This is a genomic window from Sphingomonas faeni, assembly GCF_040407495.1.
Taxonomy (GTDB): domain Bacteria; phylum Pseudomonadota; class Alphaproteobacteria; order Sphingomonadales; family Sphingomonadaceae; genus Sphingomonas; species Sphingomonas faeni_D.
The window spans coordinates 1-55,309 of sequence record NZ_JAPZPP010000002.1; the positions used below are offsets into that span (position 1 = coordinate 1).

Genomic DNA, 55,309 nt, shown 5'->3' on the forward strand with positions numbered 1-55,309 from the left:
AGCATCTGGTTTTTTGCGACCACTGCGTCCAGACCGTTGAGGCCGTCCGCTGCGGTGACACCCCTCTAGGGCCGCCTCACAAACCCGTCAAACGCTTTTTTACAGTTTGAGGTCAGTTTTTGGAAAAACCAGTGTCGCGCGCCTGAGCAAGCCCTCCGTCGACCTTAGCGAGGATGCAGCCGGGCGAGCGCAATGCCGGCAAGGTTCTGGGCTCGACCGATATGCCGGATACGGACGCGGTCAAAACGTTCGGCCAGTGCCGCGAACCTACTACGGTGCACTTCCAAGTCTGCCGAACGGCACCGCGCCTTACCGCTGGCTTGCGTCACGACCAGGGTAGAATCGCCTAGCAGCGTGATGTCGCGATCGCCTTCTAGTTGAGCGATCTCCAACGCATGGATCGCGGCTAGCCATTCGGCGTCGCTGTTTGTGCCCTCACCCAGATCGTGCCGGTAGTGGGTAACGCCCTTGCGGACGACGGCACATTCGATCGGGCCAGGGTTTGGCCGGCATCCGCCATCGAAGAACAGCTTGGTCGACTGCCCGTATGTCATCAGGCCTTCACTCGCACCTTCGCCATTGCTTTGCCCGATGGGTTACGCTTCCTGTGTGCCAGCGCTGCGCCGATCGCGATCATGCCAAGGCCAGCGACTGGCGAACCACGACGGATCGACCGCAGACCGCCCAGCGCCAGAAGCGACGCGGGCAAGCCTGCATGCACGCCACCCAAATGGGCTACGGCCAAGACCGCTGCCCCGTCCGGCTCCTCGGCCTGGATGACTTGCCTCTGCTCGATGTCGGTCGCGACCGTGTCAGCGACGGTCGCGCCTCGGCCACCCCTCGGCGCCGGCGTCCCGGTCGTCATATCGCGCGTCGTCTGATGTTCAAGTTCCGAATTCAGTTCTGCGCCGAGCAGGAAGACGTAGGCCGACAGCCATAGCCACGTCAGCAGCACGATGACCGCGCTCAGCGATCCATAGGTTGCGCCGTAATTTCCGAAGCGCGACACGTAGACGCCGAACCCTATCGTCGCACCAAGCCAGATGACGGTTGCGGCCAGCGAGCCCGGGGTCAACCAGATCCACTTCGCCTTGTGACGGTTGGGGCCGAATCGATACAAGCATGCCGCCGCCGTAACGCCCAGCGAAGCGAGCACGCCGTAACTTACGAGGCGGATCGCCAGAAGCAGGATCTCTGGCGCGCCGGGTATCAGGCTATCGAGCAGCGCGAACGCCGCGGTCGAGAAGGCGGCGACCAAGGCGAGCATCACGGCACCACCGGTGATCGCGAAGGCAAGCAGGTTCAGCGCGATGAACCCGCGGGTTTCTTTCTCTTCATAGGCGATGTTGAGAGCGGTGACGATCGACGATGCGCCCTTCGTGCCGCCGTATAAGGCGATGCCCAGCGCGATGAGGAGGCCGAAACCCTTCTTGCCCTCTGACGTATTGACGACGGTCGCAAGCTGGTCGCCGATTACCCTTGCCGCATCTTCGGGGAGGACGTTGAACAGCGCGCGGATGTTCGCGACCACCGTGGCGGTGTCGGCGACTAGACCGTAGATCAGTACCACCGATGCCAGCAGCGGAACGATCGCGGCGAACCCGTAGAATGCGGTACCCGCTGCGATGAGACCGATATTGTCATCGTTCCCTTCGGCCCAGGTACGCTTCAGGACCTTCCACCATTCGCGTGCCGACATCGACCAGGGGCTGGTGGCCTGATGCTCGGATGGTGTTTCGTGCGTGCTCAGCGTCTTGCCCCCTTCGGTATATTGCTGCCCAACGCCGCACGGACGCAAACGGACCCTCAGAGTTGCCGCAGAGCCTGTGCGGGCCGCGCGCCGAGAATGGGCCACGCACCGATCAACCCGATCACCATCGTCAGCCCCGCCCCGCCCAGCAACGTCGCCAACACCGTCGCGTAATCCGGGCGCCACTCGAAGCTGAAGAGCTGCGTCACGACATACCAGGCTCCACCGAGCCCGAGCAGCAACGCGAGTACCGACAGCACGATACTAAGGAACGCGTATTCGAGCGCCTGCACCGCCAGCACCTGCCGGCGGGTCGCGCCGAGCGTCCGCAGGATCACGCCATCATAGGTACGCGCCTCCCGCGCCGCGGCGATCGCGCCGATCAGCACCGCGATCCCGGCCAGGATCGCCACCGACGCCGCCGCGGTGATCGCGGTCGCCATCTGTGAGACGATATCGCGGACCTGGCCCAGCACGCCGCGAACCTCGATCACCGAGACCGATGGAAAGCGCGGCAGCAATGCGCGCATGACAGGCGCTTCCTGCCCCGGTGCGAGCTCGATCGTCGCCGCTAGATTATGCGGCGCGTCCTCGATCGCGTTGGGCGAGAAGACCATCACGAAATTGAAGCCGAGCGTATCCCAGTTGATCCGGCGGAACGACGCGATGTGCGCGGTCCGCTCGACGCCAAGCAGGGTGTAGGTGAGCGGATCGCCGATCTTGAGATCGAGCACCTTGGCCAGTCGCTCGTCGATCGAGACCAGCGGCGGCCCCTTATAGTTTCGCGGCCACCACCTTCCGGCAGCGAGTTCGCTACCCTCAGGCAAGGTCGCGGAGTAGGTCAGCCCGCGCTCGCCGCGCAACGCCCATGCGCCATCGGGCAGCGTCTTGAGATCGGAGACGCGCGTCGTGCCGTAGCCGGTGATCGTGCCGCGCATCGCGGGAACGGTGCGGATGACCGGGTGGATCGCCACGCTTTCGATCGTCCGCCGGAACTCCGCCTCGCGGTCGGGTGGAACGTCCAAGGCGAACAGCGCCGGCGCACGCTTCGGTACGGTGAGCGCGATGTTCGCGTCGATGCTGGTGCGAATACCGGCGAGCAGAACGAACAACGTCAGGCCGAGACCGAGTGCGACGACCAGAGTGCCGGTCCGCGCCCCAGGGCGGTGGAGCCCGGCAATGGCGAGGCGCAGCAACGGCTTGCGCGAGCGGGGAAGCGCCGCGGCGATCCGACGTACGGCCCAGCCGAATCCTGCCAACACCAATAATACGCCGGCCACCGCCGCGAGGAATTCTGCGCTGAGGCCGGGCTGGTCCGCGGTCGACAGCGCCAGTGCGACGATCGCGGCGCCTGCACCGAGTACCCAGGGCAAGGTCCGGCGCAATGGCACGGACCGATTGCCGAACACGCCGCGCAACAGGCCCGCCGCGGGAATGCTGCCCGCCTCGATCAGCGGTGGAGCGGTGAAGGCTAGCGCGATCAGCATGCCGTACGCAGCGGCGAGCACAAGCGGCGCGAACTGGAGCGAGAATTGCGGCGCGACCGGGAGGACGTCGCCCGCGAGCCAGACGATCAGTGGCACCGCTGCGGCGCCTGCAACCAGACCGGCAACGATACCCATCGTTGCCACGACCGCGACTTCGAAAAGGTAGATCTTGGCGATGAGGCCGGACGTCGCGCCGAGCACCTTCAAGGCTGCGATACTACTGCGGCGGGCGGCAAGATAGGACGAGACGCCGTTGCCGACGCCGATGCCGGCGATAACCAGCGCGGACAGCCCCACCAGCAGCAGGAACTGGCCCATGCGATCGACGAAGCGTTCGGCGCCAGGCGCGGCGCGATCTCGCGTCTTGGTCTCCCAGCCGCCGGTCGGGAATGCCGCCTTGAACCGATCGACCGCGGTCGTCGGCGAAGCGTTGGGCGAAAGGCGAACCCGGTATTTGCTTTCGTACAGGCTGCCGGGCTGGACGAGACCGGTGCGCGCGATGCCTGCCATCGAGACGATCGCGACAGGGCCGAGCGTGAAGCCCTCGCCGAGCCGGTCCGGTTCGTTCGCGATCACGCCCGCGACGGTAAAATCGGCAATCCCGAGCCGTACGTGCGCGCCGCGGCCGACCCCGAGCCTTTGCGCCAAGGCCGGGACAATCCAAATCGCCTTTGGATCGTCGACCTTCGCGACCGATCCACCCTGTAACGCCAGCGTCCCGTAAAGCGGATATACCGCGTCGACGCCCTTGAGCTGGACCGGTACGCTGTTGGTGCCCTGGATCGCGGTCGCCTGCATCCGCACGGTCTCGGACACCGTGCCGAGCCGCGCCAACGCAGCACGCTCGTCAGGCGTGGCGGCGCGCTGCGACGTGCCGAACTCTACGTCGCCGCCTAGGATCGCACTTCCCCGCGCCGCAAGCTCACCGTCGATCGACTGCGTTAGGCTGCCGATCGCGGCCAGCGCGCCGACGCCAAGGAACAGGCATGCCAGAAGAAGCCGCAGCCCGCGAAACCGCAGATCGAGTTCTCGACGGGCAAGCCGCCACGCCAGTGGCCATTCGCTCACCGCAAGCGATCCGCGGCGATCTGGCCGTCGGCGAGTTCGACGATACGGTCGCAGCGCGCGGCGAGTACCGGATCGTGGGTGATGATGATCAGCGTGGCACCGGTCGCGGCGCGGCGGTCGAAAAGGAGGTCCATGACTGAGGCGCCGGTGGCGGCGTCGAGGTTGCCGGTCGGTTCGTCGCCGAAGACGAGCGCCGGACGCGGGCCGAGCGCGCGGGCGATCGCCACGCGCTGCTGCTCGCCACCGGACAATTGCGTGGGGTAATGGCCGATCCGGTGCGAGAGGCCGACCGCGGCGAGTTCGACTTCCGCGCGCTCGAACGCGTCGGGCATCCCAGCCAGTTCCATCGGCACGGCGACGTTCTCAAGTGCGGTCATCGTCGGGAGCAGGTGGAAGGCCTGAAGGACGATCCCGATCCGCCCACGCCGCGCGCGCGCCAGAGCATCCTCGTCGAGCGTGCCGAAATCGAGCCCCGCCACCTGAACCTGGCCGCTCGTCGCGCGCTCGAGTCCGGAGAGTACCGCCATCAGCGACGACTTGCCCGATCCGGATGGCCCAAGCAGCGCGACGCTGGTGCCCTGTGCGATGTCGAGATCGATTCCCTTGAGGATTGTCGTCGCGGCAGTCGATGCGCCGAGTGTCAGCGTGACATCGCGCGCCGAGATCACCATATCGGCGGAAGCAGGTTCGGACATGGAGACCAATATCTTGGAGAAACAAATGCGATTCTGGCCTCTTTATGGGGGCGGACTGGCGCTTCTCCAAGCAGGGTTGCTGGCCGGATGCGATCGGACACCCGAAGTCCCTGCCCCGCCGCCCGCGACGAACACCGTATCGTCGGTTGCCGCGACCCCAGAGCCGCAGGGTCCGGAGCGCCTGATCCTGGCCTTTGGGGACAGCCTGTATGCCGGTTACGGCCTCGACCGCGGTCAGAGCCTGCCCGATGCGCTGCAGAACCGGTTGCGCAAGGACGGGATCAATGCGACGATCGTCAATGCCGGCGTCTCGGGCGACACCAGCGCAGCGGGACGGCAGCGGTTCGCGTTCGCGTTTGACAACATGAAGCGCAAACCAGACCTCATCCTGCTCGGGCTTGGCGGCAACGATGCTCTTCGCCAGATTTCGCCGGCTGAAACGCGCGCCAACATGACGGCGATGATGGACGAGGCGAAGCGTCGCGGCATTCCGGTAATGCTGACCGGCATGATGGCGCCGCCCAATCTCGGTCCGGAGTATTCCGCCCAGTTCAACGACATATGGACCGACTTGGCCAAATCCTATCATGCCAAATTGTACCCCTTCATCCTCGATGGCGTTATCGGCAACGCCGGGTTGATGCAGGCAGACCATGTCCATCCCAACCGTACAGGCGTCGACCGGATTGCGGCCCGCGTTGCACCCGTGCTGGAAAACGCGTTAGGACAGCCGGGATGACGGCACTGGATCGCCGCCATCGATAGTCTCGCGAAGGATCGTGCAAACCACGACGCGTGACACGATCATTTGGCTACGCGACCGGCAAGAACGGCGCGCGAGCAGGGAAAAGGGTTAAGGATGCAATTGAGCGGTTTGATCGCACGACTGGGGCGACATCTCGATCTCACCGACGCCGAACGTGAGGCGATCCTGCACGCCGAACGCGGCGAGCGGCGTCTGCGCGCGGGCGATGTCCTGGTCGCGGAGGGCGGTGAAAGCCACGCGCTGTACGTAGTACGCCAGGGATGGCTGCATTCGTCGACCAAGCTGGTCACCGGAGCGCGCCAGATCCTGCGGTTTCATTATGCGGGCGACCTGATCGGGACGTCGAGCATGGCATGGTCGCAAGCGGCAGCGACGCTCACCGCGATCTCGGACTGCATCGTGATCGATTTGCCCAAGACCGAACTCGGACTGTTGTTTCGCGCACAGCCGCGGATTGCCGGGCTACTCTATGCGATCGCCGCGGCCGAGAACGTCGCGATGAGCGACCGGCTGACGACGATCGGGCGTATGGGCGCGAGCGAGCGGCTGTCGACCCTATTGCTCGATATCATCGCGCGGTTGCGGGTCACGGCGGGGGGGATCGTCGACTCGTTCGACCTGCCGCTCACGCAGACCGATATCGGCGATGCGCTGGGGCTGACCAAGGTTCACGTGAACCGGACGATTCGCGCTCTGGAAAAGACCGGCGTGATCGAGCGGACCGGGCGGCGGGTGCGGATCGTCGACGAAGCGGCGCTGGTCGCCGCGACCGGGTTCACCGATCGATACGGCGAGATCGAGACCGCGTGGCTGCCGCCTGCGGTTTGAGGAAAATTCCGCTCCTCTCCCGCCACGGGGGGATCGTTAGTACAGCTTCAGGTGCGGTCGACGACGAACAGGGTCACGCGGTCGTATTTGATGTCGCCGGGATTGAAGATCGCGTCGGGGACGAACGGGCGATCGATGACCTCGATATCCTTCAGACCGGCCAGCTTGAATGTGCCGAGCTTAAGCTCCTTGGGCGGCTGACCGTCGCGCTCGAGCGTGATCGCATCGACGAACACGTCGTCATGCTTTGTGTAGAGGATGTGCGGCGCGAGCGTGCAGACCATCCGGTTGTATGTGGCCGTGATGCACTGGCGCAGCGCGATCGCCTGCAACAGCAGCGCGTTTGCGTTGGACGGAGTGGACTGGTCTGGGGTCGAGGTCATGTTGTGCATCGCAGCATAAGTTAAGGGGATCGGTGCCGTTAGGCCGAACGCGCCACAGGCGACAAGGGCTAACTTGACGCTATAGCGGGTTTTAGGCCGCCGTGCTGACCTCGTCGGTGTGAACGTCGAAGCCGACCAGACGCGCGGGGCCGAAGCTAGTGGTGAGCGCGGTATCGGTTGCGTCGCGCCCGCGCGCCATCAAGATCCGGCCGATCCGCGGGCGATTATGGCGTGCATCGAGCGTGTGCCATGTGCCGCCCAGATACACGTCGAACCATGCGGAGAAGTCCATTGCGGCGTCGACCGGCGGAATGCCGATGTCGCCGAGATAGCCGGTGCAATAGCGCGCGGGAATGTTCATGCAGCGGCACAACGTGACGGCAAGATGCGCAAAATCGCGGCAGACGCCCTGCCGTTCCTGATAGACGTCCCACGCGGTCTTGGTCGAGCGGGCAAAATGATAGCCGAACTCGACATGGTTGTGCGTGAAGTTGACGATCGCCTGGAGGCGCTGCCAACCGGCGGGGACATGGCCGAACAGCGACCAGGCGGTCTCCGACAGGCGATCGGTCTCGCAATAACGACTGCCGAGCAGGTAGATCAGGATATCGTCGGGAAGATCCTGGACCGCGTGCTGGACCACGTCGGGGGCTACTGGGTCTGGCAGGCCGCTGTCCTCGATCGTAAAATTGCAGGACAGGGTCAGGCCGCCGCTCGGCACCGTGAACCGCGTGCAGACGTTGCCGAACGCGTCAAGATAATCATAGGTCGGCACGTCGGGATCGGCAGCGATCCGGTGCGGCGTGACGAGATCCTTGTTACGCGACGGGTGCACGCTGAGCATTGCGAGCATCGGGGTTTCGACGTCGGTTTCGAAACGAATGTCATAGCCAGCCCGGATCAACATCGATGTCCCCCTGTTCAAGCAGTTAGTGATGTTTGTTGGTTAGCCGCATCATCCTCGTCGACGGTGATGTCGACCGAAACGCTCATGTCGAGGAAGCTTCCCGGAAAGCCGCTCCAGGTGCCGGAGACGGGCACCGCCTGGTAGATGTCGCGCGCGACGGCGACGCGGACGAGACCGCGATTGCCGACGATGCCATTGGTCGGATCGAACTCGACCCAGCCCGAGCCGGGGATATAGACGCGGACCCAAGCATGCGTGTTGCCGCCACCGGTGCGATGTTCCCGACGTGTCGGATTGTAGACATAGCCCGATACGAACCGTGCCGCGAAGCCGAGTGCGCGAACCGCCTCGATCATCAGCATCGCATAGTCGCGGCAGGTGCCCTTGCGCCTAGCAAGCGTCTCGATCGGCGACTGCGTGCCCTTTTCGGGACGCTGGAAATAGGTGAACTCGCGTTTGATCGCCGCAGTCATCTCGGAGAGCATAGCAAGCGTATCGGTCTGCCCGCCCGGCGCAACGAACCGCCGCGCCCAGGTGTCGATCTCGCGCAGAGGATCGTGATGCTGGCGCTCGATCGAGCGGAGCAGGTCGGGCATTTCTTCCGACGAATAGGTGAACGGATAGAAGCGCGCGTAGCGTTCGATATCGACGTTCTGGAGGTCGGCGGGCGTGTGATCGAGCCGGACGCGACTGTCGATCACGAGGTCCTTGGCACGCTTGTCGAAGGTGGCGATCGCGACGGCGTTGCCGAACACGTCGTGCAGCCAGCGGACGTCGGAGGGCTCGGGCGTGATCGTCAACCGCGTGTCGATCAAATGCTGGTCGTAGCTTTCGCGCGGTCGGACCATAATCCGGTGGTCGCCGAACGCAACCGGTTGGCGATACGAGTATTTGGTTACATGAGAGAGCGTTAGAGATGGCATCGAGGATCCACGTCGCATGAACAGCACTGCCAGCCAAACGCTGCTTGGGACCGAAGATGCCCCACCGGTCGTGCTGGTCAACCCCAAAGGCGCCTCATCGTTCCTGCTTATCGGCGATCATGCGGGAAATGCCGTGCCGGAGGCCCTGGGGTCGCTTGGCTTGAGCGACGCGGACCTGGCGCGGCATATCGGCTGGGACATCGGCATCGGCGAACTGGGGGCGCTGCTCGCGGAAAAGCTCGACGCGGTGTTCGTCCGCCAGACCTATTCGCGGCTCGTGATCGACTGCAACCGGAGCCCGAACCAGCCGGATCTGATCGCCGAGGTGAGCGACGGGACCGTGGTGCCGGGGAATGACGGGCTTGGGGAGATCGACCGCGCAGCCCGATTCCGGGAGATCCATACGCCATACCAGGAGGCGATCGCGGCGGAGATCGCGCGGCGCGATGCGGCGGGAATGACGACAGTGCTGGTCGCGCTGCACAGCTTCACGCCGGCGATGAAGGGCGCGTTGCGGGATCAGGCGCGACCCTGGCATATCGGCATCCTGCACGATGGCGGCGACACCGCGCTCGCGCATGCGCTGCTCGCGGTGTTGCGCGACGAGCCAGATCTGACGGTAGGCGACAACGAACCCTACCGGATGGACCTGATCGACTACACCATCCCGCGTCATGCGTATCCGGCGCGGCGGCTGTATGCCGAGATCGAGGTTCGACAGGATCTGCTGGGGTCGCGCGAGGGATGTGCGGCATGGGCGGAGCGGCTTGCGCGGGTGCTGCCCGCGGCGCAGGCGCTGGTCTGATCGCGCGATCCCGTCTTATTGCGCAAGCCTTGACCTGTGTTGCATTGCGGTAACAGCGCGATGACCAACTGCATGCATGGCAACATTGTCACTTGATATGATGTATCATCAAATTTACCCGACACGTCGTACAGGGACGATACCCCGACGACGATAAGGGAATTTCATGAAGACGATGCTGTTCGGCGCTACCGCCCTGGCTGCGCTCCTTGCTTCTCAGGCTCACGCGCAGACCGTGGCTGCGGATCCCACGACGCCGGCCCCTGCCCCCGCATCGACCGGATCTACCAACCAGCGTGACATCATCGTCACCGCGCCGATTCAGACCAGCGAGCGCGACGTCTTGCAGGGCACCACCGTCCTGACCGGCCAGGAACTCACCCGCCAGCTGCGCCCGTCGATCGGCGAGACTCTGGCGCGCCAGCCCGGCGTGTCGGCATCGTCGTTCGGCCCGAGCGCCTCGCGTCCCATCCTGCGCGGCTTCCAGGGTGACCGCATCCGCGTACTTACCGACGGGATCGGCTCGATCGACGTGTCGAACACCTCGGTCGACCACGCCGTCATCATCGACCCGCTGCTCGCCGAGCGCATCGAGATCCTCCGCGGTCCCAGCGCACTGCTGTACGGCACATCGGCAGTTGGCGGCGTCGTCAACGTCATCGACACGCGCATCCCGCGATCGGTGCCGGAGAACGGCTACCGCGTGAACGGGATCGCCAACTATGGCTCGGCCGCTAATGAGCGCTCTGGCGGGATGGCCGGCGACGTCGCGGTCGGCCAGCACCTCGTGCTCCACGCCGACGGCTCATACCTGAAGTCGGGCGACCTGCGCACTGGCGGCTACATCCTGTCGCGCGACGCCCGCGCACAAGCCTTGGCGACGGCGGCCACCACACCCGTTGATCCCAACGACGCCGAGTCAATCGACTATGCCGCATCGGCACGGTTGAAGGGCAAGCTGCCCAACACGCAGGCCGAGACGTGGACCGCGGGCGCCGGCGCGTCGATCATCACCGACAACGGCAATCTCGGCATTTCGTACAGCCACTATGACAGCCTGTACGGAGTGCCGATCCGCTACGCCACGCAACCCGGCCAGGAACAGGAGGCGCCCCGCCTCGACGTCGTCCAGAACCGCGTCGACCTGCGCGGCGAGATCGATACCGGCGGCGACGTCATCAGCAAGATCCGCATCCGCGCCGGACAGGCGAGCTATCGCCATTTCGAGCTAGAGGAGGACAATTCGGTCGGCACCGCCTTCTACAACAAGGGCCTCGAAGGTCGTCTCGAAGTCGTTCAGGCGAACCGTGGGGGCTGGCAGGGCGCGTCGGGCGTGCAGTTCTACAACCGCATCTTCAACGTGGTCGGCGACGAGGCCTTCCTGCCGAAGAACGAGACCAACCAGACCGGGCTGTTCACGCTGCAACAGTATGAATCGGGCAAGTTCCACGCCGAGGGTGGCGTCCGCTACGAGATCACCGATCTCGCCGCGCGTACGCCCGAGGACGACCTGCGCTTCTTCCGCGGCAGCCAGAGCTATCATTCGGTCTCGGGTTCGCTCGGCGCCTCCTACGCGCTGACCGACACCATCCGCGTCGGCCTGAACGGCTCGCGGACCGAGCGTGCGCCATCTGCCGAAGAGCTGTTCGCGAACGGCGCGCATGCCGGGACGCAGGCGTATGAACTGGGCAATCCGAACTTCCGGTTGGAGAAGTCGTGGGGCCTAGAAGGCACGCTGCACGCGCATGGCGACGGCTTCAGCTTCGACGCGTCGGCCTATTACAACTGGTTCTCGAACTACATCTCGGAGAACCAGGTCGCGTCGACGGTCTGCCAAGCTGCCGCCGATCCCTCGGGCCGCACCGTCGACCTGCCCTGCTTCCAGTATCAGCAGGCCGACGCGCGCTATTATGGGTTCGAGGCGGATGCATCGGTGAAGGTTGCACAGATCGGCGGTTATGCGGTCAACGCCGACGTGCTTGGCGACTACGTCCACGCGAACATCGTCGACCAGGGCGCGGTCCCACGCATCCCGCCGATGCGCGTGCTGGGCGGTATCGAGGCGCAGGGCGACCGGATCAACGGCCGCGTCGAGGTCGAGCACGTGTTCGACCAGAACCGTATCGCCGCGTTCGAGACGAAGACCAACGAGTACACGATGGTCAACGCCTCGATCGGCCTCAGCCCGTTCGGCAAGGATTCGAAGACGACGCTGTTGCTGAGCGCGAACAATCTGTTCGACGTGAACGCACGCCGCGCGACCAGCTTCCTGAAGGACTTCGCGCCGCTTGCAGGTCGCGACTTCCGCGCGACGCTCCGCTTCGGGCTGTAAAGTCCTTCGATCCTCCCCCCCAGGGGGGGGTGGCTGGCACTTGCCAGATGGAGGGGGCGGTGAGCGAAACCTCGGCTCCATGCCCTTCCCCTCCGTCACCTTCGGTGCCACCTCCCCCTGACGGGGGAGGATCGGGCGCGGACCACGGTGTTCTCAAGCCCGTAACATGAACTAATTGTCATTTTCCGGTTTACGCCGACCTGCACCGGCGTTTAGAGAGCCCCCTTCGAAAAGGGTGGCAAGGTGATGATGCGGAAGGCTATTTTTCTTTCCGTGGGCGCATGCCTGCCGCTGGTGGCGGCGTGCAACCGGCACCAGTCGACGCTCGTGCCGTTCGGCGAGGAAGCGGACAAGGTCCTCTCGATCACCGTCGTTCTGGTCATCGGCGCGATCATTCTCGCGGGCGGGCTCGCGTTGCTGATGCGCCACGCGATGCGCGCGCCGGAAGGTCGGCTGACGCACAAGGGCGGAATGAAGCTGGTGCTGTGGCTCGGCGGCATCGGGCCTTCGATCCTGCTGCTGGGCCTGTTGCTCTACGCCCTGCCCGCAATGCGACCGCGCGAGGTCGCCAACAGCGACCTCCGTATCGGCGTCGAGGGCGAACAGTTCTGGTGGCGCGTCCGCTATGCGCCGCCGGGCGGCTCGGTGGTCGAGACCGCAAACGAACTGCGCCTGCCGGTCGGTCGCACCGTCGAACTGTCGCTCCGCAGCCCCGACGTCATCCACAGCTTCTGGGTGCCGGGCTTGGCGGGCAAGATGGACATGATCCCCGGCCGCACCAACCGCCTCGTCGTCCGCGCGACCAAGGCGGGCACGTACCGCGGCGTCTGCGCGGAGTTCTGCGGGCTCGGCCACGCGCTGATGGCGTTCGACGTGATCGCGATGGAGCCCGCCGCATTCGAACGCTGGCTCGCCGAGCAGCGCAAGCCCGCCGTCGTCACCGCATCGCCGGGCGAGCGCGCCTTCGCGAGTTATGGCTGTAGCGGGTGCCACAGCGTCCGCGGCATCGGCCCGGTCGCGAAGATCGGCCCCGACCTGACGCACTTCGGTTCGCGCCCGACGCTCGCCGCAGGCGTCCTGCCGATGACGCACGCCAACATCGCCGGCTTCGTCCGCGATCCGGCCAAGACAAAGCCCGGCGTGCGGATGCCCGCCTTCCCGCAGATGTCGGCCGCCGAAGCCGACCAGATCGCAAGCTATCTACAGGGGCTCAAATGACCACCGAGACCCCAAAATACGCGCCGCACCTCAGTGGCGTCGATCAGGATGATCCCGCCGTCCGCAAAGGCCAGGAAGATCGCCTGCGCGAGGTGTGGAAGCCGCCGTCGGGCTGGTTCTTCCGCTGGACCGACGTCAACAACAACCGGATCGGCGTGTGGTATACGCTGACCGCGTTCGGCTTCATGCTGTTCGCGGGCGTGCTCGCGCTGATCATGCGGACGCAGCTCGCGGTACCGAACAACGACCTCGTCACGGCGAACACGTTCAACCAGCTGTTCACGCTGCACGGCTCGATGATGATGTTCCTGTTCGCGGTGCCGATGTTCGAGGCGGTGTCAATCATCCTGTTGCCGCAGCTGCTCGGCGCGCGCGACCTGCCGTTTCCGCGGCTGTCAGGGTTCGGATACTGGAGCTTCCTGATCGGCGGCGTGTTCGTGTCGGGCTCGATCTTCTTCGACGCGGCACCCGATGGCGGCTGGTTCATGTACCCGCCGCTGACCACGCGGACCGATCTCAGCGGGCTCGGTGCCGACATATGGATGCTGGGGCTGAGCTTCATCGAGGTGTCCTCGGTCGCGGCTGCGGTCGAGCTGATCGTAGGCGTGCTGAAATGCCGCCCGCCGGGCATGCGGCTCAACCTGATGCCGCTCTACGCCTGGTACATCCTGGTCGTCGCGGTGATGATCCTGTTCGCGTTCCCGCCGCTGATCGCGGGCGACGTGCTGTTCGAGATGGAGCGGCTGCTCAACTGGCCGTTCTTCAACGCGGAGAAGGGCGGCGATCCACTGCTGTGGCAGCACCTGTTCTGGATCTTCGGCCACCCCGAAGTCTACATCGTCTTCCTGCCGTCGATCGCGCTGTTCGCGATGCTGATCCCGACGTTCGCGCAACGGCATCTGCTCGGCTATCCGTGGATCGTGCTGGCCGCGGTCGGCACCGCCTTCCTGAGCTTCGGGCTGTGGGTCCACCACATGTTCACGACCGGGCTGCCGAAGATCAGCCTCGCCTTCTTCGCCGCGGCGTCGGAAGCGGTGGCGATCCCGACCGGCGTGCAGATCTTCGTGTTCATCGCGACGCTGTGGGCGGGCAACGTCAAGAAATCGACGCCGCTGCTCTACGCAAGCGGAAGCCTCGCGGTCTTCGTGATCGGCGGGCTGACCGGCGTGATGGTCGCGGTCGCGCCGTTCGACTGGCAGGCGCACGACACCTATTTCATCGTCGCGCATCTGCACTACGTGCTGATCGGCGGCACGCTGCTGCCGCTGTTCGCTGGACTGTATTATTACTGGCCGTTGGTGACGGGCAAGAAGCTGAGTGACAAGCTAGGACGGATCGCGTTCTGGATCATGTTCGTCGGCATGAACCTGACGTTCTTCCCGATGCATCTGTCTGGCCTGCTCGGCATGCCGCGCCGCGTGTTTACGTACCCGGAGGAACTTGGGATCGGCGGGCTCAACCTCGCTTCGACCGCGGGTTCGTACATGTTCGCACTTGGCGTGCTGATCGTCTGCATCGACCTCGCGCTGTCGCCGCGTCGCCCGAAGGCGCCGCGCAATCCGTGGAATGCCGGGACGCTCGAATGGCTCGCGCTGCCGGACGACGAGGATTGGGGCATCCGCTCGGTGCCGCTGATCGAGAGCCGCTATCCGATCTGGGACCAGAAGAACTTCGTCCAGAAGGTCGACGAGGGCCGCTTCTTCCTGCCCGACGCGGAGGAGATGCGGCGCGAGTCGATCATTACGACCGTGCTCGACGCAAGGCCGTTGCAGGTGATCCGCCTCGGTACGCCGAGCGTGAAGCCGATGATGACCGCGGTCGCGCTCGCGGGCGTGTTCATCCTGACGACGTACCATCTGTATATCTGGTCGGCGGTCAGCGGCGTCGCAACGCTCGCGTGCGTGCTGTGGTGGCTGTGGACCGGGACCGCCGAGATTCCCGAAAAGGCCACCAAGCATATCGGCCACGGCATCGAGGTGCCGCTCTATACCTCGGGGCCGTCGGCGCCGGGCTGGTGGGCGATGTTCATCACGATGATGGCGGACGCGACCGCATTCTCGGGGTTGGTGTTCGGCTATTTCTTCTTCTGGACGATCCACAACGATTTCCCGCCGAGCGGTGTCGGGCTCAACGGGCCGGGCGTGTTCTGGCCGATGGTCGCGTTGGCGCTGACCCTCACCGGCTGGGCCGCCACCGTCGGTGCGCGCGAAGTGCACCGCCGCGGCAACGTCGGTGCGGGTCGCGCGCTGCTGGTGGTCGGGACCGTCGCGACGCTGGCGAGCCTGTTCGCGGGGCTCGCCGGGCCGTGGTATTCGGGGCTCGATCCCGAACTCCACGTCTATCCCGCGATCGTCTGGACGCTGGCGATCTGGACTGCGGTCCACGCCGCGATCGGGGTCATCATGCAGGCCTACACGCTCGCGCGCAGCCTCGCGGGAAAGATGACGCCGGTCTATGACGCGGACCTCCGCAACATCACCGTGTACCACCATTTCCTCGCGCTGACGGGCATCGTGACGTTCTGCACGATCGGCCTGTTCCCGGGGGTCGCATGACGAACAAACCCGAGCGGCGGCGGTTCGGCCATTGGGCACGCGACCTGAAGGTGACGCTGTGGACGCTGATCGTCCCGCCGACGATCTGGGCCGTGCATTTCCTGTTCTGCTATCTCTGGGTGGCGGTGACTTGCGCGAAATCGTCGAGACCGGGAACGGCGTTGACCGGCTTCCCGTTGGCAACGCTGATCGCGACGATCGTGGCGCTGCTGGGGATCGTCGCGGCGGGCTACATCGCGCGCGTTCAGTCGGAGACGCCAGGCGATCCGGCCCCGCATGAACAGGGCACCGCGATCGATCGCCTGCGCTTCCTCGCGCTGTCGACGCGGTTGCTGGCGGGGCTGAGCTTCGTCGCGGTGATCTTCACGGCGTTGCCCGTCATCATGTTCGGTGATTGCCGATGAGACGCGCGAGCCTCGCACTGGGCGCCGTGCTAGTCCCGCTCGGCTGGGCCTTCGCCGCAGCGCCACTCGGGATGGTCGGTCACATGGCGGGACACATGATAGCCGTCGCCGTCGCGGCGCCGTTCCTCGCGTACGGCATTGCGGGCGGCCGCTTCGATCCGGCCGAGCGCTGGCCCGCGGTCGTGACCCCACTCGCAATGTCGCTCGTCGAACTCGGCGTCGTATGGCTCTGGCACCTCCCCGCACTGAGGCTCCGCGTCGACATGCAGCCGCTAGCGCTGCTCATCGAACAAGCAAGCTTCCTCGTCGCCGGTGTACTCCTCTGGAGCGCAGTGCTCGGCACACGCATCGGCGGCGCCACCGACCGCCGCGCTTCGGGTGTTGCCGCATTGCTGCTGACATCGATGCACATGACCCTGCTCGGCGCGCTGATCGGCCTCGCCCCACGACCACTCTACGCGATGATGGCGATGCACCCTGCAACACACGGCCTCGACGCACTCGAAGACCAGCAACTCGGCGGCGTCGTCATGCTGATGGTCGGCGCGGCGAGCTATTTCATCGGCGGGCTCGCGATGCTCGGCGGACTGTTGAAGACACGGAGCGCGACCGCATGACGATCCGGATAACCTGGGCGCGCGCCGCCGCCGCCATCGTCGGACTGGCGCTCGCCGGGCTGTTGTTCGCGTGGTCGGGGGTGTTCAACATCGCCGCATCGTCGGGCCATTGGAAGATCACCGACTGGTTCCTCCACTGGACGATGCGCAACTCGGTCCGCACCTACGCCGCGGTCACCGCCCCCGACGATCCCAAGGCAAACGAGGGCCTCGTCAGCGCCGCCGGCCTGTTCAAGGCAAGCTGCGCCTCGTGCCACGGCGCGCCCGGCGTCCGCCCGCTCCCCGTGATGCAGGCGGCGACGCCGCCCGCCCCTGACCTGTCGATCAACGCGCGCGAGTGGACCGACAAGCAGATCTTCTGGATCCTCAAGCACGGCGTCAAATATACCGGCATGCCCGGCTGGGCTGCCAAGGACCGCGACGACGAAGTCCGCCGCATGGTCGCCTTCGTCCGCCTGTTGCCCGAAATGTCGCCGGCCGCCTATCGCGCGCTGACCGATGTCCCCGCATCGTCCGGCAAGGCGCCCGGCAAGACCGACGACGCCAGGATCGTCACGTGCGCCGGTTGTCACGGCACGGACGGGAATGGCCGCGGCCAGCCCGACATACCCGTGCTCGGCGGCCAGAGCCCTGCCTATCTCCGCGCGGTGTTGCAGGCCTATGCCACGGGCAGGCGGCAGAGCGCGGTGATGTCCAACGCCGCCGCGACGCTAACACCGGCCGAGATGACGCGGCTGGCCGATCACTTCGCCGCGATGCCGGGTATTGGCCGCGCAACGCCATCGGGTTCCACCGAAGCCGCGAAGATCGCCCGCGAGGGGTTGCCGAAAGTCCAGCTTCCCGCCTGCTCGAGCTGCCACGCCCCTGGCAAGCCTTACCCGGTTCTAGCCGGCCAGCGGGCCAGCTACATCGCCCAACGCCTCCGCAACTGGCGCGGCGACGAGACGGTGGTCGACTCCCGCAAATCGCAATCGACGATGCCGGTCATCGCCCGCCGCATCCCCGAGGATATGATCGATCCGCTGGCCCAGTATCTGGCGGGCCGCTGAGAGAGCGCCGCCCCGGATAACCAGGGCGGCGCAGGGTCACTTGCCGATCAGGACGTCGCTCGCCTTCACCAGTACCGTAACTGTGTCGCCGGTCGCGAGCGCTAGATCCGCGATCGCTTCCTCGGTGATGTTGGCCGTGACGACGTTGCCACCGCCGATATCGACCTTGATCGAGCCATTCACGGCACCGGGCGTGATCGAGACGATCGTGCCAGAAATCTGATTGCGTGCGCTGATCTTCATAAGCTTGCTCCGTTGGATAAAGGCGCGGTCTAGCAACGACTTGATCAGTCCGCCACCGGCTCCAGCAGCACGACCGAAACCACTTCCCCCGCGAGCAGATCCGCTACCTTTTCCCCCGACGCCAGCGCGGTATCGCCCCACCAATCGCCGACGTCGGTCAGGTGAAGGTCGGCGCAGCGGAGCGCGACCACACAGCGCAACGTCACGCCGTCATGCATGCGCCGGAACGCCATCACCTGATCCGCACGCACGCCCGTAACGGCGATCGGCGCGTAGTCCCCCGCCGCGAACACTTTCGGGTGCTGACGCCGCAACGCCAGCAATCGTTCGATCAGCGCCATCTTGGGCGGCGCGCCTTCGCCTTGCTTCGTCCGCAACGAGGAATAGTCGACCGGACGTCGATTGTCGGGATCGACCAGGCTGAGATCGGCGATCTCGGTTCCCTGATACAGGTCGGGCACACCGGGCACGGTGTAGCGCAGCGCCACCTGCGCAAGACCATTCGCCGCCGCCGCCGGCGCAATCCGTGCGACGAACGCGGTGACGTCGTCGAGAAACGCCTGCGATTGATCGGGATCGAGCAACGCCCGCGCCAGTTCGTGACAGCGGGTTTCATAGGGTTCGTCCGGCGCTTCCCACGACGAGCGGAGCTTGGCCTCGCGCAACGCCTTTTGCTGCCAGGCGACGACACGGTCGGCATAGTCGGACAGCCCAGCGGCGTCGGTCGCAGCCAGCCCCTCGGGCCACGCGCCGACCAGCGTCTGGAGCAGCATATACGCGTCGCCGGGATCCACCCCCTTGGCAAAGGGGTCGGCCAGTACCAGCCATTGCTCGACGCGGGTGCGCCAAAGATCGGGGAGCTCGCTCAGCACCGCGAGCCTTGCACGGACGTCCTCACCACGCTTGTGATCGTGCGTCGCGGTGGCGAGCATCGCCATTGGCCAATCGCGGGCGCGAGCAATCATCGCTTCATGAAACGTGTCGATGCCCAACAACATGCGTGCCGCGTCGAAGCCGACGTCGTTGCGCGAGAGCAGCCGGCCATAGCGGTAAAAAGCCGTGTCCTCGACTGCCTTGGCCGCGATCGGTGCTGAGAGTTGCTGGAATTTACGCACGGCTTCGGCAGCGAGTGCCGTATCGCCGGGACCATCGCCGGCGAGCCATGACAGGATGCGATCGACCACCTCGCCTTCGCCCGGCGGCACGAATTGCGCGACACGCTCGCGGACCATGTTGCGGATCGCGGCATCCAATGCCGGTGCGGCGCTGCCCGTCCCGTAGGTACGATAGACCGGGAAGACCCAGAGGAGGCGCTCGATTGCACGGTGCAGCATGCCCTTCGTCAGCGCGGCGCATTCCGGGGTCGACCGCGCCAGTTCCAGAAACGCCGCCACACAGCGGCGATGCTGCGCGTCGAACTGCCATGCGAGCAATTCCTGGCGCGCGCGCAGTTCCTCGGGCGCGAAGTCGGCGGAGCGGCCGCTGACGTCGGCCCAGAGTTTACCGAGCGGGTCTGCTCCGGCAGCCGCATGCAGCAATGCCGTGACCTGCTCCATGAAGTCGTAGCCGCTGGTCCCGTTGACGCCCCAGTCGGTGCTGAGCGGTTCGCCGTCGGCCAGGATCTTCTCGATGACGATGTAGGCAGGGCCGGCGGGTGCGTCGGCGGGGCGTTCGATCGCGTCGAGGCGCGCGCGGAGGTTGCGACAATAGCCGGCTGGGTGGGTCAGCCCGTCAACGTGATCGACGCGGACGCCGTCGATCAGGCCCTCCGCGTAGAGGCGGAAATAGAGCGCGTGCGTGGCCTCGAACACGATGGGGTCTTCGGCGCGGAGGCCGGCGAGGTCGTTGATCGTGAAGAACCGCCGCCAGTTAAGTTCGTCGTTCGCCACGCGCCACGAGGCAAGGCGGTAATGCTGGCGATCAATCAGCGCGGCGATGTCGTCGGTCGCGGCGGTGGCCTGGTCCTCGTCGCGGAGGGGTAAGCGGTGATCGCCATATGCTTCGAGGACGTAGCGGCCGCCGACCTGCTCGACCTTGAGCGCACCGCTTGCGATCGTTTCGGCAAGCTGATCGCCAAGGATCGGAAGGACGAGCTTCTCGCGCCAGTCGATGTCGAAGTAGCACGCGTATTCGCTGTTTTCGCCGCGTCTTAGGACGTCATTCCACCACGCGTTCTCACCCCCGGCAACGCCCATGTGGTTCGGAACGATGTCGATGATGACGCCCATGTCGCGCGCGCGAAGCGCTGCAACGAGGCTGCGGAACGACTCTTCGCCGCCAAGTTCGGGGTTGATTCGGGTCGGGTCGACGACGTCGTAGCCATGCGTTGACCCGCTGCGGGCGGTCGTGATCGGCGAGGCGTAGAAGTGGCTGATTCCGACCTCGTCGAGATACGGCACCAGCGCTTCGGCATCGGCGAAGGTGAAGTCCTTGTGGAACTGGATGCGGTAGGTTGCGCGCGGCGTGGTGGGGGCGGTCATGCGGGTCTCTTGGCGTTGAGCGTGTCGATGCGGACGGTGACCTCGGGGCGGGCGAGCAGCGCCTCGGTCGTGCCGGGCATGCGGCGGCGCCAGTTGGGATGTTCGTCGATCGTGCCAGGGAGGTTGGGTTGCTCGACCAGCCCGGCGAGGTCTTCGATCGGGATGATGGCGAGCGCGCAGGGCGTGCTGGCGACATGGGCAATGGCGGCGTCGACGACAGGGCCAGTGTCTTCGGGAGTTGGCTGTTCAGTCCCGGTGCCGAATGCAGACCAGAGCGCGACGCGATCCTCGGCGCGAGCGGCGAGGTCTGCGGGTTTGTCGGCGGCTTCCGACTTACGTCCAAGGTCCCATGTCCAGTCAATATCGCGACCGCTCCACCAGCCGGCCACGGTGGCAAGGTCGTGCGTACCGGTCATCGCCACCGCATCGGGCGACCATGTGGCGGGTGGGACGAAGCCGTCCGCGTCACGCTCGAACCAGAGAACGCGCATGCCGAGCATGGCGCGGGCGTCCATCGCCTCGCGGAACCCGTCAGGGACGGTACCGAGGTCTTCGCCGATGACGATTGCCTTGGCCCGCTGCGATTCCAGCGCGACAATCCGCATCAGGTCGTCGAACGGCATGTCGAGGTACGCGCCCTCAGCGGCAGACGCGCCTTCAGGAACAACCCAAAGCCGGCGCAAGCCGAACGCGTGGTCGATGCGGATGCCGCCGGCATGCGCAAGCGCTGAGCGGATCGTCGCGATGAAGGGAGCGAACGCAGCATCGCGCAGCGCTTGCGGATCGAAGCCGGTGATGCCCCAGCTTTGCCCATCCGGCCCGAGCGGATCAGGCGGCGCGCCGATCGAGAGGCCGGTCAGCAAGTCGCCGCGCCGGCTCCAGCCGTGGCTGCCGCCGGGATCCATGCCGACGGCGAGATCGGCGATGAGGCCGATCGCCATGCCGGAATCCTTGGTAGCCATCTGCGCAGCGTCGAGGTCGCGGTGGGCCAGCCACTGGAGGAAGATGTAGAACGTGACGTCGTCCGCATGCTCCGAGACGAAGCGGCGGACGGTGGGACTAGCGGGATCGTGATACTCGGCGGGCCATTGCTGCCAGCCGCGTGCACCCGTGGTCGCGAAGAAGTGCGCGTGGAGGGCGTCGAACTCGGCATGGCGTTCGAGGTCGCCGCCGCCTTGTCGCCTGAACGCTGTCAGGGTTTCTACAATCTGTGGAAGCGCTTGGTCGAAGCTCTTGCGTAGTCGTGCGAGCTTTTCGGGGATCGCCGCGTGCCAGTCGATCAGGTCGGGGAAGTCGCGGCTGTCGGACTTTGCGCCGAATGCGGCCGGGTCACCGTAGAGGCCGTTGAGGAATTGCCGGCTCGAGGGTGCGTAGGGGCTGTACCGGCTGGCGTCGGCGGGGAACAGCGCGTGCGTCGGGCTGATCGCGAGGGCATCGGCGCCATGTTGGCCGAAGGCTCGGGCGGCATCGGCTAACGAAACGAAGTCGCCGAACGGCTTCGGCGCGGCGGTGCGAAGGCTTGGTATCTGGACGGCGGGCGCCCAGAGTTTGCGGCCCGGTAGCGCGTTGGCGATCGTGTAGCAGCGGCGTGGCGCGACGAGAATATCGATGACTTCGCCATTGATTTCAAGCTTGTGGTAGCCGCTCTTGCTTATCGGACTCAGCTCTCCCTTATCGATCGTGACGGAGCGCGTCGTACCGTCTTCGAACGTAAGTTCGGCTTTACCTGATACCTCTGATGTCAGCCGGATCGGGTCTCCCACATCGACGGACAAGAAGCGGACGCCCTGCGCGTCTCGCGCCCCGATCGCGGCGAGGCTGTCGTCGATCTGCTTTTCGCTTGCGGACGGATGGCCCAAGCAGTCCAGGATTGCCTGCAGCGCATCATCGGCGACGGTCTGGCGACGACCCGCTGCATCCTGCCATTCGGGTTGCAGGCCGGCGGCGGCAGCGAGTTTTCGGAGGCTGCTCATCGATCCAGCCAGACTGCAACGCTGGCAGCCTCACCGGGTTCGCCATCGGCGAAGATCGGCGAAGCCTTTAGTGGAGGAAAATCAACGACATCGTCGCCGAGGTTGAGCACAATAGTCAGGATTGCGCCGTCACCCATTTTCCAGCGCGCGACGACCGCCCCCTCCCCGATCGCCTCGGCACCAATTGCGGTCGTATCGCGCAGGCGGGGGATGATCTGCTCGTGTCGGATCTTGAGCAGGGCGCGGTACAGGTCCTGCCACTCCGCGACATCGGCGCCGGGCCGTGCTCGCGATTGGAGGAAGGTTTCGTGCGCGTTGGGGTCGGGGATTGCCTCGCGCGCTTCGGGATCGGCGAAGGCGGCGAACTTGGCGAACTCCTTCCGTCTGCCTTCGCGCACCGCGTCGGCGAGCTCGTCGTGGAAGTCGGTAAAGAACAGGAACGGGCTTTCGCTGCCGTGCTCGTCGCCGATGAAGAGCAAGGGTATCTGCGGGCCGAGCAGCAGCAACGCGGTCGCGACGCGGAGCTTCCGGCGGTCGGCGAGCAGCGTCAGGCGTTCGCCCATCGCGCGGTTGCCGATCTGGTCATGGTTCTGGAGGAACGCGACGAACGCGGTCGGCGGCAGGTGCGCGCTGGGCTTGCCGCGCGGCTTGCCGTCGTGGTTGGGGGAGTCCTCCCCCTGGTAGATGAAGCCTTCGCCGAGGCAGCGCGCTAAGCGTTCGGCGGGGCGGTCGGCGAAGTCGGCGTAATAGGCGCTGGTCTCGCCGGTCAGCAGTACGTGCAGGACGTTGTGGAAATCGTCGTTCCACTGCGCATCGAACGCCGCGGGGTGGAGCCGGTCGGCATCGTTCCCCTCGTTCTCGAGGACGAGGTGGACGTGGCGGCCTTCGGTTTTCTCGCGGAGTTCGGCCGCCATCGCGTCGAGAAAGGCGTCGTTCTCGATCGCGTGGACCGCGTCGAAGCGGAGGCCGTCGAACTTGTACTCGTTCAGCCACATCAGCGCGTTGTCCACGAAATAGCGGTGGACCGGGGCCTGGTCCACCGCGACCGCGCCGCCCCAGGGGGTGACGACTTCGGGGTGGAAGAAGCCCTTTGCATAGGCGCCGAGGTAGTTTCCGTCGGGGCCGAAGTGATTGTAGACCACGTCGAGGAACACGGAGAGGCCGAGTTCGTGGGCGCGGTCGACCAGCGCTTTCAGGTCGTCGGGGGTGCCGTAGCTCTCGGCGGGGACGTAGGGCAGCACGCCGTCATAGCCCCAGTTGCGCGTGCCGCCGAACGCGTTGACGGGCATGAGCTCGATCGCGGTGATGCCGAGCGCGGCGATCGCCGGGAGATGGTCCGCGACGCCTGCGAAGCCGCCGAGCGTGCCGACATGGACTTCCTGGATGACCATCTGCTCCCACGGGCGGCCTCGCCAGTCTGGGGTACGCCAATCATAGTGGTGATCGACGACGACGCTCCAGCCGTGGACGCCGCCGTCCTGCGCGCGCGAGGCCGGGTCGGGAACGGTCATATCGTCCGTAAGCCGGAACCGGTAGCGGGTGCCAGCGCCGACCGAGACCTGGGTACTGAACCAGCCTTCTTGTTCGCGGGTCATGGGGACCGCGTCGCCGTTTGCGATCTCCAGCGTCACCTCGTCGCGGTCGGGTGCCCAGAGGCGGAAGATCGTCCCGTCGTCGGCGAGCGTCGGTCCCCAGGTCATGCTGCGGCGATCGTCCATGACAGCAGTGCTGCGCCCTGTGGCGGGAGTTCGTAGCTATCCTTGATCGGCGTCGCGCCCTGTTCCGGCTTGCTGCTATCGATCAGCACGGTGCGCTCGACCTCGGCCGGCGGCGGCATGTGGAAGGTCAGCGGGCCTTCCGAAGCGTTGAGCAGCAGCGAGATGACCTGCACCTCGCCCGACTCCCGCTCGCACGCACGGCGCATCACCAGCGCGCGGCCATTGGTGTTCTCCCAATCCTCGGGCGTGAGTTGCAGCCCGCGCTCGTCCCACCATTCGATGTCCTTCAGGCCCTCGGCTGGCGTGTCCTCGCCGTAGAGAAAGTTGCCGGCGCGGAGCATCGGGTAGTCGCGGCGGAGGGCGATCAGGCGCGCGGTGAAGTCGATCAGCGCGTCGCCCTCGGGGGATTTGGCCTTGTTCCAGTCGAGCCAGCTGATTTCGTTGTCCTGGCAGTACGCGTTGTTGTTGCCGTTCTGCGTGCGGCCGAACTCGTCGCCCGCGACCAGCATCGGCGTACCGAGCGAGGCGAACAGCGTGGTCAGCATCGAGCGCATCACGCGCGATCGGGTCTCGAGGATCGCGGCGTCTTCGGTCGGGCCTTCGACGCCCCAGTTGCGCGAGCAGTTGTTCGAGTGGCCATCGTTATTGTCCTCGCCGTTCGCCTCGTTGTGGCGCTCCTCGTAGGCGACGGTGTCGGCGAGCGTGTAGCCATCGTGCGCGCCGAGCAGGTTGACGCTCGCCCAGGGGCGGCGTGCGCGGCGATCGAACAGGTCGGCGGAGCCGGTCAGGCGCGCGGCGAGATCGGCGCGTTGCGCGTGGTCGCCGCGCCAGAATTTCCGCACCGTGTCGCGGTACTTGTCGTTCCACTCGGCGAAACCGGGGGGGAAGTTGCCGAGCTGATAGCCGCCGGGGCCGATGTCCCAGGGCTCGGTGATGAGCTTCAGCTTGCCGAGCACGGGGTCCTGGCGGAGCACGTCGAAAAAGCCTGCACCGGGATCGAAGCCGGTATCCGTACGGCCTAGGGTCAGGCCGAGATCGAAACGGAAGCCGTCGATGCCGAAGCTGGTCGCCCAGTAGCGGAGCGAATCCGCGACCATCTGGATGACGCGCGCCTTTGTGAGGTTCAGCGTGTTGCCGGTGCCGGTGTCGTTGATCGAGTAGCGGGGGTCGTCCTTGACGAGGCGGTAATAGCTCGCGTTGTCGAGGCCGCGCCAGGAGAGCGTCGGGCCCTGCTCCGAGCCTTCGCAAGTGTGGTTGTAGACGACGTCGAGGATCACCTCGATCCCGGCCGCGTGGAGGCGGCGGATCGAGCGGCGGAGTTCGTCGTGGCTGTCGGTGGCAAAGAACGAGCGCTCGGGCGTGAAGAAATTGAGGGTGTTGTAGCCCCAGTAATTGCGCAGGCCCTTTTCCTGAAGAAAGCGGTCCTGGATGTAGGTGTGGATCGGCAGCAGCTCGATCGCGGTGACGCCGAGGCGCTTGAGGTGATCGATGACCTTGGGGTTGCCGAGCGCCGCGAAGGTGCCGCGTTCGGAGGGCTGGACCTCCTCGAACAGCCTGGTCAGACCCTTGGTATGCGCCTCGTAGATCACCGTTTCGGACCACGGCGTGTTCGGGCGCACGTCGCGCGACCAGTCGAAATGGCTGTCGGTCACGACGCCCTTCGGCATCGTCAGGGAATTGTCGCGGCGATCGAAGCTCAGGTCGGCGCGAGGCGACTTGACCTGATAGCCGTACATCGCGTCGGTCCAGCGGAGTTCGCCGATCATCTGCTTGGCGTACGGATCGAGCAGCAGCTTGTTCGGGTTGAAGCGGTGACCTTCCTCGGGCGCGTACCGGCCGTGCGCGCGGTAGCCGTAGACGAGGCCCGGCTGCGCGTCGGGGAGGTAGCCGTGCCAGACTTCGTCGGTCCATTCGGGCAGCGCGTACCGCTTCAGTTCGCGGCGACCGGTCTCGTCATAGACGCAGAGCTCGATCTTCTCGGCATTGGCGGAATAGACCGCGAAGTTGACGCCGAGGCCGTCGAACGACGCGCCGAGGGGATAGGCCGAGCCGGCGTCGAGCGTGTCGGGCAGTAGATGCAATGCGAGGACCCTTTTCGTGTCGCCGGACCAACTTTATCGCGGTGCAGCATTCCTTGCCGTGAAACCCGCCCGCCCGTTCCTATGTTCCGCATCGAGCAGCGAGTTTTCGCCGTACTCCTCTACGATCAAGGGACACGTCCATGCCTTATTCCATCCGATCGATCTTCGCATGAGCGGGCCGAAACTGTTCGAGCCGCTTCAGGTCGGCAATCTGACGCTCGCGAACCGGATCGTGATCGCGCCGATGTGCCAGTATTCGGCGGTCAACGGCTGCATGAACGACTGGCACCAGATCCATCTGGGACAGCTGGCACTGTCGGGCGCGGCGTTGCTGACGATCGAGGCGAGCGCGGTGCTGCCCGAGGGGCGGATCACCTACGGCGACGTCGGGCTGTACGACGACGCGACCGAGGCGGCGATGGCGGGCGTGATCGAGAGCGTGCGGCGCTGGTCCGATATGCCGATCGCGATCCAGCTCGCGCACGCCGGGCGGAAAGCGTCGTGCGAGGTGCCGTGGAAGGGCGGACTCCAGATCGCACCGGGTGAGCCGAACGGGTGGCAGACCGAGGGGCCCTCGACGGTGTCGTTCCTGCCCGAGGAGAACGCGCCTGTCGCGCTCGACCGTGACGGGCTGGCGAAGGTGCGCGATGCGTTCGTCGCCGCGACGGTGCGCGCAGCACGGCTCGGGATCGACGTGATCCAGTTGCACGGCGCGCATGGCTATCTGCTGCACGAGTTCCTGTCGCCGCTGTCGAACCGCCGCGAGGACGAGTATGGCGGCAGTCTCGAAAACCGCATGCGCTTCCCGCTCGAAGTGTTCGATGCGGTTCGGGCTGCGTTCCCGGCCGATCGCGCTGTGACGATGCGCGTGTCGGGCACGGACTGGGTCGAGGGCGGCTGGGATTCGGAGCAGACCGTGGCGTTCGCCAAGGCTCTGGAGGCACGGGGGTGCAGCGCGATCCACGTATCGAGCGGCGGAAATTCACCGGCGCAGCAGATTCCGGTCGGGCCGAGCTATCAGGTGCCCCTGGCGCGGGCGGTGAAGCAGGCGGTGTCGATCCCGGTCGTCGCGGTCGGGCTGATCACCGATTACGAGCAGGCCGAGGCGATCGTCGGGACGGGCGATGCGGACTTGATCGCGCTGGCTCGGACGATCCTGTATGATCCGCGCTGGCCTTGGCATGCGGCGGCGCATCTTGGGGGCAAGGTAAAGGCGCCGAAGCAGTATCTGCGGTCGCAACCGCGGCAGTTTAAGGATCTGTTCGAGGGGTAGGGGCGACTCTGCAATCCTCCCCCGCCAGGGGGAGGTGGCGCGGAGCGGCGGAGGGGGAGGACACGAAACAGAGGTTTCGCGTGCCTCCCCCTCCGTCAGGCTGCGCCTGCCACCCCCCCCCTGGCGGGGGAGGATTCTTCGGTTCCGCTCCGACACCGTCCGCGTTAGCCGGCGACGGTCATTACCGAGCCTGAGTCCACGCGGATGTCCGCCCCGTTGATGAAGCTCGCGCGCTCCGAGCACAGGAACAGGATCGCCGACGCCACCTCGTCCGCCTTGCCGCGACGCTTCAAGGTCATGCCGGGGCGTTCTTCCTCCAGGAACGTCTCGATCGCCTCGTCGAAGCTCATGCCCTTCTCGTCGGCGCGCTTCTGCATCATCTTGTCGGTCATCGGCGTCGCGATGAACGCAGGCGACACGGTGTTGACCAGCACGTTGTCGCAGCCATACGCCTTCGACAGTCCCTTCGACAGGCTGGAGATCCCCGCCTTCGACGCGCAATAAGCGAGTTCGTCGACATAGGGCTGCACCGCGTCCTCCGAGCTCATCAGCACGATGCGACCCCATTTCGCGGCACGCATAGCCGGGATCGCCTCGCGGCAGACACGGACCGCACCCATCAGGTTGATGTTCAGCGTCGAATGCCAGCCCTCGTCGTCGACCTCCAGAAAATCGCCGGTCGCACCGGTCACGCCCGCGCAGTTGACGAGGATGTCCGGATCGCCGAGCTGTTCGCGGACCTTGGCGAAGAGCGTCTTGACGTCGTCGAGCCTGGTCACGTCCGCCTCGACCGCGATCACTTCACCGAGCGACTGCAGATCCTCGATGCTCTTGGCCAGATCGCCGCCGGGCTGGTCGGTGATCGCGACCCGGACGCCCTCCTGCAACAGCATCCGGGCGGTCTCCTTGCCCATGCCGCTGTCGGCGCCGGTGACGAGTGCGATCTTGCCTGCGATATCGAGATTCATGGCGTATTCCTTAAAGTGTCGGAGAGCGTAACCCGTTCAGACGCCTAGAGTTTCCTCAGGCCCACGCCCTCGGCCCGCCATCGTTCAGCGCGCGGTCGAGGTAGAAGGCGGCGCTGATCAGTGCGAGGTGGCTGAACGCTTGCGGGAAGTTGCCGAGGAACGTCCCGTCCTGCGCGATCTCTTCCGCGAACAGCCCGAGGTGATTGCCATGCGCGAGCAGTTTTTCGAAGTTCAGCCGCGCCTCGTCGAGCCGCCCTGCCCGTGCCAGGCATTCGACGTACCAGAACGAACAGGCGACGAACGTCCCCTCCTGCCCCGGCAGGCCGTCGTCGATCCTGTAGCGATAGACCTGCCCGTCGTCGGACAGGTCGTCGCCGATCGCCTTCAATGTCGCCAACCATTTGGGATCGGTCGGGCCGATGAAGCGGACCAGCGGCATCATCAGCAACGCGCCGTCGACCGCCTTGTCCTCAGGTGTATCGCCTTTCGCGCGGACGAACCGACCGAGATCGTCGTTCCAGAAATTCGCCCAGATATCGTCGCTGATTTCGGTCCGCGTCTCGGACCAGCGGACCAGCGGCGCGGGGAGCGAGCGTTTCTGCGCCAGGCGGACGGCACGGTCGACCGCGACCCAGTTCATCAGGCGGGAATGGAGGTATTCCTTGTCTGGTCCGCGCACTTCCCAGATGCCCGAGTCCGGATCGCGCCACGTATCGCAGACATGGTCGACGACGCGGATGATCGCCTGCCAGGAGTCGTGCGCGAGCGGCTCGCCGTATTTGCTGCCGAGATAGGTCGCATCGAGCAGCGCGCCGTAGATGTCGTGCTGCGTCTGGCCGTTGGCGTCGTTGCCGACGACGATCGGGTTGGCGCCCTCGAAGCCATTGAGGTCGAGCTTGCGTTCGGACGCGACCTCGCCGCCGTCGAGCGCGTACATCACGCCGAGATGCCCCTTCGAACAGGACTGCGCGCGGTCCATCGCCCAGTGCATGAAGCCGACCGCCTCGTCCTGAAAGCCGAGCCGCAGCAGCGCGTAGACGGTGAACGAGGAATCGCGAATCCAGGTCGCGCGGTAATCCCAGTTGCGGACGCCGCCGGGCGCCTCGGGCAGGCCGAACGTCGCTGCCGCCGCGATCGAGCCGTGCTTGCGCGAGGTCAACAGTTTCAACAGCATCGCCGAGCGCTCGACGGTCTCGCGCCAGCGTCCGCGGTAGAGGGACTGGCGGCTCCACGTGCGCCAATAGGCGATGTCCTTCTCGACGACCGCATCCAGTGCCTCGGCATCGAGCGACACGTCGTCCGGGTTGCTGAGCACCAGCGAAACGGTGTCGCCCTCCGCCAGCACGATCTCCGCGGTCAGGTCGCAGCCATCGGCGACCAGCGACGCCTTGGCATGCAACGCCAGCGCGAGCCCGCATTCGTGATCGAACCTGCCGCGCGATACCTCCGCCTCTCGGCCCGTAACCGATGCGGTTCGCCCTTCGGTCCCGTAATCGAACCGTGGCGCACAGCGGATGCGGATCGTCGCCTCGCCGCGCGTGCACGTGATCCGGCGAACCAGCCGCGACGGCACGTCCTCGTCCGCATTCCCGACCGGCATCAGGTCGACGAGGTCGATGCTCGCCTGCGCGCCCATCCAGCGGGTCATCAGGATGTTGGTCTCGGGCAGGTACATCTGCACCACGCGCGCGTCCGGCAGATCGGGTTCGATCGCGAAATGCCCGCCCTTGTCGATATCGAGCAGGCGCGCGAACACGGTTGCGCTGTCGAGGCACGGCCAGCACAGATAATCGATGCAGCCGGTCGTATCGACGAGCGCGATCGTCTCGAGATTGCCGATCGCGCCGTGATCGGCGATCGGCGTCGTGGCCGGCTCAACCATTGTCGCGGAAGCCGGGGTAGAGCGACATGCCGCCGTCGATCGTCAAGGTGGACCCAACGATGTAATCCGCCGCATCCGACGCCAGGAACAGCGCCGCGCGGGCCACGTCGTCCGGATCGCCGACGCGGCCGTAGGGGATCAGTTCGAGCAGCTTGTCCTGATCCGCCGTCGCGTCCGCGTTGATCGCGGTGGCGATCGCGCCGGGGGCGATGCCGTTCACGCGGATACGGTCGCCCGCCACCTCCTGTGCGAGCGTCCGCATCAGCATCCCGCTGCCGCCCTTCGACGCCGCGTAATTGGCATGGCCTGCCCAGGGGATGACCTCGTGTACCGAACTCATGAAGAGGATCTTGCCGATCGCCCGGCTGACGCCGCGGTCGCCCTGCTTGCGGAACCGCCGCACGGCTTCGCGCGAGACCAGGAACTGGCCGGTCAGGTTGACGTCGATGACGCGCTTCCAGTCCTCCAACGTCAGATCGGCATAGGCGGCGTCCTTCTGCATGCCGGCATTGGCGAACACCACATCGACCCCGCCGAACCGCGCGACCGTCTCATCGAACAGGCGGATGACGGCCGCCTCGTCGGAGGTATCGGCCTGGAAGGCGAACGCCTCGCCCCCGGCCTGTTCGATCCGCTCGACGACGTCGCGCGCCTTATCCTCGCTGCTGTTGTAGTTGACCGCGACGCGCGCACCGGCGGCGGCAAAAGCGATCGCGGTGGCGCGCCCCAGCCCCGAACTGGCACCGGTGACGATCGCGGCCTGGCCCGTCAGGTCGATATGCATGGCTAGTCTTTCGGTTGGGAATATCCCGCCCCCAACGCGCTCCGGCCCGCCTTCTATCCCTCGCCCGGCAATCTTGCTGATCTGCGTTAAGTGGCCGTTTTCGGTGCAACTCTTAGCCCGCCCCGCGCGCTGTGGGTCCTGAGAAGCTACGAGGACGCCACATGACCAAGACCATCGCCAAGGATACCGGCACGCCCCCGCAGGGCGCCAAGTTCGAGACGCAGATCGGCGAAGGCGGCGAACTCCACCAGATCGCCAGCGGCGACGGCGACGTGTTGACGACCCAGCAGGGCATCCCGGTGTTCGACGACCAGAATTCGCTTAAGGTCGGCGATCGCGGGCCGACGCTGCTCGAGGATTTCCACTTCCGCGAGAAGATCTTCCACTTCGATCACGAGCGTATCCCCGAGCGCGTCGTCCACGCGCGCGGGTACGGCGCGCATGGCACGTTCACGCTGAACGAAAGTCTCGAAGAGTTCACCAGCGCTGGAGTGCTGACCGAAGTCGGTGAGCAGACGCCGATGTTCGTCCGCTTCTCCACGGTCGCGGGCAATAAGGGCTCGGCCGATCTGGCGCGCGACGTGCGCGGCTTCTCGGCAAAGTTCTACACCAAGGAAGGCAACTGGGACATTGTCGGGAACAACATCCCGGTGTTCTTCATCCAGGATGCGATCAAGTTCCCCGACCTGATCCATGCCGCGAAGCAGGAGCCCGACCGCGGCTTTCCGCAGGCACAGACCGCGCATGATAATTTCTGGGATTTCATCAGCCTGACCCCGGAATCGATGCACATGGTCATGTGGATCATGTCCGATCGCACGATCCCGCGCGGCTTCCGGTTCGTCGAGGGCTTCGGCGTGCACACGTTCCGGCTGATCAACGCCGAGGGCAAAGGCACCTACGTCAAGTTCCACTTCAAGCCGAAGCTCGGCCTGCAGTCGGTCGCGTGGAACGAGGCGGTCAAGATCAACGGCGCCGATCCCGACTTCCATCGTCGCGACCTGTGGGACTCGATCAGCCAGGGCAACTTCCCCGAGTGGGACCTGGGCGTCCAGCTGTTCGACGACGAGTTCGCCGACAATTTCGAGTTCGACGTGCTCGATGCCACCAAGATCATTCCGGAAGAGCAGATTCCGGTACGGATGATCGGCAGCTTCAAGCTCGACCGTCTCGTCGACAATTTCTTCGCCGAGACCGAGCAGGTCGCGTTCTGCACGCAGAACGTCGTGCCGGGGATCGGCTTCACCAACGATCCGCTGCTGCAGGGCCGCAACTTCTCGTATCTCGATACGCAGCTGAAGCGGCTCGGTAGCCCGAACTTCACGCATATCCCGATCAATGCGCCGAAGATCCCGGTGAAGAACTACCAGCAGGACGGTCACATGGCGATGCGCAACCCCAAGGGTCGCGTGAACTATGAGCCGAACAGCTGGGATGGTCCCCGTGAGAGCCCGACCAAGGGCTACAAGCATTTCTCGTCGCAGGAGACGGGGCGCAAGGCTCAAGTGCGATCGGCGACATTCGCTGATCACTATAGCCAGGCGCGGCAGTTCTTCATCAGCCAGACCGAGATCGAGAAGAAGCATATCGGCGATGCGCTGACGTTCGAGCTGTCGAAGGTCGAGCGGGTCGATATCCGTGCGCTGATGGTCGGGCATTTGCTCAACATCGACGAGAAGCTGGCGAAGACGGTCGCGACCGGGCTTGGCCTGAAGACGATGCCAAAGGCGGTGAAGGCTGCGGTCGAGCCGCGGAAGGACCTGCCTGCTTCTGACGCGCTAAGCATCCTGAAGAACACTAGCGGCAGCTTCGAGGGTCGCAAGCTTGGCATCCTCGTCACCGACGGTGCTCCGGCAGCGATCGTGCAGGCTCTGGTCGACGGGATCGTTGCGGCGAAGGCCACGTACGAGATAATCGCGCCGAAGGTGGCCGGCGCAACGCTCGACGACGGGACGCTCGCCGAGGGCAAGCAGAAGATCGATGGTGCGCCGTCGGTACTCTACGATGCCGTCGCGATCGTAGTGTCGGCGGACGGCGCGAAGAAGCTCGGCAAGGATAAGACCGCCAAGGACTTCGTCAGCGATGCGTTCGGGCATGCCAAGTTCATCGGCTTCAACGCCGACGCGAAGCCGTTCCTGGAAAAGGCCGGCATCGAGGACGAGGACATGGACGACGGCGTCATCGCGCTGGACAGCAAGGGCGACGTTGACACGTTCCTTAAGACGCTCGGCAAGCTGCGGATCTGGGATCGCGAACTGAACGTCGACCTCGACGCACCTGCCTTCGAAGACCCCGAGGCGGCTTGATCGCTTCGAGACAGACTAGGTCGTCGCCACCGTACGCTCAGCGTGCGGTGGCGATCGCCATTCCGGTCAAGAACGAAGACCAGTATCTGGGCGGATGCCTCGACGCGCTGGATCGTGCGGCGGGGTGCTTTGGTGGCAAGGTCGTCATCGTCGCGATGGCGAACGACTGCACCGATGGCACGATCGATATACTAACGAACTGGCGGCCGACGCATGCGACTCTCGCATGGTCGGCCGTTTCGCTTCTTCCGGGGGCACGGCACGCCGGCTGGGCGCGGCGCCTTGCGCTAGATGCAGGCGCGGACCTGCTGACCCATCATACGGATTTGTTGCTGTCGACCGACGCGGACACGAACGTCGCCGCGAATTGGATTGTGCGTATCGTCGCGCATATCGATGCGGGTAACGATGCCATTGCCGGTCGGGCGTTGACGCTTCGCTCCGATCGGGCGAGCCTTGGCGTGGCGGCACGGCGGCGGCTCGATCAACTCGGCCGCTATTACACCGCGCTGGATTATCTCCGCGCTCGCGCCGAGACTGAAGCCCACGATCCCTGGCCTCGCCATTTCTATGAGGGCGGCGCGAGTATCGCGGTCACCTACGCAATGTATCGCCGGATCGGTGGCGCGCCTACCCCGCCCGTTGCCGAGGACCGCGCGCTGTTCGATAGAATACGCGCACATGGCGGACAGGTGAGGCACCCGCTCGACGTCCGCGTCTTCACGTCCTGCAGGATTTCGGGACGAGCACCCGGTGGCATGGCGGACGCGGTCGCGCGGTGGATCGACCAGCCGGTCGATGCGCCGCTGCATGAGACTTATGCGGTGACGGCGGCGCTCGATCCAGCCTCCGCAAACCCGGGCAACCAACTCAGCTTCGCGACGCTACCCGCTGCAATTCGTGAGGCGCAGGCGCTGATCCGCTTAACCCGCGTCTTCCAGACGCCAGAGGTCGAGCCGGTACGCTTCGTGCCGGTCGCTGCGAACGACCGCAACCCGGTCACCGAGCGCAGCGTGCAGTTCGGCAACGGCCTCGTCCCCGCTTTTGGGATAGTCGGTCTCGCCGATCCAGTGGACCAGCATCACATACCCGCCTGACGCGATAGCCGAGCGGGCATACGCGGCCAGCCGGACGATGTCGGTGCTATCCCAGTAATAAACCACTTCCGACAGCAGGATCAGGTCGAAAATGCCGGCAGGCGCCTCGTCGGGAAGCCGCCGACGTTCGATACGGATATTGGGTTGATCGGCGCACCGGACTCGCGCCGCCGCCACCGCGGTTTCCGACACGTCTAGCGCCAGCAACGCATCGCAGCGGGGCCCGAGCCGCGCGGTCAGGACGCCGTTCGCGCAACCGACCTCCAGCGCGTTCTCGAACCGGTCCTTGGGCAAGGCTGCCAATGTCTCGTCATACTTGGCCGCTTCGTACGGGCTCGTCTCGAACTCCCAGGGGTCGCCCTTGTCCTTGTAGAGTGCCTCGAAATAGTCGGGCTCGATCGAGTGTTCACGACGCATGCGGGATCTCCAGCAACAGGGTGTTCGGCCGGTCCATCAGCCTCACCATGGCATTGGGAAGCCGAAAATTCTCGCGCGCGCCGACGATACGCCCGCCGCGCTGGCTGCGGTGGCAGGCCATTGCGCGGCGCTGTCTTGGCCGACCGGATGCGGTAGCGATCGACACTATGCGGGCGCCGCGCACGCGCTCGGTCAGGTCGGGGACGGTCCAGCCCCAGACGAGATACTGCCAAAGACGGCAATGCGCGCGCCGCGCTACCGCCTCGGCGAGTGCGGCGGCGGCCTCGTGGTCGCAATGCGGTTCGCCTGCCCATGTCACGGCAATTTGGCGAACGCCGCGGGCTTTGCACCACGCGGCCAGTCGATCGACGCTGCGCACGAACAGCGGATCGCCCTTTGAAGCCGGCGATGCATCGGGCCAATCCAGGTAGAGCGCGTCCTGCTCGCCACCCAGGGCCTTCAACGCCGCCTGCGCCTCGGCGCGCCTCAGCCCCGCGATCCGCTTTCCGCTCCAGCCCGGCGCATCGGGATGCGATCCCGCGCCATCGGTCAGGAACGCGGTATGAACCCGGCCACCGGCTGCCGTTACCGAGGCGATGAACGCGCCGCAGCCGAGCGTCTCGTCATCGGGATGCGGCGCCAGCACGAGCCAGGGCCCCTGCCCCGCCGCCGTTCTGGCCGATATCCGCCGTGCGCGCCGCGTGAGATTGCTCCAGGCCTTGCCGCCCGGTGCTACCACCACCGATCGTCGCCCCAGCAATCATCCTCCAGCCACGCCGCCGCCGCCCGGTCGCGCGCCTGGTCCGGGACCGGCTGGCGCAGGTAGAGCCCCAGATCGCGCGTGATCCGGTCGATCCGGCTGGCCGCGAAGAACGAGGCGGTACCGACCGAGCGCGCCGCCGCCTCCATCGTCTTCAAGCCCGCCTCCTCGACCACACCGCGCGTCATGAGCACGAACGGGATCGCCTCTGCAGCCTGCGTTTCAGCGAGATGCGCGGCGCGACGGACCCATAGTCCGGCGCTGCGCGTCTCCGTCAGGCATGCCGCAAACCGCGCACGTTGGATCGGATCCGCACCCTTCCCGGTCTGGACGAGATGATCGCGCAGATGCCGGACCAAGGCTTCGATGGCGCCAAGCTGGACGGCCGTGAACCGCCACGCGCCCGCGCTGAACTTTGGTTCGGTCTCGTATACGTCCGGCGCTCCAATCATGCCCTCGGGACCGATTGGCATGTCGGAAAAATCGAACAGGCCGCTGCCGGTGCCCCGCATGCCGCGAACCTGCCATCCGCTATTGTCGGCACGCGCGGTCTCACCGGCGATCGCGACGAGGACGAGTTGCTTGCCACCGGTTTCATTGCGCGCCGTCACGAGAATCTGTTCCAGGTGCCCGGCCCCCGTCGCGAAACTCTTCCGCCCATCGAGCCGCCAGCGGTTATTACCGTCCTGCCGGATCGATAGGCCCGGCGTTGGCTCGGTATTCCAGACCCCGCTCACTCGCCCTGCGTCGAGACCGCGGGCCAGCGTCTGCCGCTGCGCGTCGTCGCCATAGACCGAAACCAGCTGCGCGGCGTTCACATGGCCCTCGAACACGCGGCCAAGGCTCAGATCGGCACCGCCGATCGCACGCAGTACATCGACCAATGCGTCGGTCCGCTCGGGGGTGGAAACATCGACGAACCCGGCAAGCGCTCTCACCTCGTGTAGCGCTGCAATGCGTGCAGCGGGGAACAGTTCGTCTCCGTTTGCACGATCCCATTCCGCGGCCAATGCGCGAACGGCTTCCAAGGTCGTCCAGTCCTTCGGATGGATCGGCGATCGAGCCGGTGATGTCATGGCCAGTGGATCAATCCCCGCGCGCTGCGAACCATCCGATACGGTCGCTGTGCAGCTAGAACGCCGGAACGCTGCGAGCGTTGCGTGTCTTGCCCCCGGCAACGGTTAACCAGATCCAAATTCGTCCCGAACCTTTGGTTAACGCTTGGCCGGCATCGTGGCGCGATCGGAAGGGATCGGATCGATGGCTCGGAAACAGGATATCTTCGCACTGGTAGGCAAGCGGATGTGTGCGTCGCCGCGCCACGGTAATATGGATGCAGATCATGACCTGCCGCCGATCGCAGACCTGATCCGGCGAATCGATCGCGCGCTGCTGGACCGTCGCGCAGCGTGAACGGCTAGTCGTCCGCGCCAGCCATGCCGATCGCGGACGCATACATCTGCGCCGCGCGCCGTTCGCGCGGATCTTCGAACGCATGCGTCGGATCGGGCGCATCGCCGGTCGCGCGCAACACTGCCCATAACGCGAACCGGCGGCCGGGCTCACGCTCGGTGCCAAACGCGAGCGCCACGCGGTCGCGTCCCGCTTCGAGCGCCTCGGGACTGAGCGTGTCGATGTTGGTCGTGCCGAAGAAATGATGCGAAATCGCGTCTAGGTCCATGCGGGCGACCTAGCCGACCGACCGCCCCCCGCGCAATCGGCGGGGGCAATTCGGCACCATCAGTCGGCGGCGGAATCGCAACGGTTGCGATCGCGCCGCTCTCCGCTTAGACGCCGTCGTCCGGCTCGTCGGAGCGCCGGTACGGAAGAGTGTCCGAGTGGTTTAAGGAACTGGTCTTGAAAACCAGCGATGGGGTAACTCATCCGTGGGTTCGAATCCCACCTCTTCCGCCAACCCATGCATTCAGGTTGTCTCACAAGGTCTCGTAACCCCGCAGACTGCCTCGGGTTTTGGGTTGCGGTTTGTCTCACACGACATCATTGAACACCAATGCAGCGTAACAAATCAGGGGGCACTTTCGGGGCACCGGTCCGGCCAGATGGGGGCACTGAATGCTGACCGATCGGGCGTGTCGTCAGGCGAAGGCTACGGAGAGGCCTTACAAGCTGGGCGATGCACACGGGCTCTACCTGTTCGTGATGCCGAGCGGCTACAAGAGCTGGCGCTGGAAGTATCGAATCGGCGGGAAGGAAAAGCGCATCGTGTTCGGTGCCTACCCGGACGTTTCGTTGCAAGAGGCCAGGGACCTGCGCGAGGCAGCTTCGCGGGAACTTCGCCGCGGCACGGACCCGGCAGTGGACAAGCGACAGAAGGCAGCAGCGCAGATCGCCCGAGCGGGCAACTCGTTCGAGATCATCGCGCTGGAATGGCACGCCAGCCAGGCACCAACCTGGTCGACGCGGCATTCAGCACTCGTTCTCAGCACACTGCAGAAGGACGTGTTTCCGAAGATCGGCAAACTGCCGATCGATGCGATCACGACACCGCTGGTGATCGAAGTGCTTCGTCCGATCGAACAGCGGGGCGCAATCGAGACCGCGCACCGGGTGCGACAGCGCATATCGGAGATCTTCGCGCGGGCGATCGGTGCCGGGATAGCGACGGCCGACCCGGCGGCGGTCGCTGCGAAGGCATTGGCTCGCGTGCCGAAGGGCAAGTTTCCGGCGGTACGGACGGCCGAAGCAGCGGCGGACGTGTTGAGGTCGGTGGAAAGCACGCCGGGGCATCCGCTGACCAAGCTTGCCTCACGACTACTGGCGTTGACGGCGGTACGATCTGGCGTGCTGCGCCTGGCGCAAGCCAGCGAGTTCGAGAATTTGGACGGCCCTTCCCCGCTGTGGCGAATACCGGCCGCGAAGATGAAGCTGGTTTTGGAGCGCAAGGAGGACGTTGCGTACGAATTTCTCGTGCCCTTGTCCTCACAGGCGGTGGCAACGGTCAAGGTAGCCATGGCTTTTTCCGGCAATGCACCGCTGATATTTCGGAGCATCCGACATCCGCGCAAGCCGATCAGCGACAGCACCGTGAGCAAAGCTTATCGGGACGCCGGTTTCGCCGGCGTGCATGTGCCGCATGGCTGGCGCTCGACATTCTCCACCGTGATGAACGAGCTGGCGGGCGAGCAGAACCGGGTCGGGGATCGGGCGATAATCGACTTGATGCTGGCGCACATACCGACTGGCATTTCGAGCAACGAGGGCGCGTACAACCGCGCTGCATACATGCCACGCCGGCGCGAGCTTGCGCAGGAATGGGCAGACATGCTGATCCGGGATCTGGTTCCCCCGGAAGCGCTACTTATTATACCTCGACGCTGACCGGCGTGGGAGCAGCGGCATGACCGCGCGCTCCCTTTTTAAGATCGTCGGCGGCAAGGCCACCAAGGGGCATCGTACCGGGCAACCCGTACGCCGCAGCAGCTATCGCGCCGGTGAGCGCGAGCAGCGGTACTGGCGGCCGTTCAACAAGGCGGAACGCAATGCGCGCATGCGCGCTGCCGAGACGTATGATCGGAAGCACAAGGTTGCCGGCAAGCGTAACGGACCGCTCGGCGCGATCGGCGTCGACGTGCTGCGCGAGCTGATGCGGATGATCGACTTCAAGACGGGCAGGCTCGAGCCCGCCATTGCAACGCTGGCAGATAGATTGCGCCGGTCGCGGGGCGCGATCGTCAGCGCGCTCGCGCGTCTTAAGGATCACGGCTTCCTCAACTGGATCCGACGGTTCGAACCGATCGAAGACCCCGACGCCTTCGGCCCCCAGGTGAAGCAGGTCACAAACGCCTATTGGTTTGGCCTGCCGAAGGAAGCGGCCGATATGGTCCGCCGCATGATGGGCAAAGGACCAATGCCGGACGACGAGGTGACCCGTAGGAAGGCCAACGAAGAGGAAACCGCAGCGATGCTGGCGACGATCTCGGCCGAGGACTTGGCGGCATTCCGTGCCGGCGACGAGTCCCCTCTCGCGAAAGCTCTCGCTTCGCTAGGCCGTCGCGTAGACCTCTGTAACGCGAATTCACCGGGTGGTCAGAACCCGACCCTTCAAGGTTAAATATGACAGGAACGCCGTTGGCGTGCGCAGATTTGCTGCTCCACCAAGCCCCCGAGGCCCCGAACCCAACGGGTTCAACATCCAGCGACCGCTGGTGAGCGTGCCGGCTTGCGCCGTCCCGTGCATCCTAGGGAGGATGCGCGAATTCTGGGGCATCAAGTCCACCGTCGGCACGCTCGTTGCAGCGTGAACCAATTTGAGAGGAAAATTACCTTGCCGGAGCAGCTTAATACCAGTTCAAATGCGAACGATGTCGCTAGCGTCAATGGTCGGAACCAGCTTATGAGAGGGCAAGGCCTGTAGGAGCGTTGCGCTCACGCACGTGCACGATGAGGGGCTGCGATAGTGGATTGGAAGCAAGTTACAGTTAATGCGATCACTGCGCTATTTATCGCCGTCCTCTCGGGCGTTCTTGTCTGGGTTTTTACTAGAACCCCTGTAAGCAAGGAGGGTTTAACCTACTCCATAACGCAGGCAGGAGGATTTGGAACTGGCGATAACCGCCTGACCTTCTACGCTATCAACGTCAGCAACCGTGGATCTGTTAAAGCCGAAGACGTGACGATTAATATCAACCAAAAATCGTCTGCCAGTTTGTTTCAGAACCAATCACAATATGCCCGGCCCATTCCACGTGACTTGAAGTCTTCCAGGCGAGGCGCGGGAATTGCAGTCACGATCCCGAACTTCTTGCCTACTGACAGGGCAAGATATTCTCTCGTCTATAAGGGACTGTCGTCCACACCTGAGGTTTTGATACGCTCAAACGGAGGGGTTGGGACAAGAGACGACAGCGATGGTAAAGATAAAACCGCTTTCAGTTCCCGGCTGAAATTGTTCGTTATGTTCGCCACATTTGCAATATCAGTAATCGCTTCCCGATTTGCGTCTAGGTTCCTTGTTACGAAAATTGACCCTTTCCGAAAAAATGACTTTAATAATTCCGCGTTTCTCTTGATGCATGCCGGACTTTTTGACCTTGCGTCTGATGTTATACATCATGCAATCCGCAATGGACAAACAGGACCATTGGTATTGTCAAATCTTGCGGCCATAAAGTCGGCCCAAGGACCATCTGAAGATTCCCACAAGCTTATCGGAATTGCTCATTTATGGGCAAATGATAAGCGGTCACGCAGCATCGTACTGTTTAATCAGTTTATACATTTATACTACCGAGACGATAAAAAATCTGCCCTTGAAACCCTTAAAATGGCTCTCTCTACAGACAAGGTAGTGCTTGGCTACTGCAAGCAAAGCTTGATTGTGCTAAAGATGATCAAATCCGACGAACCCTTGAAAAATCTCATAGCGTCTTTTGATAAGCCTCGAACAGCGGCCATTGCTTCGTGACCCGTACGGCTCATTCTTCTGCCCCTTTCACTGAAGCGCCGTGACACCGTGACGCACACGCTAGCGTAGCAATTCGAGGCCCCCATCTCGGCATGCCACAGCTCGGTTTTGGCGCGTCATGGAGAGCGTTAAAACCCTTTTGCTGAAAGCATGCAAAGGCGCTCGACGCTGCACCGGATTGCACCGGTTCGACGTCGGTTTGAAACTAGGCAAAGCCAAGGATCTACGCCGACTTATCGAAGCTTCGACATTGCACCTTTTCAGATACGGAAAGACCGCGGGCGAGGCGGGGGGAATAGCGTGTTTCTCGGGGTCGCAGGTTCAGGGGGCGGCGGGCCCAGCCTCGTCAATTTTGTAATTTTCTTTCGCGTAATTTTGTTGCATCGACCCGACCGGCCCCGCGCTTGGCGTTCCCTGTCTGTTCCGCTATACCGTCGGCATGGAACACGCACCCGAGTCGATGCGCCGCGCCGCACAGCCCTTCAGCCAGACGCACAACCTGATCGCTGAAATCCTGCCCGACATCCGCCCATGCGAAATGCAGACGATCTACTTCCAAGCGATGGAGGATGGTCCGCAGACGCTGCTCGCGCCGATCGAGGCGGAGTTCGCTCGTCGCGGCCTGTCGCCATACGCGACCTACTCAACCGACTACCTCTGATGGGTGGCATGATCACCGCGGAGCGGATCGCGTCGCTGATCGAGGACGCCCCCGCCTGGGCGCTGATCGGCCTCGCTGCGCCGGGGAAGAGCCTGCGTGCGGCTGCCCAACTCGAAGTCGCGCAGCATGTGTACGGCGGTCTATTCCAGCCGATGAACGCCGAAGCGACACAGATCCCCTTGCCTTGGTGACCTATGGGCAACGCGCGTTTCAGGACGCTCGGCGACTTTGCCAAACATGACGCGAATGTCGGTGCTGTCTGCGGCCATTGCGGTCGTAAAGGGGTCGTGCACCGAGACGTGCTCGCCCGCTGGTGCTTTCTCAAGCGGGTGAACAGCGCGATCGAGAACCTGCCGCGATACCTGCGCTGTTCGAAATGTGGAGGCCGGCCGAACAGGATCGTTCCTACGCCGCTGCCGCCATCCTTCCCACTCTACGGTCGGGACGAACGGCACTGGAAGCGGTTCGAGCGAAGGCTGCGAGGTTAGACCGACGACAAGCATCGGGTCGAACCATGCGACGCAATCAATGGAGAATATCGATGACTGATGACCACGAAGACGCGCCGGCCCTGGCGTTTGGCGCCTGGCTGCTAACCCAGCGCGATGCCGGTGGCTTCGTTGGGCAACTCGCCAACGCCGCGGCGATCGACCGCGCGTTTCCGAGATCCGGCGACGTCGACGCGGCGCGAAAATGGCTACAGGCGAACCGCGCCAGTGGAGATGACTGGGAAGCGCTGGAGGATGCCGAAACCAAATGGTTGGCCGCCGGCGGCTGAACTGATCAGGACGTCGCGGGCTTGCGTGGCCGGTATGGGAAGGATAGCGGACGGGCTGCTTTCGGGCGCGAGAAGCCGGAAGCTGCCACTGCCTATATGAGGGCGATCCGTGGCTGCACACGCTGAGCCACCATCGTCAGCAACCCGCGATCGTCGTTTGCTAAGGTCAAATAGCTAAGAGCATGCTCGTAATATATCCGCAGGGACGACCCGTCGAATAGCAGGGTTCCCTCGACGAAATCCTCGTCCACGATATAGTTAGGAAGCGAGACGGAGCGGAGCGGGTGTTGTGCTAAAGCCTCTGCGATCTCTACAAGCATGGCACGGAATGGCGTCGTATAGTTGAAGCTGTCCAACACCCAAAAGACGAGTTCCCAGCCGCCTTGTGAATCAGCCTTAATCTGTAACGGGGCTCTGACCTTAATCATCGACTGCATGATGGCGGCTATCAAGCATCAGGTCCAGACTTCCGGGCGGCAACATCTGGGCGTAGGCGGAATGGCCGGAACGGGCAGGAAAGCGGTCGTTAGCTCCGGACGATTGCTTCGGCCACGAACCGACCTTCCCAAAGGAAGAACCGACCAGCCATTCGTATGGCCGGAACAGCTTCTTCGGGTAAGAGGAAGACGAAGCCAAGCGACCGTGTTTCGCCCGGCAGCAAAGGCTCACCACCAATAAGTGGAAGGGCATCAAATCCGATCAGCGGTGTTTCTTGGGAAACCATGCAAGGGCATCTCCACCCGGAATAAGCGGGGCCTGTTCGACCGCCTGACGCCGTCTCATACATGCGGACCTCGGCAATAAGCTGCGGCGTGGCGGTCTTCATTAAGGAGGCGCGGCTCATCGAGCGATCATGACCGTCAGTGCGAATGTCCGCAACTGGGCGATAGCGGAATGGCGGGAATGGGAAGGAAAGCGGGCAGTCCGCTTTTGGGCGGGCGGGTGGCAACAACCGACGTTGCGCGACGGTGCCGGTTTTGTTTCAAGGGCGATTTCTCGTGCCTATGTACCTGCGCATTGTTACGTGAGTTACAGGGATTTGGGGGCAGCAAATCATGACGACAGTCGAAAGAGCGTTTGAAATCGCGCGAGGCGGCAATGCGCGGACAATCACCGCGATTCGCGCGCAATTAAACAAAGAAGGTTTTGACTCTGTCCAATCACATCTGAGCAGCGGGGCGCTCAAGAAGCAGTTGCAAGCAGCGATTGAGACGTCCCGCGCCGCCCGAAACGACGCTTCCCCTCCTAAGGTTTTCGAGACTTGAGGAAGATCAGCGCGAAAGGTGGCAACTTAGGTTAGCGGCGATCGTTCAACGATGCCGTGTAACCGGAGTGGAGCAACCCTTGGACAGCGTCGTTCACAACGAGCCTTCGCAGGTAGAAGCAGAAGACGGCTGTGTCTGCGTGACCGGACCCGGTGGCGTGGTCGTAAGCTTTACCCCCGAAGCTGCAGCCGAAACCTCAGACAGGCTGCTCGACGGCGCATCACGCGCGATGGGCCAGCAACTGGCAAAGGAGCGCAACGATCGCGCTTAATGAACGGACGTTATATGGCGCTTGGATCGTTACACTGAACGTCCGGGTGTGGGCGATAGCGGAACGGCCGGTTTGGGAAGGAAAGCGGACATTGGCTATCAAGACCGTAAAACTGCAGCTATCTTCTGACGCATGACCGATCGAGGTGGTGAGACGACGATGGGGCATTGGCGATGGTCAGGTCCAAGCTGCGTTGCTTCCTCGATCGCTTTCCTTGCTGGGGCGCTTGCCTCCTTAGACCTACTTTGGTCGCCGCTTATGGTACTGCTGCCGCTTGGGCTCTTATCCTGGGTAGTGACGATCGCTATCGCGCTGATTCAACGCAGGTGGTGGTGGGCAGTCGCCAGCCTACCGGCGATGATGATACCGCTGTACATATTTGGCGAAATTGCTGCCGCCTGCGTACGCGGTGACTGCCTTTAGTAACGTCCGCTATTGGGCGTTAGCGGAATCGCCGGTTTGGGAAGGAAAGCGGACGTAACGCGGTGGCCTTAGCGCTTGCGGACGCTCACCAGTTTTTCGATAAGCACGGTGCGGGTCGCATCGCCCAGATACCTTTTCTCATGGCGGGCAGCGCTTACCCGACCCAAAATCTCGACCGTGAACGTTCCCCAAACCGGTTCGAGCTTCTTCCACTGAACTGCCTTTCGAGCAGCAGCGTCCAGTTCCTTACAGGTCTGCCCTAAGCATTCGATGGATGCTCCGTCCTCCATGAGAGGGTCGGGTTTTTTTAGAATACGGCACTGCTCAAACCTGCTGTTCTCGAAGTTAGTGAACCATTCACAGATGAGTTGCTGCCGGGGGCCGAATGCGGTCTCATTCACGGTTAGACCTTGGCTAACCGGAGGGGATGCCGACGCTAGAACCGCTGCTATGACCTGCCACATGACTACAGCCTACAGCCGACGCTAATGTCTGCAAGTGGGCGTTAGCGGCCATTCTATCGGAGAGCAGCGACGTGGTCGCACATGCGCTCGCGCTTGGAAGCGGTGTAGCGCTCATCCCGTTCACGAATGTCGTCGTCGTCAGCCCAATGGCTCAATTCTTCCCACGCGATCTTCTCCGCTCGATCGAGGGCGAATGGATCGGGTACCGCGGTGTCGAGCTCGGATTCGGCTACGTCCCCGCCATCAGCGACCCGTTGCAGGGCTTCAATAAGGAAGGCTCGGGCGACCGTCATTCGCGCATTGTGACCGACCTGTCGAATGCCCGCAATTGGGCGTAGCCGGACGGGCCGGTTTGGCGTGGGCGTTGGTTAAAGCGGAGAACTAAAATATGACGCCCCGCCGATAGGCATGCTTGGCATTGCCGCGAACTCGCGTTCCGCGCCGCGTCACCTCGATGCCTATCGGACGATCTATACGCGTCATTAACACACCAAGGCAGTCATACTTTTCCATGCCGACGTCCCGGTCAGTTTCCACGTGGATGGCAATACGTTCAGGGTCTAAACTGTAATTGCGCAGAACGACGTCTTCCCCGACGAATTGCCGGATCGTTTCGCTGATGAAAATCGCTTCTGCCCCGGTGAGAGGAACGGGTGCAATGGGCGGGGCCTGAGGGCGGGCGGCTGGCATGGAGAATAGCTTAGCTGGTTTCCGAATGTCCGCAATTGGACGGCAGGGCAGATTATGAGCGTCCGCGTTTGGGCGTTAGCAATTATGATCCGGCGACGGGCAGATCAACCTTCACCGCGTGCGTCTGAATCGGCGTCATTAGAAACACTACTGCGCTTCTCAGCCCGATGCTCCCCGACACATACCTGCCCGCACGCAGGTCTATGACAGCCTTCGTTATGCAGTAGATCGCCGCAACCAGCGCCGCAACGCTCAACAGGAGAAGGGTCCACATACCTCAGGTTTAACTCTTCCACTTATGGTCGGCAATGTCCGGAATTGGGCGAAACTAGCTAGGGCGGCGCTCCCGCCGCCCTAGGCCCTCATCGTGGGTCGAAGTTCGAGATAATAAGCTCAGCGGCCCTCACAGCCGCCCCAGCGCCGACTGTGTACGTCGTGTCGGCCTCGACCATGTGGAACCCGGCGAACGTCGCGCGCACGCCGAGCGTGTCGTTGATCGACAGCAGGAATTTGCCCTTGATGCCGGCGAGCTGCGCCGCGAGTTGGTCGAAGTCGCCGCGGCCGAACACGTCCTGGCCATAGTCCTTCTCGCAACCCCAATACGGCGGATCGAGGTAGAACAGCATGCCGGCGCGATCGTACCGACGGATGAACTCGCCATACCCCAGCTGCTCAATCGTAACGCCGGCAAGGCGTTCGTGAATGTCAGCGAGTAGCGGCTCCAGCTTGGTGACGTTGAAGCGCGCGCCCTGGCTCTTATCGACGCCAAATCCTCGGCCGGCGACCTTCCCGCCGAATGCCAGCTTTTGCAGGTAAAGGAACCGCGCTGCGCGTTCGAGATCGGTCAGCGTTTCGGGGCGCTGCGCCTTCAGCCGTTCGAACTCTGCCCGGCTGGCGATGCGGAACCGCAGCATGTCGATCATGTAAGGGTAGTGGCGTTGCAGCACGCGAAAGAACGTCGCGACGTCGCCCGACACGTCGTTGATGACCTCGACCTTCGGCCGCGATCGGCGGCGCAGGAAGACGCCCCCCATCCCGACGAAGGGCTCGGCATAGCCGTCATGGTCGACGCGCTCGATCATCGCGACCAGGCGCGATGCCAGATTACGCTTGCCGCCAATATATCCCGCCGCGGGTGCGACGGGCCGAATGAGATTTAGAGTGTTCACTTTACGTTCTCGCGTCATAAGTGCCGCACCCCGCGAATCGTGGGGTGCGGGACGGCCGGTGGCCGATGGTCGTGGCGAGAGTGATCCTCGTCGGTTTGCCGGGCTCCACCCCGACATCCCCCGCCCGGCTATGCCGGACGTGAAAGCTTAGCCGGCTGGTGCCGGTGCGTTGCGCGGCGCGAACGCGACCGCTTCGACGCCCACGGCCTCGTTGATGTCCAACAAGCGCGCCTGAATCGGTTCGATTTCCAGCTCGAAAAACATATCTACCGCCTCGTTGGGCTTGCCGAGCGTCGAGCCCTGCGCCGGCACGATACCCAGCAGCACGGGTGGCGTACGGTGCGCCGCTAGTACGTCGTCGCGCGTCGCGTTCTTGATGCCCATGAACTCGTCGTTCGCGCCGACCTGGGCGATCGGCAGGATCTTGATCCCGCCATCCTTGCCGCCAGGCTGGTGGACGAACAGGTTTCGGAAGTTGCCCGGCCCCTTCGACCGCTTCAGCGCGTCGCGGATCGCATTCACGTCGCCATCCGAGAATTCACCGGTCGCATGCAAGATGAAACCTGCATGACTCCCGTTCAGATAGTATTTACGGCGAAACAGGGTAGCGGCTTCATTGAGCAAGGCGGATTGTAACGCAGAGATATACTCGGGCACGCCATAAATCTCTTGGTTGATGTCGGGCTGCATGATCTGGATGACGCTGCCAGGCCGAAACTCGAATTCGCTCGCTAGGTTTTCCACGAAGAAATACCGGCCCTCTTCGATCCCGCGGCGCGTGAATTTAGCCAGGGAGTGATCGAGGCGCATCAGTCCACCAAGGACGCTTCGGCGCTGCTCGACGAAGCCGAACCCGAACACCAAATAATCGAACACCAGCTTTTCGAACGCGCCGCGGGACAGCCACGGCGTTGGCACGAACGATCGCACCAGCAAATTGCGCTTCAGGAGGATGGCCGAACTGTGATGCGGGCTGGCGCGAAACGATCGGGCCAGGCCATCGACGCTGATCGGCGGTTCGAACCATCGACCGTTATGCGGGCATTCGAGCATATCGAGGATCTCGCGCCGGCTGTTGACCGGCTCGGGATCCCCAAACGAAAACGCCGCTACCGACGTCGACTTCTCCGGCGTCGTGACGATCGCGCCGGCTCGGCCGGCCTCGTGACGGCCCATGCGGCGTGCCTTGCCCATTATAGGATCTCCATAGTCGACTTAGGCGCTTCGCGGCCGTCGAGCGGTTCGTTGTTGAGGACGTGCATGATCGACCAGGCGAGATCCGCATGGCCGTCATCGCCGCCCCGGCCGGCCTTGAACGTGACGTTCCGGCCGCTGGTGGTCAGCGTTTTCTTGATCGAGACGAAGGATGAAACGACATCGAGCCAGCTCGCATCGAACGTCATGCGCCCGCGCGAGATCACGTTCTGCGCCTTCATGATCATCATCGCCTTCACCTCGAGCGAATATTCGATCTTGGTGACGCCCTTGATCCCGGCATCGGGTTTGGCAAGCAGCTGATAGACGCCGGCGCCGACGCCCGACGCGTCGATGCCGAGGAACGTGCAGTTGTACCGCGACAGCATACCCTTCACGAAGGTGGCCTGCTGTTCGAAGTCGAGACCGCGCAGCGGGTGGCGTTCGAGCAGGCGGAAAGCGCCGCCCTGGACGAGCGGCGGTGCCATGATCGACAGCGACGCATTATCGCCGTTCTCGCTGTTCTGCGGATCGTAGCCGGCCCAAACCGGGCGCTCGCCGTACGGGCGTGCGGCCTCCGGGTTGAAGTCGGTCCAGTCCTCCATGGAGTCGCAGCCGCACTTGATCAGGTCGTTGAACCGGAACGCGGACAGGCTGTCGTCGACGAAGTCGCAGTCGAACAGGTTGGCGAACTCGTCTGGCGCATATTCGTCGCGCAGCTCGTCGATGTCGAACAGGTCGCACCCGGCCGCCTCGGCATCGGTGATCGTGACGATATGCCGCCAGATGCGATCCGGCCCCTGTGCGCCGTCCTTCAGCGCCGCGTGGCTGACATCGATCTCGACGCGCTCGGCTTTGGCGCGTCGCCGATTGCGCCGCTCGCCCGTCCAGTACGGATAGGCAGCATGCGCGATCGTCGACGGCGTCGAGAAGTAGGTTTTACGCCACTTCTTGTGCGTCGCCATACCCGACGCGACCTTGTTCAACTCTTCGAAACTATGAACCCAAAAGAATTCGTCGAAGTAGAAGTTGCCGTGACGGCCCTGCGCGGTACGGAAATTAGTACCGAGGAAGTGTAGCTCGGCTGCAGCCTCTTCCGCCGGGCGTAGGTCCGACGTGATGTTCATCGGATCGCCGGCAAGGCTGACGCCGACCAGCTTGGCAAAGCTGACGATGTAACTGCGGAACTGGTGCGCCTGCGCCTTCGACGCTGACAAGAATATTTGATTGCGGCCCGTCTCGATCGCGTCAATCAGCGCCTCGAATGCGAAATAGTAGGTCGCGCCGATCTGTCTCGACTTCAGTATCATGCGGGTGCGGAACGATAGCGCCTCGAACCACGCCTCTTGATACCCGTACAACTGATCGAGGAAGATCGCCTTCAACTCAGCCGCTTGGTCAGCGGTGAAGTGGTTCTTCTTCGCTTTCTTCTTTTCGCCCGCGTTGCGGTTCGCGACCCGATCGTTCAGATCGCCGGAATGACCGCCCGGCGCTTCATAGCGTCGCACCTTGGCCAAGCTCTCGACCTGGCGGCGTAGCGCGTCCAACTCGGTATAGTCCGCGCCGGTTTTCATATCCTTGCAGATGAGCACCATCAGGCGCGTCTCAAGGCAGTCCTCCAGCTTTCGGATCGACGGCGCATCGTCCCAGTTATGCCGGCGCGCCCAGCTCTTCACGGTGTCGTATTTGACGCCCAGTTCGGAGCTGACCTGCGCCAGACTCCACCCGCGCCAGTACAGGCTGCGCGCCGCGCGGATCCGTTCTTCGACGGGCAGGGTGAGAGGGTCGGCAAGGATCGACATGGCACTGCCAGCCTAGCCACGCCGATACGCCTGCCGCCCCCCACGGCTCTTGTAGAAAGCAATTCTACAAGAGCGTGCGCTTGAGGAAGGCACGGTATTCGGTCCCTGTTCGACCTCGCTAACGGGCGCTTGGCGCGCCGCAACCGACCGAACCGAGGACCAGCCGCCATGGGCACCAAGAGCAAGCCGTTCCGCATCTTCGTCGAAGGTGAAACCATCAGCGATGGCCGCGAGGTCTCGGCCGAGATGATCGACGAGTGCGTCGCGACCTTCGCGCCAGCCACCTACAGCCCGCGTATCAACATCGAGCATGTCTCGGGCTACAGCCCCGAACCCCCGTTCAATGGCTATGGCGACGTCGTCGAGCTGGAAGCCAAGACCGACGATTTCACGATCGCCGGCAAGGTTGAGAAGCGCCGTGCGATGTACGCCGTCGTCGACGGCAACGACCAGCTCGTGGCGCTTGCGAAGGCCGATCAGAAGCCGTTCCCATCGGTGGAGCTGACGCCCAGCTATGCCGGAAGCGGCAAATTCGGCATCATCGGCCTGGCGTTCACCGATACCCCGGCGTCGATCGGTACGCAGCGCCTGCAATTCTCGAACCGCGCGCCCGGCACCGTATTTGCCTCCGCGACCGACGCCGTCACGATCGAATTTGAGGCCAAGAAGGCCGAGGATGAAAAGGTCGAGAGCATCGTCGATCGCCTGTTTTCGGCCGTCGTCGCCAAGTTCAAGCCGACCGAGCCCGAGAAGCCGAAGGATGAGCCGAAGCCGAAGCCGGCCAACGATAACTTCGACGCGGCCGGGTTCGCGACCGACATGCAGGCCGCCTTCAGTGGCGCTCTGACCGCGGCGCTCAAGCCGATCATCGCGACGCAGACCGCCCAACAGCGGGACTTCGCAACCCTGCAAACGAAGCTCGAAAACACCGAGCAGCAGGGTTTCTCGCGCTCGCCCGCGTCGGGCGGCGGGGATGACGCCGTCACCGACTGCTGATCGTCAGCCCCCCGCCTCGACCGCACAGACCTCATAGGAAGCGCCCCAATGCTCAACATCACCCGCAACAAGTACGACGCCTACACCCAGCAGATCGGCAAGCTGAACAACGTCGCCGATCCCAGCCGCTCGTTCGAGGTGCTGCCATCGGTAGCGCAGACGCTTCGTGCCAAGCTGAAGGGTTCGAGCGACTTCCTGTCGAAGATCAACATCATCCCGGTCGTCGCGCAGGAAGGCGACAAGGTCGGCGTCGGCGTCAAGGGCACGATCGCAAGCCGCACCGATACCCGCGTGAAAGACCGCGAGCCGCGCTATCCCGGCGATCTCGACGAGACGCGCTACCGTTGCGAGAAGACCGATTTCGACACGCTCGTTCGGTACGAGACGCTCGACGCGTGGGCGCACCAACCAAACTTCCAGACCCTCCTGCGCGATGCGATCATCAGCGCGAAGGCGACCGACATCATCACGATCGGTTTTAACGGCGTGAAGGTCGCCAAGGATACCGACCCGGTCGCGTTCCCTCTGCTCCAGGACGTGAACAAGGGCTGGCTCCAGCACATCCGCGAAGACGCGCCGGAGCGGCATGCTGCCGGTGGTGACCTGAAGCAGGAAACCCGCGTGAACGGCGTCGTAACGGTGCCAGGCGCGATCTACGTCGGTGCCGGCGAGGTCGGCGAAGAGGTCGACTACGTCAACATCGACGCGCTGGTGTTCGCCGGCATCGAGCTTCTGCACGAGAATTACCGCGAGGACACCGACCTGGTCGCGATCGTCGGCCGCGAGCTGGTGAACGACAAGTATTTCTCGATCGTCAACGCGTCCGGCGACAAGGCGACCGAGCAGCTCGCGCGCGACGTCCTGCTGTCCGATAAGAAGATCGGCGGTCTGACCGCAGTCCGCGTGCCCAAGTTCCCCAAGAGTGCCATCCTTATCACCACGCTCGCCAACCTGTCGGTCTACGAACAGATCGGCACCGAGCGGCGCAAGATCGAGGACAACGCCAAGCGCGACCAGATCGAGAACTACGAGAGCGTCAACCACGCCTACGTCGTCGAAGACATGGGCAAGGCCGCGCTGATCGAGAACATCGTCATGGGCAAGAAGCCAGCCTGACGGCCGGGCATCTAACCCCTCCCCCCCGTTCCCGCCCCCACAGGACACGCCATGAGCTTCGCTCGACGCCAGGAACAAATCCTAGCCATGAAAGCGGCGTCTGCTCCTGCATCCGGGGGCGGGCACACCCGCACCGCCGCGGTCGTACCATCGGCCGCGGCGGACCAACTCCCCGTGCCCACTGGCAACACGCCGGCCGCTCGCGCTGCCGCGACCGTGGCCCTTCGCTTTCGTCACGATCGCCAGCGCCTAAAACAGATCAAATCGAAAGAGATGAAGGTCGCCGCCAAGCGTCAGATGCTTCCGGAATATCAGGCTTGGTGTGACGGGCTGCTGGACGCCGGTCGCCGGGTCGATGGTCGGCAACTGGAGCCGACCGGCGCCGACGATGTCCTGCCGAGCATAATGGTTTGGTGCCTGGACATTGGCGACTGGACGCGCGGCCTCATGCTGGCGAGTTTCGTCCTTCGCTTTTCGATCCCCATGCCGAAGCACTTCGTACGCGACGCCGCGACACTGGTTCTGGAAGAGATCGCGGACGCGGCGTTGCGGGCACAGGCCCGAAGCGAAGCATTCCCATTGTACGTGCTGGAGGCCGTCGAGTTGCTGACGGACGGCATCGACATGCACGACGAACCCAAGGCCAAGCTGTTCAAGGCGATCGGTGCCGAGCTGGTGCGTGCAGCCGGCGAGGCGACCGGCGACGCGATCGTGCCGACGATCGAGCGCGCCGTCGCCGTGCTGACCCGCGCACAGGATAAGAACGAACGTGTCGGCGTGAAGACGATGCTGCGCGGCCTCGAAAAAGCGAAGGCCGCAGCCCTCAAGAACGCCGACGCGAACCCGGCTTCCGGCGTCCCCGCAGATGCGAACGCCAGCAACGAAACACAGGCCGGCGACACCGCTGGCTGACCAAGCTCGCCCCCGGCGCTCGGGGACGGATCACGCGAGACGGGAGGCCTCCGGGCCGCAGGGCCGTCGATCGACCTGATCCCCACCCCCGTGAACTTCAAGGACCGAACATGCCCGGCTTTCTCGCCAGCACCCTGATCGCCTTCGTTGGCGTCGTCGCGTTGGTCGCAGCCGTCGCGATCACGCTGGTTGGTGGCATCCTCATGATCATCGCACGTAAGGGCGATCGACCAATCGAGCTTGAGCCGCGCCGCTTCGCCTGGTGCGCGATAACGCTTGGTGTGCTGTTGGGGGGTAAGGCGCTCGACATCGTCGCCAGTGTGTCGCTGTGACCGGCCTGATCGCAACCGTTCTACCCGACGAGGACACGCCCGCACCCGCGCTGATCGTCAACGACGGGTTCTTTCCCGACATCGATCCCGCGGTATTTCGCAAGCAGCATCGGATCCGCGACGCGGTGACGCCAGATCGCGCCCGCGAGGCGCTGATCGCGGCGATGCTGGCGGTCTATCGCGATCTCGCCGCCTGGGCATTGAGCCACCGCGCAGCGGGCACCCGGAAGCTTGACGACGTGCGGCTATCGGATGGGTCTATTTCGACGATCGACGGCATCAACACGCTTGTCCTGCTCTACCAGCGCGCCGTCTTCACGGCCGCGAAGGCGGAAGTCGTCGAGCGCTATCGCGACGTGGATCTAACCAGCGCCGGGCAGCGCAAGGCCGAGGATCTCGAACCGAGCGTCACGGAGCTGCGCCGCGATTCAATCCATGCGATCCGCGACATGCTGGGCGTCACGCGCACCACGGTCGAGTTGATATGACCTCGTCGCTCGACATTGTTCGTGCGCGCGACGGCGACACGCTCGACGCGCTGATCTGGCGCGAACGCAACCTCGGGCCGGCCGATCTGCCCGCCGTGCTTGCAGCCAACCCCGGCGTCGCCGGCCTCGGCTCGATCCTGCCGAAGGGTCAGCCAATTAACCTCCCCGCCATCGCCGCGCCGGCAACCGCCGTTCGCACCGATGTCCTCAACCTGTGGGACTGACCGTATGAAGGATCTACTCCACGAATTCGGCGTGTCGCTGCTCGCCTTCCTGTTCGGGCTGACGCCCGCGGCCCTCGGTGCCGCTGTCAGCTTGGCTTACGAAACCGGGCTGACCTGGTCGCGTCGCTTTCTGCAGATGAGCGTCGGTATCGTCGTCAGCTACTTCGCCACCGGCGTCATCCGCGTGCTGTGGCCATGGGGCCAACCCGACCCGTTTGTCATCCAGGCGGTCGGTTTCGTCGTCGGCATGATCGCTTTCAAGGCGACCCCCAAATTCATCGCCGGTTTGAGCGAACGCGTGACGGACATTCCAGCCGCCTTCTTCGACCGCTTCTTCCCCCGAAAGGATGGCCTGTGACTTATGATCGCGTACGCCTGGCGGCCGAGATCGGCCGCGACGAAGGCGACAAGCTGAAATGGTATCGTTGCACCGCGGGCAAGCGCTCGATCGGCAAGGGCCGCAACCTCGACGATGTCGGGATCTCGGCCGAGGAGACCCGCCTGCTCGGTATCACCGTGGCGAGCTGCATCGCCCGCGGCATCAACCAGGCGCAATCCGATGCGCTGTTCGCCAACGACATCGGCCGTAGCGAGCGCGACCTCGACGCCAAGCTGCCCTGGTGGCGCAAGCTCGACGGCGTGCGCCAGCGCGTGCTGCTGAATATGTGCTTCAACATGGGCATCGGCCGCGCGCCTGACGCCAAGCGCAAGATCACCGGTGCCGGGCTGCTCGGTTTCTACGGCACCCTGCCGAAGATCCAGCGCGGCGATTGGACCGGTGCGGTCGCCGGCATGAAGGCTTCGAAATGGCACGACCAGGTCGGCGCGAGGGCCGAGCGCCTCGAAGCAATGATGCTCACCGGAAAGGAGCCAAAATGATCAAGAGATTTTTTGCCAAGCTGTTCGGTGACTGGGCGTTCGTCGTCCTCGTCATCGTCGGCGCGGTTGGCGCCTGGCAATACGTCGAGGCCCGCCAGGCGCGCGCCGATCGCGACGACCTCCAGCATACCGCACAGATGATCTGCGCGGGATCCGGCACCGGGTTCGCGGCGGTCGGCAAGCTGGCCCGCGGCGATGCCTGCGCCGCCACGGTCGCCAACCTCGTGAAGTTCAAGACCGACAGCGCGCAGCTCACCGCTGCGACGCTCGCGCAGGCGATGGCCGATCACGACGCCCGACAGAACGACGACACCCGCGCCGCGCGCGCCGCTGCCGAGGCAGCAAGCTCGGCCGCACAACGAATGGAGATGGCAGATGCGAATGCTGAACGGACGAACCTTGTCGATCGCGAGTGGTTTCGCGCTGTTAATGGCGTTGCCGGCCTGCGCGC

General features: G+C 64.3%; 57 protein-coding genes, 1 tRNA gene and 1 pseudogene (1 of these 59 cut by a window edge). 32 read left to right on the plus strand and 27 right to left on the minus strand.

Features of this window, described 5'->3' with window-relative positions; genetic code table 11:
* Nucleotides 1–164: 164 nt before the first annotated feature.
* The 4 genes from O6W96_RS04715 to O6W96_RS04730 all read right to left on the minus strand — a co-directional run bounded on the left by O6W96_RS04715 (nucleotide 165) and on the right by O6W96_RS04730 (nucleotide 5,000).
* On the minus strand, nucleotides 165–554 hold the full coding sequence (locus tag O6W96_RS04715; RefSeq protein WP_133019152.1) for a reverse transcriptase-like protein: 390 nt from the start codon (nucleotides 552–554) through the stop codon (nucleotides 165–167).
* Nucleotides 554–1,699, minus strand: coding sequence for a YihY/virulence factor BrkB family protein (locus O6W96_RS04720; RefSeq protein WP_353468519.1), 1,146 nt, complete (start codon nucleotides 1,697–1,699; stop codon nucleotides 554–556). The genes O6W96_RS04715 and O6W96_RS04720 overlap by 1 nt, the downstream gene beginning before the upstream one ends.
* A gap of 107 nt (nucleotides 1,700–1,806) precedes the next feature.
* The gene (locus O6W96_RS04725) at nucleotides 1,807–4,305 is read right to left on the minus strand and encodes an ABC transporter permease (RefSeq protein ID WP_353468520.1); all 2,499 of its coding nucleotides are present in this window, start codon (nucleotides 4,303–4,305) and stop codon (nucleotides 1,807–1,809) included.
* Entirely contained in the window at nucleotides 4,302–5,000 is a 699-nt protein-coding gene (locus O6W96_RS04730; RefSeq protein WP_353468521.1) for an ABC transporter ATP-binding protein, read from the minus strand. Before O6W96_RS04730 ends, O6W96_RS04725 begins: the two co-directional genes overlap by 4 nt.
* Before the next feature lie 25 nt (nucleotides 5,001–5,025).
* Between O6W96_RS04730 and O6W96_RS04735 the strand changes: the two genes are divergently transcribed.
* Together O6W96_RS04735 and O6W96_RS04740 are read left to right on the plus strand one after the other, a co-directional pair.
* Entirely contained in the window at nucleotides 5,026–5,739 is a 714-nt protein-coding gene (locus O6W96_RS04735) for an arylesterase (RefSeq protein WP_353468522.1), read from the plus strand.
* A gap of 126 nt (nucleotides 5,740–5,865) precedes the next feature.
* Complete coding sequence (locus tag O6W96_RS04740) at nucleotides 5,866–6,594, plus strand: Crp/Fnr family transcriptional regulator (protein ID WP_353468523.1); 729 nt, start codon at nucleotides 5,866–5,868, stop codon at nucleotides 6,592–6,594.
* A gap of 47 nt (nucleotides 6,595–6,641) precedes the next feature.
* Here the strand turns inward: O6W96_RS04740 and O6W96_RS04745 are convergent, their stop codons facing one another.
* From O6W96_RS04745 to O6W96_RS04755, 3 genes are all read right to left on the minus strand, one after another.
* Complete coding sequence (locus O6W96_RS04745; protein ID WP_353468524.1) at nucleotides 6,642–6,977, minus strand: hypothetical protein; 336 nt, start codon at nucleotides 6,975–6,977, stop codon at nucleotides 6,642–6,644.
* Between the two features lie 91 nt (nucleotides 6,978–7,068).
* Complete coding sequence (locus O6W96_RS04750; RefSeq protein WP_353468525.1) at nucleotides 7,069–7,884, minus strand: transglutaminase-like domain-containing protein; 816 nt, start codon at nucleotides 7,882–7,884, stop codon at nucleotides 7,069–7,071.
* A gap of 14 nt (nucleotides 7,885–7,898) precedes the next feature.
* Complete coding sequence (locus O6W96_RS04755) at nucleotides 7,899–8,825, minus strand: transglutaminase family protein (protein ID WP_353468526.1); 927 nt, start codon at nucleotides 8,823–8,825, stop codon at nucleotides 7,899–7,901.
* Between O6W96_RS04755 and O6W96_RS04760 the strand changes: the two genes are divergently transcribed.
* From O6W96_RS04760 to O6W96_RS04790, 7 genes are all read left to right on the plus strand, one after another.
* Nucleotides 8,824–9,612 carry an N-formylglutamate amidohydrolase gene (locus O6W96_RS04760; protein WP_353468527.1) on the plus strand — a complete coding sequence of 263 codons (789 nt, stop codon included), beginning with the start codon at nucleotides 8,824–8,826 and terminating at the stop codon, nucleotides 9,610–9,612. The genes O6W96_RS04755 and O6W96_RS04760 overlap by 2 nt on opposite strands.
* Nucleotides 9,613–9,778: 166 nt before the next feature.
* Complete coding sequence (locus tag O6W96_RS04765; RefSeq protein WP_353468528.1) at nucleotides 9,779–11,944, plus strand: TonB-dependent receptor; 2,166 nt, start codon at nucleotides 9,779–9,781, stop codon at nucleotides 11,942–11,944.
* 246 nt (nucleotides 11,945–12,190) lie between these two features.
* Nucleotides 12,191–13,162 (plus strand): cytochrome c oxidase subunit II, encoded by a 972-nt coding sequence (gene coxB / locus O6W96_RS04770; protein WP_353468529.1) that lies wholly within the window; start codon nucleotides 12,191–12,193, stop codon nucleotides 13,160–13,162.
* Complete coding sequence (ctaD, locus tag O6W96_RS04775) at nucleotides 13,159–15,717, plus strand: cytochrome c oxidase subunit I (RefSeq protein ID WP_353468530.1); 2,559 nt, start codon at nucleotides 13,159–13,161, stop codon at nucleotides 15,715–15,717. Before coxB ends, ctaD begins: the two co-directional genes overlap by 4 nt.
* Nucleotides 15,714–16,121, plus strand: coding sequence for a hypothetical protein (locus tag O6W96_RS04780; RefSeq protein WP_353468531.1), 408 nt, complete (start codon nucleotides 15,714–15,716; stop codon nucleotides 16,119–16,121). Before ctaD ends, O6W96_RS04780 begins: the two co-directional genes overlap by 4 nt.
* On the plus strand, nucleotides 16,118–16,738 hold the full coding sequence (locus O6W96_RS04785) for a cytochrome c oxidase assembly protein (RefSeq protein WP_353468532.1): 621 nt from the start codon (nucleotides 16,118–16,120) through the stop codon (nucleotides 16,736–16,738). Before O6W96_RS04780 ends, O6W96_RS04785 begins: the two co-directional genes overlap by 4 nt.
* The gene (locus tag O6W96_RS04790) at nucleotides 16,735–17,787 is read left to right on the plus strand and encodes a c-type cytochrome (RefSeq protein WP_353468533.1); all 1,053 of its coding nucleotides are present in this window, start codon (nucleotides 16,735–16,737) and stop codon (nucleotides 17,785–17,787) included. Before O6W96_RS04785 ends, O6W96_RS04790 begins: the two co-directional genes overlap by 4 nt.
* Nucleotides 17,788–17,823: 36 nt before the next feature.
* Here O6W96_RS04790 and O6W96_RS04795 read toward each other — a convergent pair whose 3' ends face one another.
* Genes O6W96_RS04795 through glgX form a run of 5 tightly spaced genes read right to left on the minus strand, consistent with a single transcriptional unit; the run spans nucleotide 17,824 to nucleotide 26,282 of the window.
* Complete coding sequence (locus O6W96_RS04795) at nucleotides 17,824–18,030, minus strand: TOBE domain-containing protein (RefSeq protein ID WP_192976138.1); 207 nt, start codon at nucleotides 18,028–18,030, stop codon at nucleotides 17,824–17,826.
* A 44-nt stretch (nucleotides 18,031–18,074) separates the two neighbouring features.
* On the minus strand, nucleotides 18,075–20,510 hold the full coding sequence (gene treY / locus O6W96_RS04800) for a malto-oligosyltrehalose synthase (protein ID WP_353468534.1): 2,436 nt from the start codon (nucleotides 20,508–20,510) through the stop codon (nucleotides 18,075–18,077).
* Nucleotides 20,507–22,483 carry a 4-alpha-glucanotransferase gene (malQ, locus tag O6W96_RS04805; RefSeq protein WP_353468535.1) on the minus strand — a complete coding sequence of 659 codons (1,977 nt, stop codon included), beginning with the start codon at nucleotides 22,481–22,483 and terminating at the stop codon, nucleotides 20,507–20,509. Before malQ ends, treY begins: the two co-directional genes overlap by 4 nt.
* Nucleotides 22,480–24,183: a malto-oligosyltrehalose trehalohydrolase gene (gene treZ / locus O6W96_RS04810; protein ID WP_353468536.1), complete on the minus strand. Its 1,704-nt coding sequence runs from the start codon at nucleotides 24,181–24,183 to the stop codon at nucleotides 22,480–22,482. The genes malQ and treZ overlap by 4 nt, the downstream gene beginning before the upstream one ends.
* On the minus strand, nucleotides 24,180–26,282 hold the full coding sequence (gene glgX / locus O6W96_RS04815) for a glycogen debranching protein GlgX (RefSeq protein WP_353468537.1): 2,103 nt from the start codon (nucleotides 26,280–26,282) through the stop codon (nucleotides 24,180–24,182). The genes treZ and glgX overlap by 4 nt, the downstream gene beginning before the upstream one ends.
* 169 nt (nucleotides 26,283–26,451) lie before the next feature.
* On the opposite strand from glgX, the gene O6W96_RS04820 reads away from it, so the two are divergent.
* Nucleotides 26,452–27,555: an NADH:flavin oxidoreductase/NADH oxidase gene (locus O6W96_RS04820; RefSeq protein ID WP_353468538.1), complete on the plus strand. Its 1,104-nt coding sequence runs from the start codon at nucleotides 26,452–26,454 to the stop codon at nucleotides 27,553–27,555.
* Nucleotides 27,556–27,719: 164 nt separating this feature from the next.
* Here the strand turns inward: O6W96_RS04820 and O6W96_RS04825 are convergent, their stop codons facing one another.
* The 3 genes from O6W96_RS04825 to O6W96_RS04835 are packed head-to-tail and all read right to left on the minus strand — an operon-like array spanning nucleotide 27,720 to nucleotide 31,189.
* Nucleotides 27,720–28,523: an SDR family NAD(P)-dependent oxidoreductase gene (locus tag O6W96_RS04825; protein ID WP_353468539.1), complete on the minus strand. Its 804-nt coding sequence runs from the start codon at nucleotides 28,521–28,523 to the stop codon at nucleotides 27,720–27,722.
* Between the two features lie 55 nt (nucleotides 28,524–28,578).
* Entirely contained in the window at nucleotides 28,579–30,405 is a 1,827-nt protein-coding gene (locus tag O6W96_RS04830; protein WP_353468540.1) for a glycoside hydrolase family 15 protein, read from the minus strand.
* The gene (locus tag O6W96_RS04835; protein WP_353468541.1) at nucleotides 30,398–31,189 is read right to left on the minus strand and encodes an SDR family oxidoreductase; all 792 of its coding nucleotides are present in this window, start codon (nucleotides 31,187–31,189) and stop codon (nucleotides 30,398–30,400) included. Before O6W96_RS04835 ends, O6W96_RS04830 begins: the two co-directional genes overlap by 8 nt.
* A 161-nt stretch (nucleotides 31,190–31,350) precedes the next feature.
* On the opposite strand from O6W96_RS04835, the gene O6W96_RS04840 reads away from it, so the two are divergent.
* The gene (locus O6W96_RS04840) at nucleotides 31,351–33,495 is read left to right on the plus strand and encodes a catalase (RefSeq protein ID WP_353468542.1); all 2,145 of its coding nucleotides are present in this window, start codon (nucleotides 31,351–31,353) and stop codon (nucleotides 33,493–33,495) included.
* Between the two features lie 47 nt (nucleotides 33,496–33,542).
* A pseudogene (locus O6W96_RS19685) lies at nucleotides 33,543–33,908 on the plus strand (glycosyltransferase); the annotation flags it as partial.
* A 510-nt stretch (nucleotides 33,909–34,418) separates the two neighbouring features.
* Here O6W96_RS19685 and O6W96_RS04850 read toward each other — a convergent pair.
* Genes O6W96_RS04850 through O6W96_RS04860 form a run of 3 tightly spaced genes read right to left on the minus strand, consistent with a single transcriptional unit; the run spans nucleotide 34,419 to nucleotide 36,845 of the window.
* Nucleotides 34,419–35,009 carry an SAM-dependent methyltransferase gene (locus O6W96_RS04850; RefSeq protein ID WP_353468543.1) on the minus strand — a complete coding sequence of 197 codons (591 nt, stop codon included), beginning with the start codon at nucleotides 35,007–35,009 and terminating at the stop codon, nucleotides 34,419–34,421.
* A complete protein-coding gene (locus O6W96_RS04855) occupies nucleotides 34,999–35,751 on the minus strand; it encodes a PIG-L deacetylase family protein (protein WP_353468544.1) in 753 nt (250 codons plus the stop codon). Before O6W96_RS04855 ends, O6W96_RS04850 begins: the two co-directional genes overlap by 11 nt.
* Entirely contained in the window at nucleotides 35,742–36,845 is a 1,104-nt protein-coding gene (locus O6W96_RS04860; protein WP_353468545.1) for an acyl-CoA dehydrogenase family protein, read from the minus strand. The genes O6W96_RS04855 and O6W96_RS04860 overlap by 10 nt, the downstream gene beginning before the upstream one ends.
* Nucleotides 36,846–37,029: 184 nt before the next feature.
* On the opposite strand from O6W96_RS04860, the gene O6W96_RS04865 reads away from it, so the two are divergent.
* Complete coding sequence (locus O6W96_RS04865) at nucleotides 37,030–37,182, plus strand: hypothetical protein (RefSeq protein ID WP_353468546.1); 153 nt, start codon at nucleotides 37,030–37,032, stop codon at nucleotides 37,180–37,182.
* A 4-nt stretch (nucleotides 37,183–37,186) separates the two neighbouring features.
* On the opposite strand, the gene O6W96_RS04870 is transcribed toward O6W96_RS04865, so the two are convergent.
* Nucleotides 37,187–37,450: a hypothetical protein gene (locus O6W96_RS04870; protein ID WP_353468547.1), complete on the minus strand. Its 264-nt coding sequence runs from the start codon at nucleotides 37,448–37,450 to the stop codon at nucleotides 37,187–37,189.
* Nucleotides 37,451–37,593: 143 nt separating this feature from the next.
* Here O6W96_RS04870 and O6W96_RS04875 point away from each other — a divergent pair.
* From O6W96_RS04875 to O6W96_RS04905, 7 genes are all read left to right on the plus strand, one after another.
* Nucleotides 37,594–37,683: transfer RNA gene (locus tag O6W96_RS04875), tRNA-Ser, on the plus strand.
* A gap of 159 nt (nucleotides 37,684–37,842) precedes the next feature.
* Complete coding sequence (locus O6W96_RS04880; protein ID WP_353468548.1) at nucleotides 37,843–39,108, plus strand: tyrosine-type recombinase/integrase; 1,266 nt, start codon at nucleotides 37,843–37,845, stop codon at nucleotides 39,106–39,108.
* A 19-nt stretch (nucleotides 39,109–39,127) separates the two neighbouring features.
* Nucleotides 39,128–39,841, plus strand: coding sequence for a replication protein A (locus tag O6W96_RS04885; protein ID WP_353468549.1), 714 nt, complete (start codon nucleotides 39,128–39,130; stop codon nucleotides 39,839–39,841).
* Between the two features lie 345 nt (nucleotides 39,842–40,186).
* Nucleotides 40,187–41,194, plus strand: coding sequence for a hypothetical protein (locus O6W96_RS04890; protein ID WP_353468550.1), 1,008 nt, complete (start codon nucleotides 40,187–40,189; stop codon nucleotides 41,192–41,194).
* A gap of 439 nt (nucleotides 41,195–41,633) precedes the next feature.
* On the plus strand, nucleotides 41,634–41,855 hold the full coding sequence (locus O6W96_RS04895; RefSeq protein ID WP_353468551.1) for a hypothetical protein: 222 nt from the start codon (nucleotides 41,634–41,636) through the stop codon (nucleotides 41,853–41,855).
* Complete coding sequence (locus tag O6W96_RS04900) at nucleotides 41,855–42,046, plus strand: DUF6771 family protein (protein ID WP_353468552.1); 192 nt, start codon at nucleotides 41,855–41,857, stop codon at nucleotides 42,044–42,046. The genes O6W96_RS04895 and O6W96_RS04900 overlap by 1 nt, the downstream gene beginning before the upstream one ends.
* A gap of 350 nt (nucleotides 42,047–42,396) precedes the next feature.
* A complete protein-coding gene (locus O6W96_RS04905; protein ID WP_353468553.1) occupies nucleotides 42,397–42,633 on the plus strand; it encodes a hypothetical protein in 237 nt (78 codons plus the stop codon).
* A 92-nt stretch (nucleotides 42,634–42,725) separates the two neighbouring features.
* On the opposite strand, the gene O6W96_RS04910 is transcribed toward O6W96_RS04905, so the two are convergent.
* Together O6W96_RS04910 and O6W96_RS04915 are read right to left on the minus strand one after the other, a co-directional pair.
* Nucleotides 42,726–43,070, minus strand: a complete 345-nt coding sequence (locus tag O6W96_RS04910; protein WP_353468554.1) for a hypothetical protein — start codon at nucleotides 43,068–43,070, stop codon at nucleotides 42,726–42,728.
* A gap of 89 nt (nucleotides 43,071–43,159) precedes the next feature.
* Nucleotides 43,160–43,477, minus strand: coding sequence for a hypothetical protein (locus O6W96_RS04915; RefSeq protein ID WP_353468555.1), 318 nt, complete (start codon nucleotides 43,475–43,477; stop codon nucleotides 43,160–43,162).
* Between the two features lie 211 nt (nucleotides 43,478–43,688).
* Here O6W96_RS04915 and O6W96_RS04920 point away from each other — a divergent pair, with 211 nt between their 5' ends.
* Both O6W96_RS04920 and O6W96_RS04925 read left to right on the plus strand, forming a co-directional pair.
* Nucleotides 43,689–43,898, plus strand: a complete 210-nt coding sequence (locus O6W96_RS04920; protein ID WP_353468556.1) for a hypothetical protein — start codon at nucleotides 43,689–43,691, stop codon at nucleotides 43,896–43,898.
* A gap of 79 nt (nucleotides 43,899–43,977) precedes the next feature.
* Complete coding sequence (locus O6W96_RS04925) at nucleotides 43,978–44,169, plus strand: hypothetical protein (RefSeq protein ID WP_353468557.1); 192 nt, start codon at nucleotides 43,978–43,980, stop codon at nucleotides 44,167–44,169.
* Nucleotides 44,170–44,660: 491 nt separating this feature from the next.
* Here the strand turns inward: O6W96_RS04925 and O6W96_RS04930 are convergent, their stop codons facing one another.
* Nucleotides 44,661–44,993 (minus strand): hypothetical protein, encoded by a 333-nt coding sequence (locus O6W96_RS04930; protein ID WP_353468558.1) that lies wholly within the window; start codon nucleotides 44,991–44,993, stop codon nucleotides 44,661–44,663.
* Between the two features lie 134 nt (nucleotides 44,994–45,127).
* On the opposite strand from O6W96_RS04930, the gene O6W96_RS04935 reads away from it, so the two are divergent.
* Nucleotides 45,128–45,394: a hypothetical protein gene (locus tag O6W96_RS04935; RefSeq protein WP_353468559.1), complete on the plus strand. Its 267-nt coding sequence runs from the start codon at nucleotides 45,128–45,130 to the stop codon at nucleotides 45,392–45,394.
* Nucleotides 45,395–45,437: 43 nt separating this feature from the next.
* On the opposite strand, the gene O6W96_RS04940 is transcribed toward O6W96_RS04935, so the two are convergent.
* From O6W96_RS04940 to O6W96_RS04960, 5 genes are all read right to left on the minus strand, one after another.
* A complete protein-coding gene (locus O6W96_RS04940; protein WP_353468560.1) occupies nucleotides 45,438–45,746 on the minus strand; it encodes a hypothetical protein in 309 nt (102 codons plus the stop codon).
* An 82-nt stretch (nucleotides 45,747–45,828) separates the two neighbouring features.
* Nucleotides 45,829–46,020 (minus strand): hypothetical protein, encoded by a 192-nt coding sequence (locus O6W96_RS04945; protein ID WP_353468561.1) that lies wholly within the window; start codon nucleotides 46,018–46,020, stop codon nucleotides 45,829–45,831.
* A gap of 88 nt (nucleotides 46,021–46,108) precedes the next feature.
* Entirely contained in the window at nucleotides 46,109–46,915 is an 807-nt protein-coding gene (locus O6W96_RS04950; protein ID WP_353468562.1) for a DNA adenine methylase, read from the minus strand.
* 147 nt (nucleotides 46,916–47,062) lie between these two features.
* Nucleotides 47,063–48,109 carry a phage portal protein gene (locus tag O6W96_RS04955; protein ID WP_353468563.1) on the minus strand — a complete coding sequence of 349 codons (1,047 nt, stop codon included), beginning with the start codon at nucleotides 48,107–48,109 and terminating at the stop codon, nucleotides 47,063–47,065.
* On the minus strand, nucleotides 48,109–49,911 hold the full coding sequence (locus tag O6W96_RS04960) for a terminase large subunit domain-containing protein (RefSeq protein ID WP_353468564.1): 1,803 nt from the start codon (nucleotides 49,909–49,911) through the stop codon (nucleotides 48,109–48,111). Before O6W96_RS04960 ends, O6W96_RS04955 begins: the two co-directional genes overlap by 1 nt.
* A gap of 168 nt (nucleotides 49,912–50,079) precedes the next feature.
* Between O6W96_RS04960 and O6W96_RS04965 the strand changes: the two genes are divergently transcribed.
* The 9 genes from O6W96_RS04965 to O6W96_RS05005 all read left to right on the plus strand — a co-directional run.
* A complete protein-coding gene (locus O6W96_RS04965; protein ID WP_353468565.1) occupies nucleotides 50,080–50,907 on the plus strand; it encodes a GPO family capsid scaffolding protein in 828 nt (275 codons plus the stop codon).
* A 48-nt stretch (nucleotides 50,908–50,955) separates the two neighbouring features.
* Entirely contained in the window at nucleotides 50,956–52,023 is a 1,068-nt protein-coding gene (locus O6W96_RS04970) for a phage major capsid protein, P2 family (protein WP_353468566.1), read from the plus strand.
* Between the two features lie 87 nt (nucleotides 52,024–52,110).
* Nucleotides 52,111–52,935, plus strand: coding sequence for a phage terminase small subunit (gpM, locus tag O6W96_RS04975; protein ID WP_353468567.1), 825 nt, complete (start codon nucleotides 52,111–52,113; stop codon nucleotides 52,933–52,935).
* 110 nt (nucleotides 52,936–53,045) lie between these two features.
* Nucleotides 53,046–53,267 carry a hypothetical protein gene (locus tag O6W96_RS04980; protein ID WP_353468568.1) on the plus strand — a complete coding sequence of 74 codons (222 nt, stop codon included), beginning with the start codon at nucleotides 53,046–53,048 and terminating at the stop codon, nucleotides 53,265–53,267.
* A complete protein-coding gene (locus O6W96_RS04985) occupies nucleotides 53,264–53,755 on the plus strand; it encodes a head completion/stabilization protein (protein WP_353468569.1) in 492 nt (163 codons plus the stop codon). The genes O6W96_RS04980 and O6W96_RS04985 overlap by 4 nt, the downstream gene beginning before the upstream one ends.
* On the plus strand, nucleotides 53,752–53,979 hold the full coding sequence (locus tag O6W96_RS04990) for a tail protein X (protein WP_056063734.1): 228 nt from the start codon (nucleotides 53,752–53,754) through the stop codon (nucleotides 53,977–53,979). Before O6W96_RS04985 ends, O6W96_RS04990 begins: the two co-directional genes overlap by 4 nt.
* Before the next feature lie 31 nt (nucleotides 53,980–54,010).
* Nucleotides 54,011–54,337 (plus strand): hypothetical protein, encoded by a 327-nt coding sequence (locus tag O6W96_RS04995; protein WP_353468570.1) that lies wholly within the window; start codon nucleotides 54,011–54,013, stop codon nucleotides 54,335–54,337.
* Nucleotides 54,334–54,858 carry a glycoside hydrolase family protein gene (locus O6W96_RS05000; RefSeq protein ID WP_353468571.1) on the plus strand — a complete coding sequence of 175 codons (525 nt, stop codon included), beginning with the start codon at nucleotides 54,334–54,336 and terminating at the stop codon, nucleotides 54,856–54,858. The genes O6W96_RS04995 and O6W96_RS05000 overlap by 4 nt, the downstream gene beginning before the upstream one ends.
* Nucleotides 54,855–55,309 carry the 5' portion of a hypothetical protein gene (locus O6W96_RS05005; protein ID WP_353468572.1) on the plus strand. Its footprint extends 10 nt past the window's final position, so 455 of the gene's 465 nt are visible here — the first part of the coding sequence; it begins with the start codon at nucleotides 54,855–54,857; its stop codon lies beyond the right edge, outside the window. The genes O6W96_RS05000 and O6W96_RS05005 overlap by 4 nt, the downstream gene beginning before the upstream one ends.

Bases quoted from the DNA above. Each gene is read 5' to 3' on its own strand.
- O6W96_RS04715 (WP_133019152.1), bottom strand. From the start codon at position 554: ATGACATACGGGCAGTCGACCAAGCTGTTCTTCGATGGCGGATGCCGG.
- O6W96_RS04720 (WP_353468519.1), bottom strand. From the start codon at position 1,699: ATGTCGGCACGCGAATGGTGGAAGGTCCTGAAGCGTACCTGGGCCGAA.
- O6W96_RS04730 (WP_353468521.1), bottom strand. From the start codon at position 5,000: ATGTCCGAACCTGCTTCCGCCGATATGGTGATCTCGGCGCGCGATGTC.
- O6W96_RS04735 (WP_353468522.1), top strand. From the start codon at position 5,026: ATGCGATTCTGGCCTCTTTATGGGGGCGGACTGGCGCTTCTCCAAGCA.
- O6W96_RS04745 (WP_353468524.1), bottom strand. From the start codon at position 6,977: ATGACCTCGACCCCAGACCAGTCCACTCCGTCCAACGCAAACGCGCTG.
- O6W96_RS04750 (WP_353468525.1), bottom strand. From the start codon at position 7,884: ATGTTGATCCGGGCTGGCTATGACATTCGTTTCGAAACCGACGTCGAA.
- O6W96_RS04760 (WP_353468527.1), top strand. From the start codon at position 8,824: ATGAACAGCACTGCCAGCCAAACGCTGCTTGGGACCGAAGATGCCCCA.
- O6W96_RS04755 (WP_353468526.1), bottom strand. From the start codon at position 8,825: ATGCGACGTGGATCCTCGATGCCATCTCTAACGCTCTCTCATGTAACC.
- O6W96_RS04765 (WP_353468528.1), top strand. From the start codon at position 9,779: ATGAAGACGATGCTGTTCGGCGCTACCGCCCTGGCTGCGCTCCTTGCT.
- coxB (WP_353468529.1), top strand. From the start codon at position 12,191: ATGATGCGGAAGGCTATTTTTCTTTCCGTGGGCGCATGCCTGCCGCTG.
- ctaD (WP_353468530.1), top strand. From the start codon at position 13,159: ATGACCACCGAGACCCCAAAATACGCGCCGCACCTCAGTGGCGTCGAT.
- O6W96_RS04780 (WP_353468531.1), top strand. From the start codon at position 15,714: ATGACGAACAAACCCGAGCGGCGGCGGTTCGGCCATTGGGCACGCGAC.
- O6W96_RS04785 (WP_353468532.1), top strand. From the start codon at position 16,118: ATGAGACGCGCGAGCCTCGCACTGGGCGCCGTGCTAGTCCCGCTCGGC.
- O6W96_RS04790 (WP_353468533.1), top strand. From the start codon at position 16,735: ATGACGATCCGGATAACCTGGGCGCGCGCCGCCGCCGCCATCGTCGGA.
- O6W96_RS04795 (WP_192976138.1), bottom strand. From the start codon at position 18,030: ATGAAGATCAGCGCACGCAATCAGATTTCTGGCACGATCGTCTCGATC.
- treY (WP_353468534.1), bottom strand. From the start codon at position 20,510: ATGACCGCCCCCACCACGCCGCGCGCAACCTACCGCATCCAGTTCCAC.
- malQ (WP_353468535.1), bottom strand. From the start codon at position 22,483: ATGAGCAGCCTCCGAAAACTCGCTGCCGCCGCCGGCCTGCAACCCGAA.
- treZ (WP_353468536.1), bottom strand. From the start codon at position 24,183: ATGACCTGGGGACCGACGCTCGCCGACGACGGGACGATCTTCCGCCTC.
- O6W96_RS04820 (WP_353468538.1), top strand. From the start codon at position 26,452: ATGAGCGGGCCGAAACTGTTCGAGCCGCTTCAGGTCGGCAATCTGACG.
- O6W96_RS04825 (WP_353468539.1), bottom strand. From the start codon at position 28,523: ATGAATCTCGATATCGCAGGCAAGATCGCACTCGTCACCGGCGCCGAC.
- O6W96_RS04830 (WP_353468540.1), bottom strand. From the start codon at position 30,405: ATGGTTGAGCCGGCCACGACGCCGATCGCCGATCACGGCGCGATCGGC.
- O6W96_RS04835 (WP_353468541.1), bottom strand. From the start codon at position 31,189: ATGCATATCGACCTGACGGGCCAGGCCGCGATCGTCACCGGTGCCAGT.
- O6W96_RS04840 (WP_353468542.1), top strand. From the start codon at position 31,351: ATGACCAAGACCATCGCCAAGGATACCGGCACGCCCCCGCAGGGCGCC.
- O6W96_RS04850 (WP_353468543.1), bottom strand. From the start codon at position 35,009: ATGCGTCGTGAACACTCGATCGAGCCCGACTATTTCGAGGCACTCTAC.
- O6W96_RS04860 (WP_353468545.1), bottom strand. From the start codon at position 36,845: ATGACATCACCGGCTCGATCGCCGATCCATCCGAAGGACTGGACGACC.
- O6W96_RS04865 (WP_353468546.1), top strand. From the start codon at position 37,030: ATGGCTCGGAAACAGGATATCTTCGCACTGGTAGGCAAGCGGATGTGT.
- O6W96_RS04870 (WP_353468547.1), bottom strand. From the start codon at position 37,450: ATGGACCTAGACGCGATTTCGCATCATTTCTTCGGCACGACCAACATC.
- O6W96_RS04880 (WP_353468548.1), top strand. From the start codon at position 37,843: ATGCTGACCGATCGGGCGTGTCGTCAGGCGAAGGCTACGGAGAGGCCT.
- O6W96_RS04885 (WP_353468549.1), top strand. From the start codon at position 39,128: ATGACCGCGCGCTCCCTTTTTAAGATCGTCGGCGGCAAGGCCACCAAG.
- O6W96_RS04895 (WP_353468551.1), top strand. From the start codon at position 41,634: ATGGAACACGCACCCGAGTCGATGCGCCGCGCCGCACAGCCCTTCAGC.
- O6W96_RS04900 (WP_353468552.1), top strand. From the start codon at position 41,855: ATGGGTGGCATGATCACCGCGGAGCGGATCGCGTCGCTGATCGAGGAC.
- O6W96_RS04905 (WP_353468553.1), top strand. From the start codon at position 42,397: ATGACTGATGACCACGAAGACGCGCCGGCCCTGGCGTTTGGCGCCTGG.
- O6W96_RS04910 (WP_353468554.1), bottom strand. From the start codon at position 43,070: ATGCAGTCGATGATTAAGGTCAGAGCCCCGTTACAGATTAAGGCTGAT.
- O6W96_RS04915 (WP_353468555.1), bottom strand. From the start codon at position 43,477: ATGAGCCGCGCCTCCTTAATGAAGACCGCCACGCCGCAGCTTATTGCC.
- O6W96_RS04920 (WP_353468556.1), top strand. From the start codon at position 43,689: ATGACGACAGTCGAAAGAGCGTTTGAAATCGCGCGAGGCGGCAATGCG.
- O6W96_RS04940 (WP_353468560.1), bottom strand. From the start codon at position 45,746: ATGCCAGCCGCCCGCCCTCAGGCCCCGCCCATTGCACCCGTTCCTCTC.
- O6W96_RS04945 (WP_353468561.1), bottom strand. From the start codon at position 46,020: ATGTGGACCCTTCTCCTGTTGAGCGTTGCGGCGCTGGTTGCGGCGATC.
- O6W96_RS04955 (WP_353468563.1), bottom strand. From the start codon at position 48,109: ATGGGCAAGGCACGCCGCATGGGCCGTCACGAGGCCGGCCGAGCCGGC.
- O6W96_RS04960 (WP_353468564.1), bottom strand. From the start codon at position 49,911: ATGTCGATCCTTGCCGACCCTCTCACCCTGCCCGTCGAAGAACGGATC.
- O6W96_RS04965 (WP_353468565.1), top strand. From the start codon at position 50,080: ATGGGCACCAAGAGCAAGCCGTTCCGCATCTTCGTCGAAGGTGAAACC.
- O6W96_RS04970 (WP_353468566.1), top strand. From the start codon at position 50,956: ATGCTCAACATCACCCGCAACAAGTACGACGCCTACACCCAGCAGATC.
- gpM (WP_353468567.1), top strand. From the start codon at position 52,111: ATGAAAGCGGCGTCTGCTCCTGCATCCGGGGGCGGGCACACCCGCACC.
- O6W96_RS04980 (WP_353468568.1), top strand. From the start codon at position 53,046: ATGCCCGGCTTTCTCGCCAGCACCCTGATCGCCTTCGTTGGCGTCGTC.
- O6W96_RS04990 (WP_056063734.1), top strand. From the start codon at position 53,752: ATGACCTCGTCGCTCGACATTGTTCGTGCGCGCGACGGCGACACGCTC.